This is a genomic window from Sporolactobacillus putidus, from assembly GCF_014647035.1.
Taxonomy (GTDB): Bacteria; Bacillota; Bacilli; order Bacillales; family Sporolactobacillaceae; genus Sporolactobacillus; species Sporolactobacillus putidus.
On sequence record NZ_BMOK01000001.1, the window covers coordinates 230,687 to 288,357 of the forward strand.

The window sequence follows — 57,671 nt, forward strand, 5'->3', positions numbered from 1 at the left end:
GGCGGCCCGGTTCAAGTTTATCAATAGTTTCAAACGTTGCCCGCAAAATGTCTTTCGGAACATAATAGCTGCGGATCAACTGGCTCTGCCGCTGTCTGGCCGCGCGTTCCTGAAACAGGGGACACGGTGAAAAGGCAAGGACCGGTCTGTCTTTGTCGTTCATCAGCCCCGGTCTGTAGCCTTGCATCATATTCGGGCACTTGTCCAGTCCCGGACAGCGGTCGCAATGGCTCCATTCTTCGGCAAACTGATACAGTTCCGAAACGTTCTTCAGCCAGACCGTTCTTGCGATCTGCGGGTTTTGCTGCACAAACCTTTGAATCCTTGGGTTCGCGGACAACAGTTTTTCCGCCATGCGCTCACGGTCCTGCCGAATGCCCTGCTCATCTGCAATGTTCCGAATCAATGATTTGATTGGCTCCATATTCCCGCCCCCCTGCTTTTGATCATTAAATACTATTTAAATAATCTTCAAGCCATTTGGCCCGTTTTTTTGCTTCCTCTTCCGTAACTCCGGTCTGATGTTTGCCGTCCGCTCTGTTCTGTTCTTTCATCCATTCCGGTACCACCTCGCTGCGGACACGGCCCTGCTTTTTGCGGCCTGCCGCCTCCTTCGTTCCGGCCCGCTGTTTCTGCTGTGTATACTTTTTCTTCTCGTCACGGGCCACAGACATGGCTTCGCGTACCGTCCGCACATTTTCTCTGGACCACTGGGCAGCCACTTTTTCTACAAAAGACTTGTTTAAATTATTATCGTTTACCTTCGAAATGTAATCAATCAGCACATTAATGACACCTGGGTTCAGTTTTGTATCGAACATCAGATTTTCCACCAGGCGCAAATCGGGCGCGGCGGGTTTGCTCCCGTGCCCGAGCTCTTCAAGCAATTGATACGGAGAATTCGTCTCATACCAGGAAATCAGCTGTTCTTCCTCATTCTGCGGCACTTTGCCGGCCATTTCGGATGCTTCTGCAGGCTGCGTCCGTTCGTATAAAGCCGGCATCTCATTTGGCCCGTGCTCCAGGCGGTAGTAGTCCCGGACTTCTTTTCTAAGCATCTCAATGTCCACCGTTCCCGTATGCAGGGATGCCGATTCGACAGCCCTGCTCATATCGAAAGGATCCGTCTGATAGACGCAGGCCAGTTTCTCAATGGCACCTCTCACTTTGTCAGTCAGTGCATCCTCGGAAATAATGGCGTCGGACAGATAACTTTTCAACTGACTGAAATCGAAATGATTTTGGAACCTCAGTTTCTGAGGGTGGGCATGATCCTCCCAGCGGCCCCTGCCCTCTAAATCCCGGGAAAACTCGCTTGCCGGAATGGATTCAAACACTTCATCGAAAGCGGCGGACAAATCCTCAAAGTTTTCTGCGTCCAGGGGCTTTTCAAGAAATCGTTTGCTCAAACGATTATAGTCCCGTGAACCGACCTGATGATACAGAAAGACATTCAAAAGCCCGTCATTAAAGAACTGATTAGGTGTGAGCGGCGGCACAAGCAGGTACATAAAGAAAACAGGATCCGAATCCTTTTTTTTCAGCGTGCGGAGCAGGCCGACAGCTTCAAGCTTCTTTCTGGCCTTAAGGATCCGATCGAGTGAAAGATTCATCATCCCCATTAAATGGTGATGGGTCGCCGCCTGACCGCTTTGCCCATGTTCGGTCTCCTGCCACAGTGTAAAATATAAACTCGTCGATTCAATACCGACGAGCGGCTGATAAAGCTGTGTCATGATTTTCTGATCATAATAGTGAAGAAGCCCGTCCGCTCTGACCGTATAATGATCACCCGGAAGCACTTCCCTCCATGATTGTAGCATGCTCGTCCCCCTTCCGATTCTTTGCCTTGTAAAGAAAACTTGCCGATTGGCAAGCCTTCAGGCGAAGCCAGAGGCTTAGTTGTGACGGCCAGGACGGCCTAAGCCGAACAAGCCGCAGGACGCGGCGATCTGTTCGGTTGCTTATACTATAATCCGCTGAATTTTAAACTTTCCTATAGTATAAAAAGAGGGCGTTCAAAAAGTTCAGGATGTGCCGCGGACCGCATGATTTTTTCCGCGGGTCCTTTATCTTACACGATGGATCCGCGCCGATGCTTTTCAGCGTTGCCTTTTCAAACAGACCCGAAAAAATTAATTCAATCGGCAGAATTCCTACGGCTATTTTTTTCTTTTTCCAGCTGATCCTTCAGCTCCTGAATCTCCTGTGCGAACACATTGATATCTTTGAACTGGCGGTAAACCGAGGCAAAACGGACATAAGCCACTTCATCGACTTTGGCCAGCTCATTCATAACCAACTCGCCGATCTCGTGGCTGTTCACTTCAGAACGTCCGTCATCACGGAGCTTTTTTTCCACGCTGGCGGCCAAGTTTTCGAGTCTTTCCAGCGGAACCGGACGCTTTTCGCATGCCTTAATTAAGCCGCGCAGGATCTTGTTGCTGCTGAAGGCCTCGCGATTGTCCCCTTTCTTCACAACAATCAGCGGAGTCTCTTCAACTTTTTCAAATGTTGTGAATCGGTAATGACAGAATTCGCACTCTCTCCTTCTGCGAATCGCCCGCCCGCTGTTCACGGGACGGGAGTCCAGCACCTTAGTCCCGTCTTTTTTACAGCTTGGACAGCGCATTCTCTCCACCTCAATCCAAGTATTGAATGATACTTTTATTTTATCGTACAAGGAGCCGGATGAAAAGCAGAGGTCCGTAAGCAGCGGAATAAAGCTGTGATAATTATTAAATGTTCCAGTGCCTCAAAATGGACTGGAGCTGCCGTTCCGTTTCTTCGACTGAACCGTTATTGTCGATGACTTCATCAGCCCGTCTTCTTTTCTCTTCAAGAGACATTTGCGAGTCAATTCTGGCCAGCGCCTCTTGTTCCGTCAGATGATTTCTGGACATCAGCCGCCTGAGCTGATTATCTTTTGAAACATAGACAACAATGGTCTTATCCGTCCACTGATCAAGAGACCCCTCGAACAGCAGAGGTATATCAAGAAAAACGGCACGGACACCGGAATCCTGAAACTGTTTTATCCGGGATTTAATCCGTTCTCTGATCAGCGGGTGAAGAATCTCATTGAGCTGCCTGCGTTTTTTTTCATCGCTGAAAATTAATTTGCCAAGTGCCTGCCGGTTCAGAGTCCCGTTTTTCAATACGATGTTCTGCCCGAAAGCGCTAACTATTGCGGACAGTCCGGGTTCACCGGAAGCAACCACTTCGCGCGCAATCCGGTCTGCGTCGATCAATGGATAGTGATGAGCCCTCAGCCAGTCGGATACCGTGCTTTTTCCACTGGCGATCCCGCCTGTCAGTCCGATTTTCATCATGATTCTGCCACTCTGATCTGGCAGGCGGGACAGAAATGTGTGCCCCTTCCGCCCACTTTAATTTTCTCGATCGGCGTCCCGCAGCGCGAACACGGCATGCCTTTGCGCCCGTATGCCTGCAGCTTCTGTTGAAAAAGGCCCGTGTGTCCCTGGCTGTTTACAAAGGTCCGGACAGTGCTTCCGCCCATTTTCACTGCTTCGCAGAGCGTTTCGACAATGGCTTCGTGAAGCTTTTCGATTTGCGGCAGAGTCAGAGCCGCGGCGGGGGTGAGCGGATGAATACGCGCCCTGAAAAGCGCCTCATCCGTATAAATATTCCCCAGTCCGACAACCGCGCTCTGATCGAGCAGCATCGGCTTGATGGCCCGTGCCGTTTTTTGACAGTCCGCCGCCAAGCCTTCTACTGAAAAAGAGCGGGAAAACGGTTCAGGCCCAAGCTTCTCCAGCGGGGGCATATTCCACTCTTCGCCCTTCCTGAAAAGATGCATCGTACCGAATTTGCGGACATCCCGATAACGCAAAGACGTGCCATCCGTAAAATGAAAAATCACATGAGTATATTTATCGGCGGAGATGTTTTCCGGGTTCAGTTCGTATCTCCCTTCCATCCTAAGATGGGATACGAGCACCTTGTTGTCAAAGCAAAAAAGCAGAAACTTGCCCCTCCGGCCGACATGCTGCACCGTTTCGCCTGCCATCTGCCGGGCAAATTCACGGACATCTTCCGGCCTCCTGATAATATTGGGCCAGCGGACTTCGACATGCTCAACGGTTTTACCGACGATCAGTTTGTTCAGTGTTCTCTTGACGGTTTCAACTTCCGGTAATTCCGGCATTGCCAGTACATCCCTTTTTAGCTTAGGTTCAAATAAATTTATGAATAGCTGTGCGGCGCAGAAGCCGCCGAAACTGGTTAATCGGTGCCGTGCGATGGGCGTATCCGTATCGCCCCATTTTTGATCATTTGGCATCGTACCAGGTCGGGCCATAGGCGCATTCCACTTTCAGCGGAACTTTCAGCGTGATGGCGTGTTCCATGACCTCCGGAACGACAACTTTCATTCTTTCAATTTCTTCTTCGGGGACTTCAAAGATCAGTTCATCGTGCACCTGAAGCAGCATACGTGATTTTAAATGTTCCTCGGCCAGCCGGCGGTCCATGATCACCATCGCTTTCTTGATCACATCGGCGGCGCTGCCCTGGATTGGCGTGTTCATCGCCGTCCGTTCGGCAAAACTGCGCAGATTGAAATTGCGGCTTGTTATCTCCGGGAGGTAGCGGCGCCTGTTCAGCAGAGTTGTCACAAATCCGGATTTTTTGGCTTTTTTTACGATATCCTCCATGTAGTGACGGACACCTGGATAGCTTTCCAGATATTTTTCAATAAACCGTCCCGCTTCTTTTCGCGTGATGCCGAGATTCTGAGAAAGACCGTAGTCGCTTATTCCATAAATAATGCCAAAATTGACCGCTTTTGCATGACGGCGCATCAGCGCCGTGACCCCGTTCTTTTCCACGCCGAAAACATCCATGGCCGTTTTCGTATGGATGTCCAGACCGTCGATGAATGCCTGCTTGAGATGGGCATCGTCGGCGATATGAGCAAGAACACGAAGCTCAATCTGGGAATAATCTGCCGAGAATATCTGCCAACCGGGTTCAGAGGGCAGGAAGGCTTTGCGGATCTTGCGGCCTTCCTCAAGCCTGATCGGTATATTTTGCAAATTCGGATCTGTTGAACTGAGCCGGCCCGTCTGGGTGAGCGTCTGATTGTAGCATGTATGGACTTTCCCCGTTTTCGGATTGATCACTTTCAGCAATCCTTCGACATACGTGGATTTTAGTTTGCCCAGCTGACGGAAATCAAGAATTTTATCGATAATTTCGTGACGCCCGCGAAGTTTCTCAAGCACGTCGGCAGCCGTCGAATAACCGGTTTTTGTTTTTTTAATGGCCGGAAGCATAAGTTTCTCAAAAAGTATTTCCCCGAGCTGCTTCGGAGAATTGATGTTGAACGATACGCCGGCGAGTTCATAGATATCCTTCTCAATCACTTCAAGGGTCGCGTCCAGTTCCCTTCCCATAGCCTTCAGTGTCTCGCCGCTTGTTTGGACACCGGTAAACTCCATCCGGGCCAGCACGCGCGACAGGGGCATTTCAAGATCCGAGAGCAGCTGCTCCTGCTGATTGGTTTTCAGTTCCCCGGCAAGTATCGGTTTCAGGGCAAACAGCGCGGCCGCCTTATGCCCCAGATGGCCGGCCTGCCCGTCTCCCTCCGGAATCACCCTTTTAGCGCCTTTTCCGTAAAAAGCATCATCTGTTTCGACATCCGTGATTCCTCTTTTTTTGGCTACCGATGCCAGATCCTGCCCGGCTTCAGCCGGATCAATGAGATAAGATGCCAGCCCGACGTCGAAAATCACGCCGTTCAGTTTCAGCCCCCTCCAGTTCAGGGCAACTTCCGCCTGTTTGCCGTTATGAACGATCTTCTCTTTCGAACGGTCTGCGAGCCAGCTACAAAAGAGCGAATCATTCAGTCCATTTACCGTCTGAATAAAATAAGTTCCGCTTTTGTTGGCAACGGCAAAGCCGAGAATGTCTCCGTAATGATAGTTCTCGTCCAGCATTTCCACGATGAGCGCACTCGGAGACACCAGCTGATCCTCGGAAAAATGAGTGACGACCATTACCTCGATTGACGGATTTTCAGTTGGGCTCTTCTCTTCTTCAGGGAGGTCCATTTTTTCAAGCAGCGACTGAAAACCGAGCTCGTGGAACAGTTCCGTCAATTCAGGCGTGACCTTATTTTTATAAGCACAATCGTCCAGAGTAATCAAAACCGGCGAATCCCGATCAATAGTCGCAATTTGCTTGCTCATCAGCGCCTGATCATGATTTGTCTCAAGACTTTCTTTCAATTTTTTCCCGGACACTTCATCGAGCTGTTCATAGACACGCTCGACGGTTCCGAATTGTTTCAGCAGCTTGATCGCTGTCTTTTCACCAACACCGGGAACACCGGGAATGTTATCGGAAGCGTCCCCCATAAGACCTTTCAGGTCGATGACTCCTTCGGGATCAATTCCATAACGTTCTCTGACTTTTTCAGTATCATAGACAACGGTATCGCTAATTCCTTTTTTGATCAGCGAGACATTGACGTGATCCTCGACGAGCTGCAGATAATCCTTGTCACCGGTGATAATGCTCACTGAAAACCCAGCATCTTTTGCCCTCTTCGACAGCGTGCCGACAATATCGTCCGCTTCATAATTGTCGAGATCATATCGTTTGATACCCATCGCATCGAGCAGCTGATAAACAAAGGGAAGCTGTTGGGAAAGTTCGGGCGGTGTTTTCTGACGTCCGCCTTTATATTCTTTGAACGTGTTGTGCCGGAAGGTTGTCTTGCCCGCGTCAAAAGCAACGAGGAGATGAGTCGGCTTCTCCTCTTCAATAGCTTTCAAAAGCATCGTTGTAAATCCATATACGGCATTCGTGTACATACCCTGGCTGTTGCTCAGCAAAGGCAGCGCAAAAAACGCGCGGTAAACGACATTATTGCCATCTATTAAAACGAGTTTCTTCATACTATCCTCCTGGAGTGCAAAAACGTCGGTTGTATCTTCGCCTTTTATTTTAAAGCAAGATGACGCTTTTATCCAATCGGCGGTGTCGTTATTTTGAAAGATATGGTAAATGTGGTGCCCTTGCCGGGTTCACTGTCCACATCTATGTTTCCTTCATGCACCTCTACAAGGTGTTTGACAATGGCGAGCCCAAGCCCTGTGCCGCCCGAATCGCGGCTCCTGGCTTTATCGACACGATAGAAGCGTTCAAATATCCTCGGAATCTGATCTTTTTCAATGCCGATTCCGTTATCTGAAATGATAAACTTTGATTCATCAGCTGTTTCTTTGATTGAAAGGACAATTCTGCCTTGTTCCGGAGTATAAGCGATCGCGTTGGTAATCAGATTAATCATAATCTGGCGGATTCGGAACGGATCACCAAGCGCCCAGCCTTCATCGCCCGGAAGCCGATCAATCGTAATTCTTTTTTCATCAGCCTTTTCTTTGAAAATCAATAAAGCCGCGTCCAGCAATTTTGAGAGCGAGACCTTCTGCCATTGAATCGAAAAGTGCTCGCGTTCAATTTTTGATAGGTCGAGCAAGTCTTTAATCAGATTCTGAAGCCGTTCCCCTTCATGAAGAATGATATTTAAAAATTGCGTTTCAAGTGCTTTGTCATCTTTCGCACCATCAAGCAAAGTTTCTGTAAAACCGATCAGCGAAGTAATCGGCGTCTTCAGCTCATGAGAAACATTGGCAACAAAATCTTTGCGCATATTTTCAAGTTTTTTAATTTCAGTAATATCATGGAAGACAACGACGATGCCCCTGATTTTTTTATGGTGGTTGATGATCGGTGCACAGGAGACGTCAAAATGTTTTCTTTCGATATGTACCGTCAATTGAAGCTGTTTTTTCAGCCGCTGTCTGGTGCTGAAGGCCTCGTCGATCATCTCTTTGACCTCATCATAGGGGAGGACTTCCTGATAGTCGGCGAGTTCCCAGTGGGAAGCGGTTGTTTTAAAATCTTCTTTAAATGTTTTGTTGATATAATTGATTCTGCCGTTGCCGTCAATAAAAAGCAGACCATTGCCTATATTTTCAATCAGCGTCGTCATGCTGTCTCTCTGGGTGGAATAGGACCTGTTGATTTCATGAAGCGTTTCAGAAAGACGGTTCATCGCCAGGTTCAGCCGCAGCACACTTTCCCGTCTGACACTGTCCGAAGCCGTCAATCTAAAAGATCCATCAAGCATATTTTCCGCCATCTGCGCCGCGAAACGAATCGGGACGGCATAGGAACGCACGATATAATCCCGATAAAAAAGCAGACAGAGGCCCAAAACAAAGAAAAAAAAGTAAAGCAGACCCAGTCCCACAACAACCGTTTTGGGACCTTCAAGCCGCAGATAGCCGATAATCTGCTGATCTGCTTTTATCGGCGTTATGTATACAGAGGAATTCGCCGTCTCATGAAATACGTACGATTGTTTTGAAGAAAGCGCTTCTCTGTTTTGATTTGAAGAGTAGAGCAAGTGACGGTCCGTACTGTAAATGGCAATCTTAACCGATGACTTTTGGGCATACGCCGTCAGTCCTTCCCGCGCATGCGTCAAATCGAGATACCCATCATGAACCGTCAGGGATTGGATCCAGTTCAGCCGGTCGGTCATTCTTTCCTGATCAAGCTGTGAACAGGCAACCTGAACGACCTGGTTGAAAACAAAGATAAGAAATAATAGGCCGGCGATCACTAATCCCCAGCGAATCAATACATTTTTTTCAAGCTTTCGGCTCTTCAAGTTTATAACCCAACCCTCTTACAGTCTTTATATAGAGCGGTTTTCGTGTCATATCTTCGATTTTTTCTCTAAGATGGCTGACGTGGACATCAACAATGCGCGTGTCGCCGGCAAATTCATAATTCCATACTGCGTTCAGCAGCTGCTCGCGTGTCAGCACTCTGCCTTTATGCTGCATCATGTAAACAAGCAGTTCAAACTCTTTCGGAGTCAGCAGCAGCTCCTGATCTTTGAAAGTTGCTTCAAAGTTATTCGGGTAGACTTTAATATCTCCGGCAGTCAGAATTTCATTCTGCTCCTGTTTTCCCAGATCGGAACGGCGTAAAATAGCTTTGACCCTTGCAATCACTTCACGCGGACTGAACGGTTTGGTCATATAGTCATCCGCGCCAAGCTCCAGGCCGAGTATTTTATCCAGTTCGTCGTCCCGCGCAGTCAGCATTAAGATCGGAATAAAAATAAAATCCTGGCGCAGTCTCTTGCAAACATCCATACCATCCATCTCGGGAAGCATCAGATCAAGAACAATCAGATCCGGATGCTGCTCTCTGACCATCGATAATGCTTCGGAACCATTTCCGGCAGTAATGACCTCATAACCGGATTTCTTAAGATTGAAAGAGAGTAAGGTCACAATAGATGGTTCATCATCAACAACCAGTATTTTTTTTGCCAAGTCGGACCCTTCCCCCTGTTGTGTTCCTTTTTGAATAAGCTTATCGGTAATAGGCGTTCACGTTTCGATCAACCAAAACGTCCGCAAATATAATCTGACGTGCTCTTCTTTTCAGGCATAGTAAAGAGTGTTTTTGTCGTGCCGAATTCAACTAATTCACCCTGGTAGAAGAAAGCGGTATAATCAGCGATTCGAGCAGCCTGCTGCATGTTGTGCGTGACAATGACAATCGTGTAATCTTTTTTCAGCTGAAGGAGCAGCTCTTCAATTTTCGCACTGGAAACCGGATCGAGTGCAGAAGTCGGTTCATCAAGAAGGATCACATCGGGTTTCAGCGCAAGGGCACGCGCAATGCACAAGCGCTGCTGCTGTCCGCCTGACAGACCCGTGGCAGATCGGTCAAGACGATCTTTTACTTCTTCCCACAAACCGACCTGTTTCAAACATTTTTCGGTCACGTCTCTCAGTGTTTTTTTGTTATGGATGCCTGCAAATTTCAGAGGAAGCTGAATATTTTCACTGATCGACTTCGGAAACGGATTTGGCTGCTGAAAGACCATTCCGATTTCCGTGCGCAGTTTAACAACGTCCACCTTCGGACTCAAAATATTAATCCCATGATAGTCGATCTTTCCCTCGCATCTTGCAGAAGGAATGAGATCGTTCATCCTGTTTATAGTACGGATAAATGTAGATTTTCCGCATCCGGACGGACCAATTAGGGCAGTGATCGATCTTTCATGAATCGGCATATTCACATGCTTCACCGCATGATTATCACCATAGTAAATATTTGTATCTTCGACATTGATCAAGACGGGACGATCCACATCTTCACTATTCACGAAAGAAGTAATTTTATTTTCCATTTGGACTACCATCTGCTTTTCCTCCCCATTATCTTCCTGATAATTTTTGATTAATCATTTTACCGACAGCTCGAGCAAGCAAGTTAAACATCAATACACAAATGACAAGAACAGCCGAGGAACCATTAGCTACTGCCTGAATGTCGGGTATAATTCCCGATGTATTGACCGCCCAGATATGGACCGACAGAGTTTCAGCCGAGCGGAATAAATTCAAAGGTGAATTTGGCGACGCGGGATTCCAATTCGTAAAATCGAGATTTGGAGTGGACATCCCGGCTGTAAACAGCAGAGCCGCTGATTCGCCGAATACACGCCCGGCAGAGAGAATAATCCCTGTTAAAATGCTTGGAAAAGCTTCCGGAAGAAGAATGGTCTTAATGGTGTGCCAGTGGGTGAGTCCGAGAGCGAGTCCCCCTTCTTTCTGATGAAGCGGTAAGGCACGAAAACCGTCTTCGGTCACCCGTACGATAACCGGAAGGTTAAATACTGTTAGCGCGAGTGCCCCGGAAAGAACAGAAAATTTGAAGCCGAAATAGTTGACGAAAATCAGCATGCCGAACATTCCCACAACAATGGAAGGCAGTGATGCAAGCACCTCAACGCATGAACGGATGAATGAGGTCAGTTTACCAGGACGGGCATATTCCGCAAGATAGATTCCCCCGCTTGTGCCGATAGGTATAGTCAGAATCATCGTGATGATCAGAACGTAGAAGGAATTCCAGAGCTGATCCTTGATTCCGCCCCCAGCCATAAAAGCACTGGATTCCGATGTGAGGAAATGCCAGGAAATGTTTGTTAGACCTTTTACTAAAATATAACCCAATAATGCAGCCAGCGTACTCACCATGATCACTGCACACAAAACAATAAGTGAAAGAGCGATGCGATTGGTCACTTTGCTGTTCATCACACGTTCCTCCTTCTGGAAAGCAACCTAATAATGAGAATAAAGACATAGGATATGATCAGAAGGATCAGTCCCAACGACCAAAGGGCATCGTTGATCACACTGCCGGTTGTTGTATCGCCCATACTTAACGTAATAATTGTTGTTAAAGTTGCGGCAGGATCAAAAATGGAGTGTGGGAATTTGGTTGCGTTACCGATGACCATCTGTACAGCCAAAGCTTCTCCAAATGCCCTGGACATACCGAGAACAATAGCTGTCATAAGGCTCGATCCGGCAGCCGGGATGACCACGCGCCAGATTGTCTGCCACTTAGTAGCGCCGATGGCATAAGAGGCTTCTCGCAGCGAGTCCGGAACCGCTCGTATGCTGTCGGCAGCAATACTGGTAACCGTAGGCAAAATCATGACGCCGACAACAATTGCCCCTGCCAGCATGTTGAATCCGGAGCCTCCAAAGTGCACACGCATGAACGGGACGATAACAGTCAGTCCGATAAATCCGTAGACAACTGACGGAATGCCGACAAGAATTTCAATAACAGGCTGAAGTATTCTCTGCCCCCATTTTTTTGCCAATTCCGCCATAAAAATAGCGGAACCGATGGCAATAGGCGTGGCAATTAATGCAGCCAGCAAAGTGACGGACATCGAGCCGAAGATAAAGGCAAATGCGCCGAAAGAGGGATTCTTCGTCTGATCGGTATTCCAGTCTGTTCCGGTGATAAATGTCCAAAAGTTTATGTGATCAACCACAAAAGATCTTAACCCTTGCAAGGTGAGGAACAATGTGATCGCAACAACTGCAATGATGACTGTAAAAGCACTGCCATAGATAATTGTTCTGCCCCTGGATTCACTGTATCTATCAGTGAATCTTTTAATCAACCCTTTTTCTTTTAACAACGATGATTTCGGAAGGTCATCCGGCAATTCGCTGATCATCGCTTTGCTGATTTTCATCGTTACACCTCATTTTTTACTACTCAAAACTTTTTTCAAACATACGACGGTAAGCGGGATGTAAAATACAAATCCCGCTTAGCCGTCTACAGCTTACATTTATCTTTTTTTAGAATTAAGTATGATTATCCGATTTATTTGGATGTCATCGCACCGGTCGCATCGCGCTGAACAGTCATTTTGCCAACTGCCATATAGCCTTGTGCCGGCAGGTCTTTAGATTGAACCGCGCTGCTCATCATAAAATCGATGAACGCTTTAGCAAGACCCTTAGGTGCTCCTTTAGTATACATGTGTTCATAAGCCCAAACCGGGAATTTTCCGGAAGAGATGTTCGCTTCAGTTGCCTGTACTCCGTCGATGGAGAGCTTAACGATCGAGCTGTCACCAGCAGTGAAGTAAGACAGTGCCAAGTAGCCGATTGCTCCAGGAGTCTGAGCAACAATTTTCTTAACTGTGTTTGAAGAATCCTGTGTAATGCCTTCTGCAGGAGTCTTATTGTCCAAAGCAAATTGGTCAAAAGTTGCTCTCGTGCCTGAAGTAGCCGAACGGTTTACCAACGTGATCTTCAGATTTTTACCACCAACCTGATTCCAGTTCGTTACCTGACCGGTGAAAACTTTCTGAAGATCCGCTTTCGAAAGATTCGTTACGCCAGCCTGCGGATTGACAGCTGCCGTCATACCGACAACGGCTACTTTTGTGTCAACCAGTGCCTTAGCGTCGATACCTTTTTTTGCTTCAGCGAAGATGTCGGAGTTACCGATGTCAAAGTTTCCTGCTGCTACTTCGCTCAATCCGGTACCGCTGCCGCCGCCCTCTGAACGTCGATCTGAACATTAGGATTCTTGTCCATAAATTCTTTTGCAGCTTGTGCAGCGAGCGGCTGCAGAGCAGTTGAACCGCCGATCGTCAGTTTACCTGAAAGTGGTGCAGAGCTCGAAGCACTGGATTTTGAGCTGGAGCTCGATTTGCTGCTGCTTCCTGAACTGCTTCCGTTCCCGCACGCGCCGAGAATCAAGGTAAATGCAAGAACAAGAAACAGGCCAATCGTAAGCAAGCTTTTCTTTTTCATGAGAATGTTTTCCCCCTCAAGTTTTGAGTGACCTTATTGCACTATTCATATTAAGGTGCATCTTTTAACCGAGTATGAAGCTCGTGTAAATTTTTTGTAAACGAAATGGATTACATGTCGATTTACACAGAGTTTTGCTGATTAGGCGCACTTTTCATCTTCATTTTACCAGATAAAAACAAAAAGGTCAGCAAAGTTTTGAAATTGCAGCTTCACGGCTCTTTCTTATCATCTGCATTCTTAGAATTATTATCCAAAACCCTTCGATTTGCCATACGTAAGTCCGCCTCTTCCAATCATTCGGGCTGCATCTTTCTATATTTCCGGAAGAGAAATTTGGGTAAAGCAGTGATTCTGAAGACAAAATTGACGGATGGCGCTGTTCACAAAAAAGTCGAATCCTGAGTGCAAAAAAAATGTCGAAAATCCGGCTCTCTAAAGAGACAGTTTTCGACAAGTACTTTCAGATATGGATAAAGTTCGAGTTCTCAAATGGTCTGAAGCACGTGTTTTACGGAATCAACCGATTGATCCAAAGCAGCCCTTTCTTCTTTGTTCAGACTCAGTTCAATGATCTTTTCAACTCCATTCTTTCCGAGCACAACCGGTACCCCGAGGTAGAGATCGCTGTATCCGTATTCTCCTTCCAAATAGGCGATGGCGGGCAGGACACGTCGTTTGTCCTTCAGCACCGCCTCCGCCATTTGAACAAGAGAAGCCGCAGGCGCGTAGTAAGCGCTGCCATTCCCGAGCAGCGAAACGATCTCTCCGCCGCCTTTGCGTGTCCTCTCAACAATCGCATCAATCCGGTCTTTTGGAATTAGCGTTTCGATCGGTATGCCGCCGGCGTATGAATAGCGGATCAGCGGAACCATGGAATCGCCGTGCCCCCCCAGAACAAAGCCTGTGACGTCTTTAACCGACAGATTAAGCTCCTGAGCGATGAACGTTCTGAAACGGGCCGTATCGAGGACGCCGGACTGGCCGATCACCCGATTCTTTGGGAACTTTGACTCTTTATAAACTGTATATGTCATCGCGTCAACGGGATTGCTGAGCACAATGATCGTACAGTGGGGCGAGAACTTAACGATCTGTTTCGTTACATCCTTCATGATGCCGACGTTAATCGAAACCAGATCGTCACGGCTCATGCCGGGTCTTCTGGCAACTCCCGCCGTAATAATCACGACATCCGAGTCCGCTGTTTCCTTATAGTCGGACGTTCCGACAATCTTTACGTCGAAACCTTCAACAGGACCCGACTCCTGCATGTCGAGAGCTTTCCCTTTTGTTGAATTTTCCATCTTTGGAATATCCACCAGAACGACATCGGCCAGTTCTTTATGAGCGATAAGAAAAGCGGTCGTTGATCCTGTATAACCTGCTCCCACAACTGTAACTTTTTTTCGACTGGACGACATTTATATTCCCCCCTATTTTGACATTCGCATTCAAAAAAGCGGAGTGGATGCGCTGTCATTTTGAAAAAGCCGAAAATGAGCAAATCCGTCGATCTGACTGATACACTCACTCAGCTGTTTCTTCAGTTACAAGCCTGGAATTGCTCTTTAGTATTCAAACGGTTTACATATTACTGATGACGGCATCCGCAAACTGCGAACATTTCACTTCATTCGCCCCATCCATCAAGCGGGCAAAGTCATAAGTTACCGTCTTACTCGAGATCGTCTTTTCGATTGCACGGATAATCAGTTTTGCCGGTTCGTACCACTTCAAATGTTCAAACATGAGAACACCCGATAAAATCACGGAAGACGGATTTACTTTGTCCAGCCCGGCATACTTTGGAGCCGTTCCGTGTGTCGCTTCAAAGATCGCAATACCTGTTTCATAATTTATGTTGGCGCCGGGGGCAATGCCGATCCCGCCGACCTGAGCCGCAAGCGCATCGGAAATGTAATCTCCGTCCAGATTCATAGTGGCCACTACGTCATATTCAGCGGGCCGCGTCAAAATCTGCTGCAGGAAGTTATCGGCAATCGCATCCTTGATCAGAATCCGGCCTTCGGCTTCAGCCTGTTTCTGAGCTTCGTTTGCCGCATCCCGGCCATCTCGTGCAGCAATGGCGTCATACTGCTTCCATGTGAACGTCTCATCGGGAAATTCCTGTTCGGCCAGTTCATAGCCCCAGTTCTTAAAGGCACCCTCCGTAAATTTCATAATATTCCCCTTATGAACAAGGGTCACACTTTTTCGGCCTTCATGAATGGCATAGCGAATGGCCGCGCGAACCAACCGGTCAGTCCCTTCCTTGGAAACCGGTTTGATGCCAATTCCAGAAGTTTCAGGAAAACGAATTTTCCGGACGCCCATTTCGTTCTGAAGAAAATTAACGACTTTGCGCACTTCAGGTGTACCCGCTTCAAATTCAATACCCGCGTATATATCTTCTGTATTTTCGCGGAAAATGACCATATCTATCTGTTCAGGATGCTTAACCGGTGAAGGAACGCCTTCAAAATAGCGAACGGGGCGCAAACACGTAAAAAGATCCAGCTGCTGGCGAAGAGCCACATTCAGCGACCGTATTCCCCCGCCAACGGGTGTCGTCAAGGGTCCTTTTATCGCAATAACGTATTTTTTTATTGCATCCATCGTTTCCTGAGGCAGCCAGCTGCCTGTCTGATCGAACGCTTTTTGGCCGGCCAGCACCTCCTTCCAAACAACTTCTTTCTCACCGTCGTATGCCTTCCGGACAGCCGCATCAAAAACACGGGAAGCCGCTTTCCATATGTCCGGTCCAATTCCGTCTCCCTCAATATAGGGAATGATCGGATGATTCGGCACGTTTAAAATGCCGTCTTCGACCTTGATCTGTTCTCCTTGTGCCACGTCATGTACCTCCCAGACTAACTATTAAAGATCTTTTTATCTCTTAATTATAACAGTTTTGACGTCGGCAGTGCGAATCCTGCTGAAATCCCTGGATTCACACGGATAATCAACGTTCCGAAAGAGGGATATACGTTCTGAGACCCGGTCCGTTGTATTCCGCTCTCGGACGGATCAGGCGGTTATCGCTGTATTGTTCAAGAATATGGGCAACCCATCCCGATGTCCGGCTGATTGCGAAAACAGGCGTAAACAAGTCGTTCCCGATACCCAGAGTGTGATACAAAGTCGCTGAGTAGAAATCCGTGTTCGGCAGAAGGCCCTTCTTTTCTTTCATCAGGGTTTCAATACGGAGGGACATGTCATAATACTTCGTTTCAGCTCCGTGCCCCGTCAGTTCTCCCACCATTTTCTTAATGATTTTTGCGCGAGGATCCCCAGTTTTGTAAACCCTGTGGCCGAATCCCATGATTTTTTCTTTGTTCGCCAAAGCATCGTTAATATAGTAATCGACTTCGTCAACGGATCCTATTTTTTCCAGCATGTTCATGACCTGTTCGTTTGCACCGCCATGAAGCGGACCTTTCAAAGCGCCGATCGCGGAAGTTACTCCGGAGTAGATATCGGACAGTGTGGCCACACAGACTCGGGCTGTAAAAGTTGACGCGTTCAGTTCATGATCGGCATGCAGCACAAGCGCGGTATCGAACATCCTCGCTTCGGCATCGGTCGGAATTTTATTCTTCAGCATGTACAGAAAATTAGCCGCAAGCCCTAAGTCCTTTTTTGGGGGAATCGGTTCCTCGCCATTCCGTATTCTTGCAAATCCGGCAATTATGGTTCCGATCTTTGCCTGAAGCCGGACGGCCTTCTCCATATTTGAATGTGCGTCCATTCGGTCCGCATCGGGATCAAATACGCCCAGCGCGGAAACCGCCGTTCTCAGCACGGCCATCGGATGCACAGTCCCGGGAAAGGATTTCATTACGTCAAAAATTGCATCAGGGACATTTGCATTTTCCGCCAGTTTCTTTTTAAAAACTTCCAGTTCATCGGCAGTCGGCAGCTCACCGTTCCAAAGCAGATAGACCACTTCTTCAAATGTCGATTCATTGGCCAAGTCCTGAATGCTGTAACCCCGGTAAGTAAGTACATCCTGATTAATTGAACTGATTGCCGAGGTTGTCGCAACAACGCCTTCCAATCCTTTAGTCGTTGTCAAATTTAATTCCCTCCTTAAGCCATTCCATTTTTCAGAAACCCAAATTGTAAGCGCTTAATTAAAAATGACCCAAAATGTTAAACCTTTCAAGATGATTATAGCCGTTATCGACAATTTTGTGAACAAAAAACACCTCCCTTTCGCTTTGATTTCCGGCCGAATTTCACGGAATGTCATATAAATAGTCCCGCTGCATAGATATTAGAAAACTTGGCGAAGCCAAGCCCTGGCGCAGGCTGAGCCTTAGTTGCCCTTACACTATAATCCTTAAAATTTTTGTACTTTCCTATAGTGTTAGAAAACTTGGCGAAGCCAAGCCTTAGCGCAGGCTGAGCCTTAGTTGCCCTTACACTATAATCCTTAAAATTTTTATACTTTCCTATAGTGTTAGAAAACTTGGCGAAGCCAAGCTCTAGCGCAGGCTGAGCCTAAGTTGCGGGGGCCAGGACGGCCTAATGCCGAACGTGCCGCAGAACGCGGCGATCTGTTCGGTCCCTTACACTATAATCCTTAAAATCTTTGTACTTTCTAATAGTGTAAAAAATGAGGTGGGGTGTGGACATGGATTCGCAGAAAACAAGACCTTTGACTGCATATTTATTGATTTTTGTCCGAATCGTTCTGGTTTTATCCATTCTCGGGTGTATTCTGCTTTCCCTGTATCTCGCCGTTCGTTACGCCCTTCCTTTTCTCATCGCCTGTGCCCTTTCTTTTTTTCTGAATCCTATTGTTTCCTTTCTTGAAAAAAAGACAGGTCTTCCGAGAGGACTGTCGTCTTTTATCGTTCTTTTTTCGCTCTTCTCTCTTGTAATAGGCATTCTTTTATTCACTGCCATGGCCCTTATAAAAGGACTCTCGTCGCTTACAAGAACTGTCCCCGGTCAGCTTGGCATGCTAATCAAAGATCTTCAGTCGCTCTTCTTCAGCAAACTGATCCCTTCTTGGGAACATGCTTTGCACATCTTTTCCGGACTCCCACAGGGGCAGCAGAAAGCCATCCAGCTCAACATCGAAAGTATGGCAGGATCGGCGGCAGATCTGATCAATAATTTGGCCGGCAATCTGATCTCCAGTCTGACACAGTTCGTTTCTTCGCTTCCGAATACACTTGTTTCCGCCCTGTTTATTTTTTTAGCAGCTTTTTTTCTTTCCAAAGACTCGGAACGGATCAAGAAACGGCTGTCTTTTTTCCAAACTCCACCGGCTGTCAGTGTGCCGCTCAGGAAAGTGTGGAAGGACTTAAAAAAAACGTGCATCGGTTTTGTACAGGCTCAATTTATTCTTGTCACACTGACCATGATCCTCGTTTATCTTGGGCTTAAAGCACTGAAAACAGAACAGCCTTTCACGATTGCCCTGATTTCCGGGTTTGTCGATCTTATTCCGTATCTTGGTATCGGTGTGATTTTCATCCCCTGGATCCTTTATCAGCTTTTCATGCACCATTATTTTTTCACGATCGGCCTGACAAGCCTCTACACCGCTCTTGTCATTCAGCGTCAGCTGATGGAACCGAAAATTCTGTCTACGCATATTGGACTCGATCCCCTCGCCACTCTCGTCGCGCTATATTTCGGTTTCAGATGGCTCGGATTTTCAGGTCTTGTCATCGGACCGCTGAGCCTGGTGATCGTTAAGGCACTGTATCAGGCGGGAACGCTGCGAACGGTCAGGCTTTTCATTCTCGGGAAAAAAGTTGAATAACCAAAGCCCCTCTATTTTCTTCTCAAAGAAACAAACCAAAAACCGCCGCGTCTGATCCATTCCTGAAGCCATCGAACAATCCGCCTTTTAATTGAGAAACGCAACGAAGGGACGAGAAACAGCAGACCGGCCAGGTCACTGATGAACCCCGGAACGACGAAGAGAAACCCGCCGATCAAGAGACAGGCACCGTCCATCAGCGAGTCTCCCGGAATTTTTCTTTGATCGAGATCAGCTCTAATTCTTTTAAAAATCGACAGTCCCTGCCGTTTGACTATCCAGACGCCGAAGAACGCGCCGGCAAACAGGAGAAGAAACGTATTCAGCACGCCAAGTGTCCGGCCGACATAAACCAGTACCGACACTTCAGCAAGAACATAGAGAAGAATAACAATCAACGCTTTTCTCACGAATTTTCCGCCCTCTTTAACGTTCAGGAAATCCCGGCCGCATTTAAAATAAGCCGGTGCAGTTCAGGGTTGCTTTTTTTCAGAGACACGGGTTTCATTTCGAGATTTGTCCAGCAGTGTGTGCTCGTCCCCTCGGTAAGAAGCTTATGATCGTTTTCTCTAATCACACGATAGGAAAAACTCATCTTAACGCTGTCGTAATCCTTGACGCATGTTTCAATGATCACGGCGTCTTCAAAACGCGCAGGTGAGTGATAGCGTACGTCGATCCCGATGACCGGCATCATCAGGCCGCCCTCTTCAATCTGGCGATAGGAAAGGCCCGATTGTTTAATCCACGCCGTCCGGGCAACTTCAAACCAATTAATATACTGACTATGGTGAATGATCCCCATTTTATCGGTCTCATTATATCGTGCTACAATTTCTGTCCTGGAGATTTTCAAGACAATCACCCCAACCTGATAAAATTAAGAGAAGGTGTCTGTCCAACACCTTCCCTGATTTTATCACAGATATTTTTTTATGCTAACCTTAAAATCATTTTTCAATCAAAGTACATTCGCATGTCCGAGATAAATTTTGCCCCGTTCGCCGTCCAGCGTGATGACTTCGCCCGTCTTCAATGTATCGGTTGCCTTGTCAACTCCGATAACAACCGGAATTTCAAATTCAACGCCGACAACAGCGGCATGAGAGGTCAGCCCGCCGACCTCGGTGACAATACCTGCGGCACGGCGGATGGCCGGAATATATTCTTTATCCGTCGCTTTTGCAACAAGAATGGCTCCGTCAGGCATGTTGCGATTTGCGTCGTCAGCATCCTTTGCGAGATATACCGGAGCGGTAGCTGCCTTGCGTCCGACACCCTGGCCCTGCGCAAGAACGTCTCCGACAACATGTACTCTGAGCAGATTGGTTGTGCCTGCTTCGGCAACAGGGAGGCCGGCGGTGATGACAACAAGTTCGCCCTTCTTGACAAGCCCCGACTTAACGGCACTGTCAACGGCGATGTCGAACATTTCGTCCGTCGTTTTTGCCAGTTCACTGAGTACAGGTGTGACACCCCAGGCCAGACACATTTTGTGAGCCACTCTTTCCGAGTTTGTCACAGCAATGATCGGGGCTTTAGGGCGATAATGGGAAACAACGCGTGCCGTATGTCCGCTGACCGTCGACGTGATGATTGCGCCGACATTAAGGCTGAGGGCAGTATGGGCAACAGCTTCGCCAATTGCGGAAGTGATGGTTTTCTCACTTGACTTGCTTAATCTGTTCAGAATAGCCGGATAGTCCAGAGCCGTTTCCGCCTTTGTCGCGATATTGCTCATCGTCCGGACAGCTTCTACTGGCCATTTTCCCGATGCTGATTCTCCGGAAAGCATCGTCGCGTCAGTCCCGTCAAAAATGGCGTTCGCAACGTCACTCGCTTCGGCACGTGTACAGCGTGGGTTTCTGATCATTGAATCGAGCATTTGTGTCGCTGTGATGACCGTTTTGCCCACATGATTGCACATTTTGATCAGTCGCTTCTGAACGAGCGGAACATCTTCTGGCGGAATTTCGACGCCAAGGTCGCCACGGGCGATCATAAGGCCGTCAGAAACACGGAGAATTTCCTCAATATTGTCCACGGCTTCCTGGCTTTCGATTTTCGGGAAAATGTGAACATCGTGAGCCCCGTGTTCTTCACAGAGTTTGCGGATGTCCAGAACATCCGAAGCATGGCGGACAAAGGAAGCTGCGATGAAGTCGATGCCTTCGCCGATTCCGAAAACAATGTCATCCGCATCTTTATCGGTCATGCCAGGAAGATTAATGCTGACATTAGGAACAATAATTCCCTTTTTGCTTTTCAAAACGCCTGAATTAAGGATCTTGTTATGAATCAGTCCTGCTTCTTTATCAATGCCTGTTACTTCGAGTTCGACCAGTCCGTCATCGATCAGGATCTTTGAGCCGACATTTACATCGTTAATCAGTTCTGCATAAGTAATAGAGAATTTTTCAGCTGTTCCGGCAACTTCTGTTGTGGAAATGTCCACATTTTTTCCTTCTTCAAGCAGAACTTCCGGTGTGGCCATATCATGTGTGCGGATTTCAGGTCCTTTTGTATCAAGAAGAATGCCCACTGTTTTACCGGTTATCTTACATGCTTCACGAAGGTTTACTACTTTCTGATGATGTTCCGCGTGGTCGCCATGGGAGAAGTTGAAGCGAGCCACATTCATTCCTGCGTTGATCATTTGAACAAGGCGTTCAACCGTGTCGCTTGCAGGTCCCAGAGTACAGACAATCTTGGTTTTTCTCATCATAATACCCCCAGCTTTTTAATAAAGGTTGTTCAAAAATTCGGAAGAAAAGATTCAGCCCTTCGGCAATTTTTCCCCTTATTTCGAACGCACTCTGACTTATATGGATAATTCCTTAGCCAACTGAAACAAGTCATTATTAAATTCATGCTTCTTCGTTAAAAGATCCAGAATGTCGTGAGCCACAATTTTATTATTCTGAATGGCAATCATTTTGCCCTTCTCACCAGTAAGCAGCAATTCCACCGCTTTGCTTCCCATTCTGCTCGCAAGAACACGGTCAAAGGCTGTAGGAGCACCGCCTCTCTGGACATGCCCAAGCACGGTAACCCGTGTGTCCATATTTGCCCGTGCCTTAATGGCCTCGGCAACATCGTTCGCGCTGCCCACGCCTTCTGCAACAATAATGATATTATGTTTTTTCCCGCGCTGCAGGCCGCGGTTCAGGCGCTCGACAATCGTGTCAATGTCTTCTTTCTTTTCAGGAATCATGATGGTTTCCGCACCGTCAGCAAGACCCGCCCACATCGCCAGATCGCCGCACCCGCGGCCCATAACCTCGATGATAAAGCGGCGTTCGTGTGAAGTTGCCGTATCGCGAATCTTGTCGATCGCGTCGATAATCGTATTCAGCGCTGTGTCGAAGCCCAGCGTAAAGTCGGTCTCAGGAATGTCATTGTCAATCGTGCCGGGGATGCCGATCGTCGGAAAACCGAGCTGAGTCAGTTTGACCCCGCCCATAAAAGAGCCGTCGCCGCCGATGACAACAAGTCCTTCAATGCCGAATTTCTTAAGCTGTTCAATGGCAATGGCACGGCCCTCTTCCGTTTTAAATTCTTCGCAGCGTGCGGTATAGAGGATCGTACCCCCGCGCTGAACGATGTCGCCGACGTCCGACACTTCAAGTTTCTTAATATTGCCGGTAATAAGTCCTTTGTAACCGTGGTAGATGCCGAAAACCTCAACCCCGCGATAAATACCGGCGCGGACAACCGCGCGAATGGCCGCGTTCATGCCTGGGGCATCGCCGCCGCTTGTTAAAACGCCAATCCTTTTCATCACAACAATCACCTCATTTTTTTATTCGAGTTACTGCCCGCTGATGAATTTGAAAAAGCCTGCCGGCTTTCCGGATTACTTGAAGACACGACAAAATTGCCGATTGCCCGGTACTTGGCCGACCGCTGTTCCCGAACATCGGATCGGCTTAGTTTGTCCAGCTCTTTCAAAGACTCGACCAGAGTCCGGTCAATCAACCGAGCCTGCGTTTTCGGATCATTGTGGGCGCCGCCCAAAACCTCCGGAATCAGTTTATCAATAATGCCGAGTTTTTTCAAATCGGGTCCCGTAATCTTCATTGTTTCCGCAGCTTTTTCTGCCAGTCCTGCGTCTTTCCAGAGCAAAGCGGCGGCCCCTTCGGGAGAGATTACGGAGTACCAGGAGTTCTCAAGCATGAGAATCTGATTGCCTACACCGATTGCCAGAGCACCGCCGCTGGCGCCTTCTCCGATCACCACACAAATCACAGGCACGGAAAGTCCCGACATCTCGAAAAGGTTTCTCGCGATCGCTTCGCTCTGGCCGCGCTCTTCCGCAGCCTTGCCGGGAAAAGCGCCCTTCGTGTCAATAAAAGTGATGATCGGCCGGTGAAACTTGTCCGCCTGCTTCATCAAACGCAGCGCCTTACGATAGCCCTCCGGATGCGGACTGCCGAAATTTCTCCGGATGTTCTCTTTCGTATCACGCCCTCGCTGCTCCCCGATCACAGTAACCGGACGATTGTGGAATTTTGCAATTCCGGCAACGATCGCCGGATCATCCCCGTAAAGCCTGTCGCCGTGACATTCAATGAAATCCGTAAAAAGAAGCGGTATATAATCCAGAGTCGTTGGCCTAGTCAGCTTTCTTGCAATCTGGACACGCTCCCACGGCGTCATATTACTGTACGTTTCTTTCTCCAGAGCGGCCAGCCGATCCTGAAGATGCGTCAGCTCTTCAGAAAGATCGATCCCTTTATCGTCCATGAATTTCTTCAGTTCGGCAATCTTGTCTTTTAATTCATTGATCGGCTTTTCAAACTCAAGTCCGGGTCCCAACCGCCATCACTCCCTCCAGCATGAATCGACAGCACTTTCTGAAGAACGTTCTTAAGCTCGCTGCGTTCAACAACCTGATCAAGCTGTCCGTGCTTCAGCAGAAATTCAGCCGTTTGGAAATCATCCGGCAGCTCTTCGCCGATTGTCTGTTCAATAATTCTCCGGCCTGCAAAACCGATCAATGCTCCCGGCTCCGCAAAATTATAATCGCCGAGAGAAGCAAAGCTTGCGGAAACCCCGCCGGTCGTCGGATGAGTCATGACCGAAATGTAAAGGCCCCCGTTATCGCTGAACGCTTTGAGCGCTGCGCTGGTCTTGGCCATCTGCATCAGGCTCAGAACGCCTTCCTGCATGCGTGCGCCTCCTGAAGCCGAGAAAATGATCACGGGCAGACCGGCCTTTCCGGCAAACTCGATCATACGGGTAATTTTCTCCCCGACAACCGAACCCATACTGCCCATGCGGAATCCCTTATCCATGATTGCCGCAGCAGCATCACAGCCGTCAATCTTTCCCTTGCCGGTCAAAACAGCTTCGCTGAGATTCGTTTTCTGCTTATCCTTCTCCAGTTTGTCCATATAATTCGGAAAGTGAAGCGGATTTTCCGAAATCATGTCCCTGTCGAACTCCGTAAACGTCCCTTCATCAAAAAGCATGTCGGCGCGATCATATGCACTCAGCGGATAATGATAGCCGCATGACTGGCAAACATACAAGTGTTTCTTCAATTCTTTGACGTACATAATTTTTTTGCATTTCGGGCATTTCATCACAATGCCTTCGGGAACCTCTTGCTTCGCCCTGGCAGACGGAACCGTCGCGTACTTTTTCTTTTTAACAAAAAAGTCCTTTATCAAGTATATCACCCTCTAACTTTTTCCAAGCCTGAAATCAATCAAATCTTCCAACATGTCGTTTTTTTTTCACTTATTTTTCATTGAATCGTCGATTGTTTTTTCTTGTTTTCGACAAATTATGTTTTGTTATTGTATTATACCGATTTGACGGATGCCGCGAAAATGGGGATCGGTACCGATTTTACGAACCAGTTCCGGCCTCATTTATGAGTTTCCAAACTTCTTCATTATAGCAGAGCTCCTGGTAAATTTTAAAGAAAAACTTGGTGAAGCCAAGTCTCAGACACTGACCGATTCCTTAGTTTTTCTTAGACTATATTCCGCTAATCTTTTTATACTTTCTTATTTTGTATAAGAAAAAATCCCGCTGGGCTTCATCATAACATTTTTCTCCCCGAGCAGTCTCTGCATCCCGTCAAGAAACTTTTTTTCTGTCGACACTGCATAATTTGGGGCAAGACCGACAGTCCGTCCGTCTGATTCATAGTGGAGAACGATGCGGTGTGAACCCGGATGTCCCTCAATCTCTGTTTTCAGCCGGTCAAGAATGTCAGGATGATTGTGGGCGTTGTCGATCCTTAAAAAGAGCACCATCCGCTGCCCGGAAAGAAAATCATTCCATTCTACGGCTTTATAGACATTCAGCTTCGCTTCCTCCGGCCTCTTGCTCTCGGACCGTTTTGCCTCAATAATCGCGATCCGGTCATTTCGCAATACATTTTGAAATTTTTCATAGTAAGGAGCAAAACAGATGGCCTCGGCCCGGCCGGATTCATCACTTACCGAAAAAAAAGCCATCCATTGGCCGGATTGAGTCCGGACCGGCTTGAGTTGTTCCACCATAACTGCCAGACAGGCGGACTCCCCGCCGGCGAGCTGCATCGCGCGGCCGATCGTCACAATCCGCGAAGGGAGCCGGTCGCGAAAACGTTCCAGAGGATGAGCGGACAAATAAACACCAACCACTTCTTTCTCATAGCGCAATTTTTCAAACGCGGTCAGCGGCGGAACATCTGTGTAGTCACTTTGCATGTTCTCAGGCATTGAAAAAGAAGTCTGGCCGGCAATACCCTTCCGTTCTTCCTCGCCCGCCGTCATCGCCTGATCTAGGGTAGCCAGAAGAACGGCGCGATCTGAACCAAACTCGTCCATCGCACCGGAAAAAATCAGCGATTCGATGGCTTTCCTGTTTACTTTTCCGGAAGAAACCCGTCGGCAAAAATCATATAAATCACGATAAGCGCCATGCTTTCTGCGCTGTTCGAGGACTTCATCAATTGCTCCGGTGCCAAGATTTTTGATTGCCGACAAACCAAAAAGAATACCGTTCCCCAGAGGCTCGAACGTCCCAAGACTGCGGTTGACCGACGGAGAATAAAGCGCAAGACCAGCCTCACGGATCTCCATGACAGATGAAGCGAGTTTGTCCTGGCTGCCGGCAATGCTTGAGAGATGCGAGGACATAAATTCCTGAGGATAATGAGCTTTCAGATAAGCGAGCCGATAGGATATTATGCTGTAGGCCACCGCATGAGACCTGTTAAATCCATAGTTGGCAAAGCGGACGATCAGATCAAAGACCTGGCGCGCCGTTTCCTCGGGATAATGATTCCTCTTGCAGCCGTCCAGAAAACCTTTTTGCTGCTCCTCAAGCATTTCCCGTTTTTTTTTCGAAACCGCGCGACGAAGTATATCGGCCTGTCCGAGCGAATAACCGGCCATTTTTACGGCAATCTGCATGATTTGTTCCTGATACACAAGAACACCGTAAGTCGGCGCGAGAATGGACTTCAGATCAGGGTGGGGATAATGAACCGCTTCTTCGCCGTGCTTTCTTTTCACATAGCGGTCGATAAATTGGACGGGACCGGGCCGGTAGAGCGCGACTACGGCAACAATATCTTCGAAATCAGTCGGTTTCAGCTTTCTAAGAACCCGGCGCATACCCTCGGATTCAAGCTGAAAAACGCCTGTCGTATCGCCGCGGCTGAGCAACTGAAAAGTCGCGGGATCGGCGGGTGGAATGCTTTCAATGTGAAACGCCTTTCCGGTTTGAAGCGATACCCGCCGGATGATTTCCCTTATGAATGTCAGGTTCCTGAGTCCGAGAAAGTCTATTTTCAGGAGCCCCAGCGATTCAAGAATATCCATAGGATATTGTGTCACCGGAATGCCGTCATGCCCTTCCTGAACAGGTACGATGTCAGTCAGCGGCTTATCACTGAATACGACCCCTGCCGCATGGATCGAAGAGTGTCTCGGCAATCCTTCCACCTGCCCGGCCAGACGGAAAAGAAAAGCGGCTTCCTGCGAGCTGCCGAGCAGATCACGCAGTTTCGCCGATTCCTGATACGCTTTTTTCAATGTCATTTTCGGAGCGGAAGGGATCAGACGGGCCAGGCGGTCCGCAAGGCGCGGGTCCCCGCCCAGCGTCCGGCCGACATCGCGTACGGCGGCCTTGGCCGCGAGCGTTCCGAACGTGATAATTTGGGCCACATGCTCCCTTCCATATTTTTCATAGGCATAGTCAATCATTTTATCACGGTCGACATCCGGAAAATCCATATCGATATCCGGCATCGTAATACGTTCGGGGTTTAAAAAACGTTCAAAAAGAAGGTTGTATTCCAAGGGATTCACTTCAGTGATCTTCATTGCATAGGCGACAAGCGAGCCGGCGGCCGATCCACGGCCGGGACCGGGCATAAATCCCGATCTTCTCGCATGATCAATCAGGTCGCCGACAATCAGGAAATAATCGTTGAATCCCATCCGATCGATGATTTTCAGTTCTTTTTCCAGCCTGTCTTTGACCTCGGCGCTGACCGTACGGAAACGCTCCCGTATCCCCTGTGCACATTTTTCACGCAGCAGCTGCACCGAACTCCGCCCATCAGGCACTGGAAAGGACGGAAGCCTCATCCGGTCAAAAGTAAAATCAACCCGGCAGCCGAGAGCGATCTGTTCGCTCGTCGCGACTGCTTCCGGAAGATCGGCAAACCGCTCTTCCATCTCTCTTGTAGATTTAAAATCGTTATCGGGATGCCCGGGGAGATGATCCGTCAGTCTGTCGCCGCTGCGGATGCACATCAGACATGCGTGTGCTTCTGCATCCTCCTTGTCCATATAGTGGACCCCGTTTGTTGCGACGAGAGGAAGCGAAAGCGCGCGGCCAATTTCAGCCTTGCCGTGTTCAATCAGATCTTCATCGACCAGCCCGTGACGCTGGCACTCCAGAAAAAAACGCCCGGTAAAAATCTCGCCGAACAGGCCTGCCAACCGGGTCGCCTCTTTCTGCTTCCCGGCGGCAAGCAGCCTGTCAATCCGCCCTTCCGGACCGGCTGATAAAGCAATCAGGCCCGCCGAGTATTTTGCAAGTTCGCTGATACTGACTGTTTTATCCTTTTTATACTGGACGATCGAGGCCAGTTTGACAAGATGAACATACCCTTCATTGCTTTCCGCAAGCAGGATGAGCGAGCCGTGATCCGCTCCCCTTCCATTTTCTCCCCCTGTGTTATTACGCTCAGCGGCTACTGAAAGTTCCATTCCGATAACAGGCTGGATACCGTTTTTTTTGCAGGCATGGTAAAACGGAATCACACCGTAAAGTACATTGCTGTCTGTCAGAGCCAGCGCCTTCTGCCCTTCTTTTTTGGCCTGAACGGCGAGCTGTTCGATCCGGCAGGTGCTATCCAGCAAACTGTATTCACTGTGTACATGGAGGTGTACAAACGGCATGCTGTCATTCTCCCTTTCTTCCGACTCTCTTCACCCATTATAGTATACCGGGCATTCAATGAAAAACTGGAATAACGGCACGACCTGTCCCATAGTCTGTACAAAGACAGTTGAAGTGCCAACTGAATCTGCGGCAAACTCCCGAAGGAGGAGAAAATCTATGCGCGCTTTTTTCGCGACGGCGATCATGAATTACTGTATCGCTTTCGGTGTGATCATCGGCGGATGTATCATCGGCGGAATGGGTGCTTTTTTTGTCAGCCAGCCGCCGTTTTCGGAAATGAGCAGGCTGGCTTCCACGATGAAAATCTGGGCCGTTGTCACCGCAATCGGCGGTACATTCGACACTATTGAAAACTTGGAGCGGGGATTTCTCAACGGCAGTCCTTTCGAAGTGCTGAAACATCTCTTGCTCATCGGCTCAGCCATGGTCGGAGCCCATTCGGCAAGCCTGATTGTTCAGTGGCTGACGAGGTCGGGCTGATGCGTATTCCACCCTATCATCGCATGCCGGACAGGCAGCGGTTTCTGGCCGGATGCATCATCGGCGTGCTCGTTGGTTTTTCCTTTTTTCTCTTTCTTTTCGGTGCAGCTCAAGAAAGGCAGATCGATAAAATAAGGGAACAGGGTGCAGAAATACAAATGCTGGAAAAGCAGAAAAAAGCGCTCATTGATGCGGAGGAGCGGAAAAATGAGCAGCTTGAAAAAAAGATGACGGTTCAGGAAATTGATGTTACGATCGCCGACGCCAGTCTGGAAAAGGCAGCCCGCACTGAACTCGAACAGGCCGTGGCCGATGAGCTGAATTCCGTCATCAATCACAGCATCGAATCTGTCGCGGACAACCAGCAGCTGATCGAAAAAGCGATCGAACGAAAACCTTTTACCGCCGCAGAGATTACCTACCGTTTTCATGTAAAAAGCATGGTCATTTTCTCCAAATTGACGCTCCTGCTCGAGGTTTCCGAAAAAAAGGACAACAGCCGTTAAAGCTGAAAAAAGAAGCCTGAAGCGAACTTCCGTTTCAGACTTTCCAATAAATATTCTTTATCGATTCCGGGAGCGTTATTGCCGGCAAATGGCCTGCAGATCAGAGATCAGGCGGTCTGCTTCTTCCCAACCGTGTACTGTGGCTCCCGCAGCGAGCGGATGTCCGCCGCCGTGATAAACTTCAGCAAGACGATTGATAACCGGACCTTTAGAACGGAGACGAACCCGGATAAGATCCTCTTCCTCAGAGAAAAGGACCCATGCCTTCAAATGTTCGACATCCGAAAAACAATTGACCAGCATCGAGGCATCCGAGGATTCAAGGTTAAAGGATCGGACCAGATCGAGAGGAAGTTTGATAAATCCGACACCTTCTTCAGTCAAGGTGAAATGTTGAAGGACATACCCGTTCAGCCTGGCAAGAGAGAGACTCCGCTTGTACAAGTTATTAAAGAAGGCCTGGCGGTCGAAAGGGTGTTTCACGAGCGCGGCGGCGGCAAGAAACGTTTCAGAAGTCACATTGCTGAACTGAAAGCGGCCCGTGTCGCCGACAATTCCGGCGAACAGGAGCCTTGCCGCCGATTCCGTCATTTTCAGCTCCGGATGAGTCCCGTAAATCGACGTGATCATTTCACTGGTCGAACTCGCGGAGGTCTTCACCCATTCAGGATCGCCGTAGGAATCAACCACAGGATGATGATCAATTTTAATCAGGCGGGCGCCTTTGCCGAACCGCGTGTCGGATATCCTTTCACGGTTGGCCGTGTCGCATACGATGACCAGTGCGTTGGCGTAAACAGCATCATCCGGCGTGTCCATCGGCAGGAGGAAGCGAAGGGAATCCGTCATCTCGCCTACCGTATACACCTTCTTTTCAGGAAAATTATCGCGAATCAGGCAGGCCAGTCCGCCCTGTGACCCGAGCGCGTCCGGATCCGGCCTGACATGGCGATGAATGATAATCGTCTCATATTTTTGAATCCATTCGAGTATCTGATCAATAATCACACGAGTCCCTCCATTGGTACCGGATAAAAAAAATTTTTATGTAGTGAATGAACGCCTGACCATCCTGCACCCTTCAGTTTGCTCTTCAGAAACGGTCGATGAATTGGGCGGTCAGCAACGCTTTTCCGCACAGCTGATTTTCAACAAATAATTCAATATCCAGTTTCCCGTTGCGACGCGTTGTTTCCAGTATTTTCGGGCGAATCACCACAGTCTGCTCAATCTGTACCGGTTTAAAAAAATAAAAGCTCAGATTCTCAACGACCAGATCGCCCTTTCTGACATGATTCAGTACACGCCGCCCGACCGTTGTGATCATCGACGTCATGACGCCGTATGCGAGAGAGCCGAGATAGTCAGTCATCTGAGGTTTAACAGTAAACTGAAAAGCATAATTTTCCCCGGCCGACTGATCGGCGAGCCCTGATGAAACGACATCCTCAATGGTTTCCCCCATCTGCGGCTGCTGCTGAATCATCTGCAGCGACTTCATCACATCGCTGCGAGTTATAATGCCCAAAAGTGTTTGATTTTCATCAATGACCGGCAGGCATTCAATACCTTCCCAGATCATCCGGTGTGCCGCGGCCGCGACAGAAGTCGACGGTTTGACCACAATCGGACGCGGTGTCATCACTTCGTCGATGGTGCCGGCCCCTTCATGCCCCATGACATCTTTCATCGTGACAATGCCGACGACCTTCATTTTTCGATCAACAACCGGAAAACGGCTGTGCGCGGTTTCCCGGTTCAGCTCGTGCCAGCGATCGGGGGAGTCTTTGCCGAACAGAAACTGTGTTTCAGAGAACGGGATCAGAATATCGGAGACATGCACAATCTCTTTCTTGATCAGCTGATCATAGATCGCGCGGTTGATCTTGGCGGCCACAGTAAACGTGTCGTATGAGGTTGAAATAACCGGCAGGTTCATGCGATCCGCAAGCAGCCGGACGTCTTCGCTCGTATCGAATCCGCCGGTAACCAGTACGGCCGCCCCTTCTTTCAGCGCATACCGGTGAACGGACTCGCGGTTTCCAACGATCATCAGGTCGTTCGCATCAATATAGCGTTTAATCGCATCCAGTTCCATCGCGCCGATAATAAAGTGATTCAATGTTCGAGAAAGGCCGCCTCTTCCTCCCAGAACCTGTCCGTCAACAATTCCGACAATGGATTCAAAGGTCAGTTTTTCGATGCTTGCCTTATCTTTTTTCTTAATCCGGAGGGTTCCCACGCGCTCTACGGTACTCACAAGCCCCTGAATTTCCGCATCCTTAATCGCGCGATAGGCCGTTCCTTCGCTGACCTGAAGTATTTTCGCGATCTGACGGACAGATATTTTGCTGCCGATTTCAAGACCCTGTATGTAATTCAGGATCTGCTCATGCTTTGTCTCCATATCACTCACCAAACTTTCCGGGAAACGAACGATTTATAACTCGATGGACTGTCCGGGAGCCAGTACGAGCGCCCGGTCTCCCAGCCGGTCAGCAAATTGACGTGCATCCTGCCTGATCACAGGGAATGTATTATAGTGGATCGGGACGACTTTTCCTGCTTTGATCCACTGCGCCGCAAGCTGCGCGTCATCCGGACCCATGGTGAAGTTGTCGCCGATTGGCAGAAAAGCAAGATCGATTTTGTTTTGTTCTCCGATCAGTTTCATGTCTGAGAAAAGGGCCGTGTCCCCTGCGTGGTAGATCGTTTTTCCTTCTAAATAAAGAAGCAGTCCGGCAGGCATGCCCGTGTATACAATTCGGCGATTTTCAGATTCGGTAACACTTGAACCGTGAAAGGCCTGCGTCAGTTTCACACGCCCGAAAGGAAAATCAAAACCCCCGCCGATCGACATGCCGTGTGTCTTCAGCCCTTTCCATCCGAAATAAGTCGCGAGTTCGGCAACTGCGATCACCAGAGATCCGTCGCGTTCAGCGATCGGCTGTACATCTTCCACATGATCGCCATGTCCGTGCGTTAATAAAATGGCATCAATTTCAGGCAAGTCCTCAATCGACATCTTTGCCAGACCGTTGCTTGTGATAAACGGATCAACCAGAAGATTGGCTTTGGCTGTTTCAATCAGAACCGTGGAATGTCCGATAAAAGTTATACGCATCCGTTCGACCCCTTCCCGTCAGGCAGAATTTTTATCCTGTTAATTATTTTATTATACACTAACCGCAGCTTGATTCGAAAGAAAGCGCCGCGCTTCCGCCACATTTACGGGTTTAGTGATTTTAAAAAAATAAGTTTCGTTATTTGAATTGTTCAGGAATTTTTATCCGCTCTCCTGCGGTTTGTGATACATTAGAGGTATTATCTTTTGTACTGGAGTGACCCTTTTGACAGATAAAATCAATAAAATTGAGAATTGGCTGAGAAACCATGACGGCCGTTTTGCTTACATAGCCGATCCGACCAATGTCTATTATTTGACCCATTTTAAATGTAATCCTCATGAACGTTTTCTCGGACTGTTCGTTTTCCCGGATCACGAACCCTTCATGGTCTGTCCGGAACTCGAAGTCGGCCAGGCACAAGCGTCGGCATTCGGCCGCGAAGTCATCGGCTACCGTGATGATCAGGACCCGTGGACCTTTGTTCGAGCAGCGCTGGAGTCCAGAAAATCTGTCTCGGGAAAAATATATCTTGAACCAAGCACCCTTCCCTATAGCAAAGCATTGGCTCTGAAAACACTATATGATGATGTCTCCTTTGCTTCGATTGAAAATCTGCTCGCATCCATGCGGAACATTAAAGATAGGAGCGAGCTCGCCGCGATGAAAAAAGCGGGGGAAATTGCCGACTACGCCGTCGGACTCGGAATCAAGGCCATAAAAAAAGGCAGGACCGAACGCGCGATTATCGCCGAGATCGAGTATGGGCTGGCCAAACACGGCTATTCGGAAATGGCTTTCGACACGATGGTACTGACCGGCGAGAACAGTGCCGCCCCGCACGGCTATCCGAGTACACGGCAAATTAAAGAAGGCGACTTTATCCTGTTCGATCTCGGAGTGGTTGTTGACGGATACTGCTCGGACATCACCCGTACGGTCTGCTACAAATATGCTTCGGATGAACAGCGGAAAATGTATCAGACATGCCTTCAGGCGAATATGGATTCCATTAAGGCGGCGCAGCAGGGCCTGCGCATCGGTGATCTGGACGGCGTGGCCAGACAAATCATCACGGACGCCGGCTATGGCGACTATTTCACCCATCGTCTGGGCCACGGGCTCGGACTCGGTGAACATGAGGAGCCGTCAATGAGCGCCGCGAATGACAGCAAGCTGACAACAGGGATGGTTTTTACGATTGAACCGGGTATCTATGTTCCTGGCGTCGGCGGTGTGCGGATCGAAGACGATGTTTACCTGAGCGAAGACGGACCGGTCACCCTGACTCATTATCCGAAAGAACTGCAGATTATTTCATGAGACTGTCCCCAGGCAGGCCCACGTCTATGAAGATGAAACAGAGCGCCGCAGTAATTGACCTGCGGCGCTCTGTTTTTTGATGCATCCCGCCCGGCAAAAGCTTCCGGGATACTTTTTATAGCGTGTTTTATTTGCTAAGACAGGCGAGTGAATTCTTTTCGTTTCTGTCAGGCGATAGTTTTCCGGCATATCGGTGAAAAAAAAAGCCCAGATCGCCTTTATATGTTTTATGCCACGGTTTCTGTTTTCCGCAGTAATGGATGAAAACCGTGTGTTCCCGTATCCAGTTCAGATCGGCCTCATCACCGTTGATCATCAATAATTTTTTTAAATCATAGGCTCTGGCGTCATAATTGTAATAAGCCCCGCATACCGGAATGATTCTATTCCAGTAGATCGCGTTAAAAACGTCTTGATCCGGAAGAAGCAGCCGGTGCTTGTACTGTTCAATATAAGCAAAAATCCGTTCGGCCGGATCGCTCTTTTTCAGCCTGCTCACATTCATCAGCATCACCCCGGTATTAAAATACCCCTTTGCCTTCGGTATCTTCAGGCGCATTTTATTGAAAGTTCTCGCCATCCGCGCCGAATATTCATGCTCCGAAGCGATAAAAAAGGCATCGCCAAACGGCTTATTATAAAAGCGGGAGACAGGATTCAGACAAACGACATCCGGATCCAGGTAGAGCACACGCCCCACCGAATCCGGCAGATAAAGATAGGCAATCAGGCGATAGTACATTTCCGACGTAAAATGCTTGAGAACGGTCGCCTCTTTAAAGATCATCGGATCGACATAGAGGGAGGTGAATTCATGGCCTTCATTCATGACAAAAGTATTAATATCGGCTAAATGCTTTTCAGCCATTTCAGAGTGCATCATGTAGATAGAAAAATGTTCCTCCGGATTATTGATAAAGAGCGATTTCAGCATGACTTTTAGCGGATACAAATAATTGGCGTTCAGCGTGACAAGAATATTCATTCACAGTCCCTCCAGTCCGTAGCCCGATACGTATCCATTCCTTATATTTTCTGATGATGGACAGAAAGGCGGACCGTGTCTCTGGCGATCATGACCTCTTCATTAGTTGGAATAACAAGCACCTTAACCGGGGAATGCGGCGCGTTGATGAATTGTTCCCTTCCATTCACTTTATTCCTTTCAGAATCCCAGTAAATCCCCATAAATTCCAGTCCTTCCAGCACCCTTCCGCGAATCATCGAGCTATGCTCCCCGATACCGGCGGTGAAAATAACGGCATCGAGACCGGACATTTTGGCCGCATACGTACCTATGTATTTATGAATGCGTTCCACAAACACTTCAATGGCAAGCTCGGCCCGTTTGTTTCCTCTCCTGGCCTCTTTTTCAATATCGCGCAAGTCGCTGGAAAAACCGGAAATGCCAAGTAAACCGCTTTTTTTATTCAGAACATTAATGACCTCGCTGGCGTTCATCCCTGTCTTCTCCATAATATAGGGGATCAGAGCGGGATCAATATCACCCGAACGTGTTCCCATGGTCAGTCCGGCAAGGGGAGTAAAACCCATCGATGTGTCGATCGACTTCCCCTCTTTAACAGCGGTAATACTGGAGCCATTGCCCAGATGGCAGGAAATCAGCTTAAGTTCTTCAATGGGACGTCCCAGCATTTCCGCCGCCCGAAGCGTCACATACTGATGACTCATTCCGTGAAATCCGTATTTTCGGATGCCGTAATCCTTGTAATACTCATAGGGAAGGCTATAGAGATAGGTTTCACTTTCCATGGTTTGATGGAACACCGTATCGAACACCGCGACTTCCGGTACTTCGGGAAGGACTTCCCGAAAAGCTTTGATCCCTACCAGATTGGCCGGAATATGCAGCGGAGCCAGCTCGGAAAGGCCTTCGATTTTCTTGATGACTTCATCCGTTATCAGTACGGAATCATCAAAGGATTCACCTCCGTGGAGCACACGGTGCCCGACTCCCTCAATCTCCGATAATGATTGAATGATCCGCAGTGAAGTCAGTTTTTTAAGCAGTTCGCGCACGGCTTCCTCATGATCGGGAATCGAGAAAATTTCCTGTTTCTTTTCCCCCTTTACACTGATCGAAAAAATTGAATCCGGCAAACCGATTCTTTCCACGGAACCTTTCGTCACTAATCTTTCATCAGGCATGTCGAGAATCTGAAATTTCAGTGATGAACTGCCTGCATTGATTGCAAGAATTAATGCCATGTTCTTCACCTCCTGGTCATCTTAAGATCAGCGCGCAAACCAACGATCCATCTGCGTCATGAAATCCTGCATTTTGTGTTTATTTGAGAAGTCCGGCATTTCAGCAAGAAGCGTCTGTTTCGGGACAGTTATGCCTTCGCCTTTTTTCTGTAATAGCATGATGCTCTTCGCTGTGTCCGCATTTTTGAAAAGCGAGGGCGGCAGCTGCAGAAGTGCCAGGATGGCCGCATTTTTCTGAATGAAACGATGAAAATGGCGTTCCTTGTCTTCAGAGAATAGTTGATTGGGAATTAAATAGAGAAGATAACCGGATTCCTTCAACTGCATCAGGCCTTTTTCGATAAAAAGAAATGGTGTGAGCGCCTTCCCGTTAATCACATTCAGTTCAAATGACTTTGCCATTTGCGTGTCCGGATAGATCCCGACCGGAACATCGCAGACCGCAAAATCAACCGGCCCGGAATAGATGGGCCTGAGTCCGTCCTGATGAAAAAAATGAATTTCTTTTTGCTGCAGATTGGCGCTTGTAACGGCTAGTTTTAGGAGCAAATCATCCGTATCTGCTCCGTAAGCCGCAATATGATCCGTTTCCGCCTGATTCATCACACCGGTCAAAAGATTCGCCGTACCGACTGCGGGATCCAGAATCGAAAACGGCCGTTCTCCGGCCAAAAGCGCGACAACGTGTCCCATTAAAATAACCAGACTGTCGGGTGTCATTTCGTGGCCCGGCTGCGGTGCAATTTTCATCCCTTTAAGTACGGCAAGCTGAAAGGCGCGGCGAATCTCTTCCGCAGTCATACCCTCGCGATAAAAATCCGTACAGAGCGGCTCAAGTTTGCTTTTCAGCTCTTCGTCCTTAACGGTTCCGGCGAATATCATTTCACCGGCCGTGCAGAGTGCTTCGAGATAGCTTTTGTGACGATGTTCCTCGATCAGCCGGGCAGATTGATCAAGAACTGAGAACAGTTCGCTTACCATCGTTGTTTGCAAATTCTTTCCCCCATAATAAAGCGCTTACAACATAATAAACATAACGAACCCGAATTCCTCTTTTATTTCGCTTCTGCTGCTGCGATCCGAAGCAGACTCATTTGGTGCGGGGTTCCGTTTGTTTACCTGTTTTTCGAAAAACTTTGCCGGATCATCGACAAATGCCACGCTTTCCATATTTTCGAATCACTCCTGTTCTTACTATAGATTAATTTTAGCGGCAGAGCAACCGGAACGCAAGTAAGAGCGGGTCGGGAACGAAGGCGGAACGAGATTATCGGACGACTCCGGTTCATCTGCTGATGCATGATTGATTTACGAAAAAAAGCCGGATGAGTTTCGTTTTGAGCCCGGATTCACCCGCTAAAGAAAACTTGCCTTTAGGCAAAGCCAGAGGCTTAGTTGCGGGGGCCAGGACGGCCTAATGCCGAACATGCCGCAGGACGCGGCGATCTGTTCGGTCGCTTACACTGATCCTTAAAATTTTTATACTTTCCTATAGCGTAAAAAAACCGACCTCAGAATAGGGTCGGGAAACAGGTTTAGTCATTAGGCTTCTTAAGCAGTTCGTTTAAAAATCAACATCATCCGTCCAATCATTGCTCCGCCGTCTTTTTTTCATATTCCTTTGCTGCCTGCGTTCGCTGTCGTCTTCCGATCCGCCGCCCGCCTTCTCAAGAATTTCTTTTACCCTTTCCACGGTCTGCGGAGCCAGATCGATGAGCCTTTCATACAGGTGCGTGTTATTATCCAAATGAATGGTTTTGACTCCTGCCGGGCCGACAATCAGAAAAGCAATCGGAGTAATGGAGACGCCGCCGCCCGTTCCGCCGCCAAACGGCAGGTAGGCTTCCGTTTCCTCCCCCTGCTCCTCATCAGGATTTTCATTTTTTACAGTGAATTCACTCCCGCCGGCCACAAATCCGAAACCGACCTTGGAGATCGTCACAATCATATGTCCGTCGTCTGTCTCAATCGGATCGCCGATAATCGTTCCGACGTCGATCATGGACTGAAGATTTTCCAGCGCTGTTTTCATCAAACCCTGAATGGGATGATCCGCCATTGCACTCTCCCTCTTTCACCTGCCGCTTTATCTGCCGCATGATGAGCATAGCTTCCCCCGTCTTGACCGTAATCATGCATGATAATCGGGTAGTAAAAACTTTTTCCTGAAATAGAGGAGCCACTTCAATCAGAGGACGGTCGCTCATCATATTTCCAATCAAAGGCATGACGGAGTATTTCACCGACCAGATGATCCCGCAAGTCATCGCTGTTGCCCGTGCCTCCCCAAGTCCGCAGGAAGTCTTCCAGGAAAAATCGTTGAGACACACTTTTTCTGAAAGATTAAGGGAACGGATCACTTTTACGGCAAGCCGGCATAACCGATACAAGTCATGAAAAGGCTGAAACGCATCTCGGACGTCTTTGCCGGATCTATCCGGAGCCCGCTCCTTGATCAGCGCCTTGAGCTTTTTTTCATTGATTTTGAACGATCCCAATTCCTTTTTCCAGAAAAAGAGGGCGATCTCTGTTTCCATGCGGTCTGTACTGATCAGGATGGTAACCCGGACGGACAGGGTGCTCTTTAATAAAACCATGATACATATGGAAAAGACAGCCAAAAGGCAGAGCAGGATCGCGAGTAACAGCATCATCCGTTTTCCCTCTTTGACCCATGCGGCAGGCAAGGTACATGAGTTTTATACTTATTATTGACCGCAACAGACAAACTATCCTTTAAAAAAACAGAAAAAAGGCAGGGAATCCGCTGAAGATTTCCCTGCCTTTAATAGAGAGTGTTCAAAAAGTCCGGGAAAAGCTAAGAAAAGACCTTCTGCTAATAACGTGCACGTCCTGTGCACAACGCAGAAGTCACCACATCCTGTGGAAGTTCTACGTCAACGCGCTTTTCCACTCCTTACGTATTAACAGAGGAACTTCAACTAAGAACGCGCACGTCCTGTACGCAACGTTGAAGTCATCACATCCTGTGAAAGTACGCGCAGGTAGCGCAAAGCTTCGTTTCCTTGACCTTCAACGCCCAGGACGGGCTGGTGTCAGGCATGCCATAGGACGTGGCGCTTTGCCTGACCTTGGTCCTTTTTGTCCTTCTTTTTGAACAGACTTTAATATGTATTCAATTCATTTTTTTGGCTTTTTCACGCTGAAATTCGCTTTTTTCACGGTGGCGTTTTTCAAGTACACGCAGCACGCGGTCAAAACCGATCTTCTGCTCACGAAGCATGACCAGTGTATGGTAAATGACATCGGACACTTCCCATTCCAGTTCATCGACGGAACGGTTTTTGGCGGCGATGATCACCTCGGACGTCTCTTCACCGATTTTTTTCAGGATCTTGTCAATGCCTTCATTGAACAAATACGTCGTGTAGGTGCCCTCCGGACGCTCGGCTTCGCGTTCTGCAATCACATGTTCCAGTTCGGCAAGAATACCGTAACGGTCGTTTCCGCTTTTCACGGCTTCCTGCTTGTCGCTCCCCTCCGTTCTGAAACAGCTGTACCTCCCGGTATGGCACGCGGGACCCGCGGGATTGACTTTGACAATCAGTGCATCGGAGTCGCAGTCCACAGCCCAGTCGACGATTTCCTGAGTATTGCCCGACGTTTCTCCCTTGTGCCACAGTTTCTGCCTTGATCTGCTGAAAAACCATGTTTCACCTGTTTCAAGCGACTTTTTAAGCGATTCTTTATTCATAAAGGCAAGTGTTAATATCTCTTTGCTCTGTGCATCCTGCACTATGACCGGGACAAGTCCTTTTTCATCAAATTTGATATCTTCCGCATTCATCGGATGGCCACTCCTTTTTGTTTCAAATATGTTTTAACTTGCGCAACCGACGTCTCTTTATAGTGAAAAATCGAAGCAGCCAGTGCGGCATCTGCTTTTCCGGCACTGAAAGCATCAAAAAAGTCGGACGCTTTTCCGGCTCCGCCGGAGGCAATGACCGGCACATCGACGGCCTCACTGATTTTACGTGTCAGATTCAGTTCAAAGCCGCTCTTTTCTCCGTCCTGATCCATACTGGTCAGCAGAATCTCACCGGCCCCGAGCGAAACAGCTTTTTTAGCCCACTCTATGGCATCAAGATCGGTTTGTTTCTGTCCGCCGTGCGTATACACTCTGTATGAAGAGGTTTCAGGATCAAACTTCGCATCGATGGCGCAGACGATGCACTGGCAGCCGAAAAAATCCGCCCCGGCTGTGATCAGACCGGGATTTTCAACCGCTGAACTGTTCAGAGACACCTTGTCCGCACCCGCTCTGAGCAGCGCCTTAATATTTTCCAGCGAGTGAATGCCGCCGCCCACTGTAAAGGGAATAGCCAGTTTGGCGGCTACCGCCTTTACGACATCGACCATCGTGTTTCTGCCTTCATTCGACGCGGAAATATCAAGAAAAACGAGTTCATCCGCACCCTGACCATTATAGTACATCGCCAGTTCGACCGGATCGCCGGCATCGCGCAACTGAATGAACTGTTTGCCTTTAACGACACGTCCGTCTTTTACGTCAAGGCAGGGAATGATTCGTTTAGCCAGCATACGCGCCCACCACCTTTAAAGCTTCTCTGAGTGAAATCTGCTTCGTGTAAATCGCTTTTCCGATGATCGCGCCGCTGATTCGATCGGATCCCATTTCCGCCATGGCCGCCAATTCTTCCGTATTGGAAACACCTCCGGAAACGACAACCGGCATCCCGATTTCAGCTGCCAGTTTTCCGGCGCCATCCCGGTTTGCGCCTTTCAAAGCCCCATCTCTTGAAATATCGGTATAGATGAAGTGACGGGCACCGAACCCAATCAGCTGTTTCGCCAGATCGGCCGCGCTCAGTTCGGAAACCTCCAGCCAGCCTTTTACAGCCACTTTTCCCTGTTTAACATCAAGCCCGATTGCAATAGAATCCGGATAGCGGCTAAGGGCCAGCCGGACAAATTCAGGGTTCGCTATCGCCGAACTGCCGAGAATCACTCTTTCAATTCCCTGATCCAGATAGCGTTCAACCGTTTCCATATTGCGGATCCCGCCGCCAACCTCAATATGTATCGGCACTTCGGCGGCAATTTGTCCGATCGCGTGACGGTTCACCGGACGCCCTTCCCGGGCTCCATCAAGATCAACGATGTGGAGCCATTCCGCTCCCTGTTCGTAAAACGTTTTTGCCATGCTGACGGGCGAATCGCCGTACACCGTTGACTGATCATAGTCGCCCTGAAGCAGCCGGACACATTTTCCGTCCAGAAGGTCAATTGCCGGATAGATCGTAAACATGATTATTTTTCCTCCTCGCCTGACGACAGCGATGCTGCTGCCCGGGAAACGGCAGCTTTGGCCTGCGGCATCCGTTTTACAAAGTCAAGATAATTTTTCAAAAGCGCCTGTCCGAACACCCCGCTTTTTTCCGGATGAAACTGCGTACCGAAAATATGCCCGCTGCCGACAACGGCAGGAACCTGTTCATGGTAGTCCGCTGTCGCGATCAGAATCGACGAATCTTTCGTTTCAGCGTAATAGGAATGAACGAAATAGGCGTAATCCGGTTCCAGCGCATTAAGCAGTGGGGAATCCGGTTGTTTGAATTCAAGTGTATTCCAGCCCATATGGGGGACTTTATAGCGCTCTCCGGTAACCTGAGAAATCCCGCTGAAGCGTGCGACGCGTCCCGAAAGAAAAGCAAGGCCTTTAGTCAGACTGCCCTCTTCGCTTTCTTCGAACAAAAGCTGCATACCGAGGCAGATTCCGAGCAGTGGTTTTTCCTGTACATATCGGGTTAAAAAAGCAGAAAGTCCCTTTTCGTTCAGCAGGGCCATCGCATCCTTGAACGCGCCGACGCCGGGGAGAATCAGTCCGTCCGTTCCGGCAAGCTCACTTGAATGATCACTGATCACAAAATCCTGATCCAGCCTCTTCAGCGCCTGGCTGAGGCTGTATAAGTTGCCCATGCCGTAATCCACAATTCCGATCATCCCAACGTTCCTTTCGTCGACAGGACCCCCTGAATCCTTGGATTTTGGACTGATGCCGCGTCAAGGGCGCGTCCGAGCGCTTTAAAAATCGATTCGATCATGTGATGCGTATTTTCTCCATATCGAACCGTCACGTGAAGATTCATACGCGCTTCAATAGAAAGTTTATCAAGAAATTCGGTAACCAGTTCTGTATCAAACGTACCGACTTTTTGAGCGGGAAGATTACCGTGAAAAACAAAATACGGACGGTCGCTGAGGTCAACGGCCACTTCTGAAAGAGCTTCGTCCATAGGAACGACGGCATATCCATATCGGTTAATGCCTTTTTTATCGCCCAGGGCCTGGCGGATCGCCTGTCCGAGACAGATCGCAATATCTTCCGTCGTGTGATGATCGTCTACATCCGTGTCCCCATGCGCTTCAATGTCGAGGCTGAACAAACCGTGCTTCGTGAAGAGTGTCAGCATATGGGTCAGGAAGGGCACTCCGGTCTCTAAGTGGGACTCGCCGCTGCCGTCGATCGCAAAGTGCAGTTTGATCTGTGTTTCAAAAGTGTTGCGTTCCACTGTGCCTGTCCGTTTATTCATGTACGGTGGCTCCTTTCATGCGCTTTTCTACCGCCTGGGCGTGTCCCTCCAGTCCTTCAAACCGCGCAAAATCAGCGATCGCTGAACCGTTCGCTTCCAGCGCTTCATCCGTATACCGGATCAGGCTCGAGCGTTTGACGAAGCTTTCAACACCGAGAGGGCTCGCATAGCGTGCCGATCCATTCGTCGGAATAATATGGTTCGGTCCCGCAAAGTAATCGCCGACCGGCTCCGAGCTGTACATTCCGAGAAAAATAGCACCCGCATGACGGATCAGCGGCAGAACAGACTCAGGATCGGCGATCGCCAGTTCAAGATGTTCGGGGGCGATTTGATTGACGATTTCAGCTGCGTCTTTAAGATTGGCCGCTAGAACAATCTTCCCGACGGTTTCAATGGACGGCCCGGCAATTTCATGGCGCGGCAGCGCCGGAAGCTGACGCTCGACTTCCTGATCGACTTTTTCAGCAAGCGACCGGGACGTCGTGACGAGTACCGGCATGGACATTTTATCGTGTTCAGCCTGAGAGAGCAGGTCGGCAGCCACCCATTCCGGATGCGCTGTTTCATCAGCCAGAACCGCGATCTCGCTTGGCCCGGCCAGACTGTCGATCGCCACATCGCCGAATACCTGCTTCTTTGCAAGCATGACATAAAGATTGCCCGGGCCAACGATTTTGTCAACCGGACGAATCGTCTCCGTTCCATAGGCAAGTGCCGCGATCGCCTGCGCCCCGCCTGCCTGATAAATTTCTTTAATGCCGATCTCATGTGCGGCGACGAGTACGCCGTAAGCGATCAGACCGTTTTTCTGAGGCGGGGAGATAAGAACAACACGCCCGACTCCGGCAACCAGAGCCGGGACGGCACCCATCAGAACTGACGAAGGATAGCTTGCCGTTCCGCCGGGAACATAGACGCCGACAGAGTCCAGTGGCGTGACCTTCTGGCCGAGCACGACGCCATGTTCAACTGTTTCTGTCCACGATGAGGGCTTTTGTTTTTCATGGAAGGCCCGGATATTTTCTGCCGCCTGGCGGATGGCTTGAATCACCTTTTCAGGGACATGGCGATAAGCCGCGGCGATCGCTTCATTCGGAACACGCAGTTCCCCCAGTTCTACCCCGTCAAATTGTTTTGTATAATCTTTCAGCGCCTTGTCTCCTTCATCCCTGACCCGCGCAATGATTTCACGGACAGATTGCTGAGCCGCTTCTTTAGCTTCAACCTTCCGTTTCTTCAAAAAACTTAAATCCCCGTTTTCAATCCATTCCAACTTTAGTCCCCTCCGTGGCCCGGATCATTTTCTCCACAATCTCGTCAATGACCGGCTTTTTCAAGCGATAGCTGACCGGATTGACGATCAGCCGCGAGCTGATATCCATCAACCGGTCGAATTCAACCAGTCCGTTCTCCCTGAGTGTCGTTCCGGTGGATACGATATCGACAATGGCATCCGCCAGACCGACGATGGGGGCCAGTTCAATGGAACCGTTCAGCGCAATCAGATCAATTTGTTCGCCGCGCCGTCTGTAAAAATCGGATGCGATGTTCGGATATTTTGTTGCGATCTTCAGATAGGGATTTTTGCTGCGGTGACCGGGCAGCCCCGCTACAGCCATGTGGCATCTGCTGATTCCGAGATCAACCATCTCATAAACGTCCCGCCCGCTCTCAAGCAAAACATCTTTTCCGGCAATCCCTATATCCGCAGCGCCGTATTCGACATAAGTCGGGACGTCTACCGGTTTGGCGAGAATAAAACGAAACGGTGCAGTATCCAGATCCAAAATCAGTTTTCGAGTCGTTTCAAACGTGACGGGCAGTGAAAATCCTGCATCTCTCAGAAGGCGGCACGCGTCGCCGAAAATCCGGCCCTTCGGCATCGCCACCGTAATAACCGATCCACTCATCATTCTGTCTCCGTTTCCTCTGATTTCAAAAAGCGTTTAATCGTTTCAAATTGTTGCGAGAAGGCCTCGATGTCATCGATGCCGTCCGCGTGCTGCAAAACCACCGCTTGCCCTTTTTCCCTTTCCCGTGCGGCAAACTGCATCGCTTTCCCCGCGTTCTCCCGGTCATAGATGATCGCCTTTTTCCGCTGCTCTACCGGGTCCGCACCTGCCGCGCTCATCAGCCTGTCAAGCCGGATGCCGAAACCGGTTGCCGGACACGGCCGGTGAAACTGTGCGAGTAAATCATCATAGCGTCCGCCGCTCGCCACCGGGAAACCAAGCCCTCCGCCGAAGCCTTGAAAAACAAAGCCTGTATAATAGCTGAGATGCGGCATCAGCGTGATGTCCAGATCAATATTGCCTTCCAGGTGATCGATCTTCAGCAGCTGGATGAGTTCAACAATATGATGATAGTACGAATGCACGGGAATTGACGATCCGGATGTCAGATCCTTCAGAAAATCAAGCGTTTTTTCATTATCCATCCTTCTTGAGTCAATAAATGTGTTCAGTCTGTCCGCCGAATGATTGGACAAACGAAGCGAAGCGACATATTCATGGAAACCGACATCATTTTTATTATAAAGCAGATTGCGCAGCTGCTTTACTGTTTCCTTATCTTTCACAATATCATAGAAAAAGGCGTTCACAAACCCGACATGCCCGACTGCGAGCCGAATCGAACGAAGTCCGGTCTTCTCAAGCAGCGTTATCATCAACGAGATGACTTCCACGTCTGCGTAAGGCGTCCCATCGCCGATCAGTTCTGCCCCGGCCTGCTCGAACTCGCTCGGATGCCCGCCTTCCTTTCTTTGGCTCCTGTACAGCGCCGCCGTATAGGCCAGCCGAAGCGGAAGCGGCTGTTTTCTCAGGCTTGAAGCCGCAATCCGCGCAATCGGCGTGGTCATATCCGGCCGGAGCACGACCGGATGCCCTTCAGCATCTAGGAACTTGAACAGCTGGCTGTCTTCAATGGCCGAAGCGCGTCCGATTGTTTCGGCGTACTCCAGCGCAGGGGTTTTTATAAAATCATAGCCCCAGCGCTGCAGTTCCTGACGGAAAATGGATTTCAGCCTGGCGATCGACCGCTGAGCTTCTGGAAGCGTATCCCGCAGACCGAGCGGCCTTTCAAACATGAACGGTTGTGTCATCAAGATGTTCCCCTTCTCTGCAGCTTTTCTCTTTTTTTAGTTTATCATATCAAGGGAAAGAAGGCTTTCTTCCCCGTGCTTTTAAGTTGAGCAGACAACATTTCAACCGCGTGTTGTGAATAACCTGCTGATTTTTGCGCTTCGCTTTACTTCACTAGTATAGTAAAGCGTGTAATGAGTATTCTAGATGAAAATGTAGAATAAGTCAAGTATTTGTTTCTCTTAAAAAAGCTCCCTGAAAAGAAAAAGGGCGGCATGGGCCGCCCCTTAAACGATCGTTTTTTCATTAGAATGCTTTTCCGCCAAGCTGCTGCTGTGCAGTTGCTACGAGACGCTTGGTGATTTCACCACCAACGGAACCATTGGCACGCGAAGTCGTATCAGGACCTAAGTGCACACCAAATTCGGAAGCAATTTCCATTTTCATTTGTTCCAGAGCCTGCTCTGCACCCGGCACAAGAATCTTGTTGCTGCTATTTTCAGCCATGTTTCTCACCTCCTTGTGCCCTTATCATGTGCAGGCCCCATTTCCCGCATTCACTAGGATGAATGGTAATTTTTGCAAAACCCTGCAGACAGGATACCGGCGTGTGAAAAACGTGGTTGTTAAAAAAATCGATCAGAGGTCAAAGCAAACCGCTGAACAACTCCTCGCTCTCGCTGCTTTCAAAGGTGAGCGTTTCAATTCCCCGGACAGCCTCGTTCACCAGATCTTCTACGTTCAATGAGCGTTCAAACCGGTCGGCATGAAATCGGTCCGGGCGGGTCCTCGGCGCCTTGGGCAGGAAAATTGTGCAGCAGTCTTCATAGGGACGGATCGAAATTTCATACGTATCGATTTCCTTGGCAATGGCGGCAATATCCAGTTTATCCATGGTGATTAACGGCCTTAAAACCGGGAGATCAGTCACCTGATTAATGGTATTCATACTTTCTAGCGTCTGGCTGGCCACCTGGCCGAGACTCTCTCCGGTCGCAATGGCCAGGGTACCGTTCTGTTCCGCCGCCTTTTCGGCGATTCGAAACATCAGCCGCCTCATGATGGTGATCCGGTAATCCTCAGGAACAGCATCCCGGATCGCAACCTGTGCGTTTGTGAAGGGCACAAGATGCAGGCGTACTTTTCCTCCGAACGACTGCAGTTTTTTTGACAGGTCGATGACTTTCTGTCTGGCGCGGTCACTCGTATACGGAGGGCTCTGAAAATGGATGGCTTCAATCAACGCGCCGCGCTTGGCCAGAAGATAGCCGGCTACGGGACTGTCGATTCCCCCCGACAGCATCAGCATCACTTTTCCGCTTGCACCCACAGGGAGTCCGCCTGCTCCTTTGTACTCATGTCCGTATATCCTCGTTTCATGATAGCCGACTTCTACGCGAAGCGTCAGATCTGGATGATGGACATCGACACGAAGACGATCGCAATGCTTTAACAGCCATGCGCCCAGATCCTGATTCAGTTCGCTGCCGTGTACAGGAAACCGCTTGTCCTTCCTGCGCGCAGCAATCTTAAACGTCTTCACGCCTTCTTCCTGTTCGGCAACACGCAGCGCGCCGCTGCGAATAGCGTCCAGATCGTTTTCGACTTTAATTGCCGAAGAGATATTCTGGATGCCGAAAATTTTCCGAAGAATGGGAATGATTTGATCGGCGTCTTCACCGTTTAGCTGAATTTCAATATCGTCAAAGTGCCGTTTTATATAAAGACGGGGAAAATCACTTAATTTTCCGCGTACATCATCCTCAAGTTTCATGACAAATGCTTTCTTATTCTTTCCCTTGATGGCAATTTCTCCGAAACGGATAACTAAATAATCATAAACCAATGGTTTCACCCCATTACTCTTTTCAATTGTCGTGTATGAACGGAAAGCGCCGAAAGAAAAGCGTCAATTTCCTCCGGCGTCGTTTCAAAGGCGGTGCTGATCCGTATGGCTTCTTCTGCCTCGTTTTCGGGTACGCCCATTGCCAGAAGGACGCTGCTTGCTCCGCTGTCTTTTGACGAGCACGCCGACTTTGTGGAGACAAAAATATCGTTCTCCTCAAGAGCATGAACCAGCACCTCGGATTTGATTCCTTCCAATGAGACATTGACAATATGGGGCGCCGAGCCGGTTCGCGGCGTGTGAATCACGGCGCCGCCGATTTGCGACAGTCCGTCTCGAAGTTTGTTCTGCAGTGCCGTCAGGTGAAGGATTCCTTCTTTTTCTCGCTCAAGGGTCATTCTGAGCGCCTTGACCATGCCGCATATTCCCGGAAGATTCTCCGTTCCGGATCTTCGCTGGCTTTCCTGGCCGCCCCCGGAGAAAAGCGGGGAGAGCAGTGCGCCGCTTCGGACATAAAGAATTCCCGTCCCCTTCGGGCCATGAAACTTATGTCCGGAAATGGTGCATAAATCGATGCTGCTCTCTGCCAGCCGAAGCGGCACTTTGGCAAAACCCTGAACATGATCCACATGAAAAACCGTTGTCGGGTGTGTTTTCAGGAATTCGCCGATTTCCCGGATCGGCTGGATCGTTCCGACCTCATTATTCACGTGCATGATGGAAACAAGGATGGTGTCATCCCGGTACGCCTGGATAAAATCTTTGAAAGAAACACGTCCTTCATGGTCGACAGGAAGATAAGTCACCTCAAATCCGAGCTTCTCCAGTTGCCTGAATGCATTGAGGGCAGAGGCGTGCTCAACGGATGTGGTGATCAGATGCCGGCCGCGGCGGCGATAGGCAAGCGCGGCTCCTTTTATGGCGAGATTGTTGCCTTCCGTGCCTCCTGAAGTAAACACAATCTCTTTTTTGTCGACGCCGAGCAGCGAAGCAGCCAGTTCGCGCGACCGCGACAGCAAGGCTTCACTCTTTCCGCCCAGTTTATGAAGTGAAGACGGATTGGCAAAAAATTGCTCGGAAACCGTCCGGTGCGTATCCAATGCTTCAGCGTAGGGTTTGGTCGTTGCACTGTTATCCAGATAAATCATTGATTTGTTTAAAAGCTCCTTTCAGCCGGGCCTGTACCGGCCTGATTCGATGGAATACACGAGCGGAATTTTTTTATTTCAATTTAATTTTTACCGCTTTATTTGAATCTTAACATGTGGCATTCCGGCTGTCGACGAAATGGCTGTCTGAGTATGGCAAAAAAAGCCCAGCGGTCTGATAGGCCATCTTTACCGCCGAGCCTGGGAGTAATGGACACATTAGACTTTCCAATGGTATTAGAAAATGGCTTCGCCAAGCCCTTGGCGCGGGCGTTGCCTTAGTTGCGGGGGCCAGGACGGCCTAATGCCGAACATGCCGCAGGACGCGGCGATCTGTTCGGTCGCTTATACTATAATCCTTAAAAAATTTTTATACTTTCTTGTAGTGTAAAAAAGGGTACCCGTCCTTTTTTTCAATTATATCTGCCGTTCCTGATACAGATCCACTTTTTTCAGAATCTTTGGCTCTTTTTTCTCAATCGCCTGAACAGCTGTTTCGACAGCCGCCTGATAGTCAAAGTTTCTGAAGAACTTTTCCGCCCTCTTCAGTTCCCGGTCGATTTCCTCGTAATCGCTGCGGTAACGGTTCCCGTAACGGATCATCTCTTCTGCGAGAGCGGCTGTCTCCACCAGCTTGTCCGCCTGCTGGTGAACATCTTCGACCTTTGCCGAGGCACTATCAAGCGCGCTGCGGACGCCCGCCATGTCCAGCGGTTTTTCGTCAAGCTTGAGATTCACAGTCCTCAGCAGATCTCCTGCCTCAGCCAGCGCATCGGAAAATGAGGCCGGTACGCCGGGAAGATTGCTTTGCTGGATGATTCTTTTGGACTCGAAAAGCGTACGTTTCAATTTTTGGATGGTTTCTCTTGCAGCCAGTTCATCTTTTCGCAGCGCTTTGATTTTTTTGCTGAACTCATCAGCAAGAGATTCGACATTTTCAATATCCGAACGCATCTTCTCCAGTCTGTCAATGACCGAGCTGAATGCTTCCGTATGATTTTTCAGGACTTCATCCGTTTCCAAAAAGCTGCTTTCCAGTTTCTGATAAGCCTGTCCTATGTCACGGCGCACTTTCAGATCCTCTACATCAATATGATAACTATCTCTGACCGTTTCCGTTTCATCGGTCAGCTCTTTAATTTTTCTTCCTACGCGGTCCAGCCTCTCCTCAACATTAGGCGCCAGATCGTGAAGCTGCTGCCTGCTCAGCACCTCTTTTTCAAGCTGTGCGTACAGCCAGTCCAGCTGATCATGAATGCCTTTAAGACCTTCTTCGGCCTCGTCCAGCTCCATTCTGGCGACGGCTTCCGAAAGAACATGAAGCTGTTTTTCCATCTCTTCCGTTTGCGTGTCGAGCTGCAGATACTCCAGCGAGTACCCCTGTTCCGTCATTTCATTTTTGCCCTGCCTCAGTTCCTTCAGCTGGTTCGGGATCGTCCGCTGAATATCTTCATATAATACCGGAACGCGTTCAATCCGCATCTGAACGGTTTCGGCCGATTTCTTGACGTTCAGAAGAATTTCACGCGCTTCCACGTAGTTCCCCTGATCGCTTTCTTCCTCATATTTTTTAAATTGTTCATCGATTTCCTGAACGGATTTCTCCAGAGGTGGCAGAGCCTGCTTGAACTGGCTTCGCTTTGTAATCATATCTTTTTTGATCTGATGATAACTTTCTTTGATCGGCGTCACGTCTTTGCGATTCTTGCTCTCACTGTCGACAACGACATTCAGATCGTGAAGCATGTTATCGATTTTGCTTTCAATTTCTTTCCTTTTTCCTTTAAGCTCTGCAATCAGCTTTTCCGCTTTTTTAAATCGGTATTTATCGGTCAGCTCTTCCGCAGAAAAAAGAGTCTCTTCAATCGCCGGCAGTTCTCCGGTAACGATGCTGTCCCAGTCCGATCGCGATTTTTCAAACTTTTTCTCTGTATCCCCGACCATTTTTAATTTTTTCACTTTCGCTATCTCTTTTGCGACGGGACGATTCGTCAGTTCTACCCTCCACGTCTCGATACGATCGATTTCGCCGTACATCTTTTTTCTCATCCATGCACCATAAATGATGATGATGACAACAATCAAAATTAGACTGATAATCACATAAAGCATACGGAACTTCCCCCATTCTCGCATGTAACCCATTCACACTTCCAGCTACTGTATATTGTATCAAAAAAAGACGCAATAAGATTAAAAAATGAAATAATGTGTCGATTTTTAACAGCCCGGTGTGCGGAAAATTCGCCGCCACTGCACAAACGTCCCCTAAGATGCTATAATCAGCATCGATGCATCTTAGGCAGGCAGGACGGCGAATGGGACCATGATTGAGTGGACAACTGTTTTTTTCCTGATTATTGCGGGGTTTTTATCTGGATTCATTGACGCTGTGGTCGGCGGAGGAGGGCTGATTTCAACACCGGCACTTCTCTCTATCGGACTTCCTCCGCAAATCGCACTGGGCACAAATAAACTGGCCAGTGCGACGGGATCCCTGACCAGTACGCTCACATTTATACGCTCCGGTAAAATTGATCTGAGATTCGCAGCCAAGCTTGTTCCCTTATCGCTTTTCGGTTCATTTATCGGCGTTTTGTTCGTTCACTTTCTGTCTCCCGCAATTCTTCGCCCCTTGATTCTCATCCTGCTGATCACGGTGACCGTCTACACGCTTTTTAAGAAAAGTTGGGGAAGCTCCTCAACATTCTTCGGTTTGACGAAAAAAAATGCGCTCTGGTTTGTTCCGCTCATTTTCAGTATCGGATTTTACGATGGATTTCTCGGGGCGGGAACCGGATCTTTTCTGATCTTTTCTTTTCTCATGCTCGGTTTTGACTTTCTCCGTGCAGCGGGAAATGCGAAGATGCTTAACTTTGCCAGCAACATTTCCGCTCTGATCACGTTTGCATTTCTCGGCTATGTCAATTACGGGATCGGACTTGTAATGGCCTGCGCCCTGATTACCGGATCGTGGTGCGGCGCAAAGTTTGCCATCCATAAAGGGTCTTCTTATGTGAAAATTCTGTTCATCATTGTGACCATTGCCCTGATCGGTAAAAATGCGGCGGATTATTTACTCCATCACTTCCATTAGAGCGGCTTATTTCAGCTTTTCGGCGGGGCGGCCGACAAGCTGTTTCACCCACTTTCTGATGTAGCGCAGGTAACTCATGCGGAAGGACGGTTCACCCGGCTGCAGATAAAAAACCTTTCTGAGAAATTGAGGCTGGAGAAAGGGCATCATGATCATGTCGCGGTACTGCAGAATCGCAAAGTCTGCGGAAAGGGGATCAATCTTGAATTCCGGAGATACCTTCTCAAACAGTCGTGTCAGCAGAAACTTCTCCTTCATCAGATAACTGGCCATCAATTCACGGACAAGCTGATTGTCCAGCGTCATTTCGCGATGAACAAAACGGGACAAATACAGAGACTGCTGCTGATAGCCGATCAGCGCATCCGCTACGCAGACGAGGCGCTCATCCGGCGGTACCCCAGCCTCTTCAGCGTCAAGTTCCGCCTTCTCCAGATTGTTTAAATATCCTTCAAAAAAAGAGGCCATCAAATACTCCAGAAGCCCCTGTTTCCCCCCGAAATAGTAAGAGACCAGCGCAATATTGACCCCTGCATCCGCCGCTATCGCACGCACGGAAGTACCGTCATAACCGCCCATATTAAATAATCTCAGCGCCGAATGAATAACGGTCTCCCGTGTACTCCCTCCGCCTGCCGGATTCGCATTTTTCGCCAGCATTTTTTCACATTCCTTTCCGAATGACTGCATTCAGTGTCACTAATATAAGCCTTCTCTTTAGCAGGCGTCTACCCTGCAAAAATCGTTCGACTTTTCCGCTGAAACTTTCGAGCCGATCTGATAAAATGAGAGTACTTCCTTGAAAAGCCGAAGGTGAAAATAATGAATTCTGTCAATAAAACGATGATTAAAGCGCTCGAAGCACTGATCGAAGATGAACCGAACCGGATCGCAAATTTGGCTAACGCGTCCGCACTGCTCAACCAATACCTGGACAACATCAACTGGGCGGGGTTTTACCTGCTCGAAAATCATGAGCTCGTTCTCGGGCCTTTCCAGGGAAAAACGGCCTGTGTCCGGATCCCCGTTGGCAAAGGCGTGTGCGGAACGGCTGCCGAACGAAAAGAAATCGTCCGCGTCAGGGATGTTCACGAATTTCCAGGCCATATTGCCTGCGATGCGGCTTCCCGTTCGGAGATTGTCGTTCCATTATTAAAAGGTAATCATTTGATCGGCGTGCTGGATATTGACAGTCCGGTCCCTGGTCGTTTTTCAGAAGAAGATCAGCAGTTTCTTGAAGCGTTTGCGGAAACACTCGTTCAATATCTCTGAAACGGCTCTGCTTCCGAATTTTTGGATCAGACGCCCGTGATTTTCATCCGCTTCCATACTTCTTCTTGACAACAAGCAAATAAAAAATGTATAATTTTCATCGTGTAAAATGAGGCAGCATCGTAAAGCGTCCAATGTTTGTTTCTTCTATTTTGTTCCTCTTCCAGAGGTGCACTGCGTAACCTGGACTGCCTGGGCGAACGTGCAGAATAGCAAAATAGCGTTGGAAGTGCTTGCGAAGGTGTCATTTTATGCTCATTAAAATGACAAAGGAGGAGTCATCTCTATGGCTCGCTATACTGGTCCTGTATGGAAAAAATCAAGGCGGCTGGGCATTTCACTCAGCGGAACGGGAAAAGAACTCGAAAGGCGTCCGTATGCTCCGGGACAGCATGGTCCGTCCCAGCGTGTGAAGCTGTCCGAATACGGCCTTCAACAACAGGAAAAGCAAAAACTGCGTTTCATGTACGGCCTGAATGAACGCCAGTTCCGCCGTACATTCGACGATGCGGCTAAAATGAAGGGTGTTCATGGTGAAAACTTCATGATTCTGCTTGAATCGCGTCTCGATAACCTTGTTTACCGTATGGGGCTGGCGCGCACGCGCAGACAATCCCGTCAGCTCGTCAACCACGGTCACATCACGGTAAACGGACATCGCGTCGATATTCCTTCTTATCGCGTGAAACCCGGAGAAACAATCGGGGTCAGAGAAAAGTCGCGGAATCTTGATATTATCAAAGATTCACTCGAAACAAATACGTTCGTTCCTGAATATCTGTCCTTTGATGCTGCCGCTTTGGAAGGCACATACACCCGCCTGCCTGAGCGTTCAGAACTTCCTGCAGAAATTACTGAAGCCATGATCGTCGAATTCTATTCAAAATAATTGAATGGATGTTTCTCCCCGACTGTTGAAAAACAGCGGGGTTTTTCTTTTTTTTCTTAGAATTGGCGGTTTCTTTTCGTAGAAACCGCTTTTCCTTCTTTTTCCTTTTCAAGGAATTTATTTTAGGATAATATATTAAAGAGCTTAACCATCATTTAAATTTTTCTGAATTTTATTTTCTTTAAGCTGCTAAACAATTGTCAGAGGAGACTTGCCATGACGTCCTATTTCAATAATTTTTCCCAGTTTTTTGACCGGCTGGCTGAAAAGTGGGCGCAGAGCTCCGCGGTCCGAACATTCCTTTCAGTTGAAAATATTGTCTGGAATTCATTTTTGATTTTTCTTTCTGTTTTATTTATCGGACTTTTTTTCGCCGCCGGCACGGTTTTCGGATACTTTGCCGAACTGGTCCATAATCAGCCTGTTCCGAGTTACAAGACACTGAGTCAGGATATCAACAACTATTCTGAGAGCAGTGTCAGCTATTTCGCGGGAAATATTCCGATTGGAAAAATGAGCAGTGATCTGATCAGAACCAAAACGTCGCTTAAAGATGTATCCCCTTACCTGGTTCATGCGGTGGTTGCAACAGAAGATGAACTCTTCTATCAGCATCACGGTGTCGTGCCGAAAGCCGTCATCCGGGCAAGCTTCGAACAATTGCTGAACAGGCCCCAGGTGACGGGCGGAAGCTCCATTACTCAGCAGCTTGTGAAAAATCAAATTCTGACCAGCGAAGTTTCTTTTGCGAGAAAGGCCAAAGAAATTCTCCTGGCCATGCGTGTGGAAAAATTTTTCTCAAAAAACCAGATTCTTGAAGCCTACCTGAATATCGCCACTTTCGGACGTGACACGTCAGGCAGTAATATTGCGGGGGTTACGGCAGCGGCGGAAGGCATTTTCGGCGTCCCGGCAGACAAACTGAATATCCCACAGGCTGCCTTTATCGCAGGAATGCCGCAGGACCCCTTTGTCTATACACCTTTTACGAGTCAGGGCAATGTCAAGGGAGATATCTCTGCGGGAGTCAGCCGTGCGCATGAGGTGCTGCAGCGTATGTACGACACGGGCTATATCAGCAAAAAGCAGCTTGACGAATCTCTGAACTATGATTATCGCAGCCATTTCGCAAAGCCGCAAAAATCGACGTCCGCTGATTACCCTTACTTAATTAAAGAAGTCACTAGCCGGTCGCAGACGATTCTGGCAAAACTCGCTGCGCAGCAGGAGGGCTACAACGGCGACATGCTTTATAATGATTACATGGATTATCAAAAAGTCGAATATGAGTACAGCAGAAACCTGTATGGGGGAAAATCACCCGAAGAGATCGCCAAACTGCACGGAACTAGCTTGAGCACACTGACCAGTCATTACAAACTCTTCAGCGGGCTGCTGCAGACCGCCGCACAGCGACTGGCAACAGGCGGGTACAAAATTTATACAACGATCAGTAAACCGATCTATGACAATATGCAGGACGTCGCCCAAAATTATACGGGCTACAGTCCGGACAAGATCATCACGGTCAATAACAGCAAGGCCGGAAAAAGCGAGCAGATTAACGATCCAATGCAAGTCGGTTCAATCCTGATCGAGAATCAGACGGGCAAAATCATTAGTTTCGTAGGCGGACGCGGCTTTCAGCAATCCGAGTTCAACTATGCAACAAGCGTACCGCGGCAGAACGGATCGACGATGAAACCTTTGCTCGTCTATGCGCCGGCTATGGAGCTCGGACTGATCCAGCCGGGATCGATCCTTCCTGATTTGCCCTATAAGCGGACGGTGAATGGTCAGCTCTATCAACCGACAGATTATGCATCGACCGCGACCAATCAAGTTTACCACGGATTCGAGACAGCAAGGGTCGCGCTTGCGCAATCAGACAATTTACCGGCCGTTAGTGTGTTTACACGGCTGAGCAGCGCAACGAGCCAGGCGCCCGACTATTTGAAGAAAATGGGGATTACGACGCTGGTCGGCTCGGACGGCTACAACGTGTCCGCAGCTCTCGGTGGGGTCACCCAGGGGATTACTGTAGAAGAAAATACGAATGCCTTCACGACTTTTGCCAACAACGGTCAGTTCGTTGATGCCTACATGATTGATAAAATCGTTGACAGCAATGGCAACGTCGTCTATCGGCACGAATCGAAGCCGGTCCGCGTTTTCTCGCCTCAGACAAGCTACTTAATGCTGGATATGATGCGCGATGTCCTAAAATACGGAACAGCAGCGAGGCTTCCCGCATCGCTGCAATTCTCGGCGGACTGGGCGGGGAAAACCGGAACATCCCAGGACTGGCGCGACTCATGGCTTGTCGCCACCAATCCGAACGTGACGCTCGGTGTCTGGAACGGTTACGCGCATAATGAACAGATGAACCCGCTCACTTATTCCACGCAGACGCGGCAGTTGTGGGCCGGATTCGCAAACAGCGCCTATCATATTGATCCGCAGCTCATGGCTCCGGCTAAACGCTTCACACAGCCGACCGGCGTAGTCAGCCAGACGTTCTGCGGACTGACAGATGAGCGGGTCACACCGATGTGCCAGGCGGCCGGGTTCGTAAAAACGGATCTGATGAATGTAAAATATTTACCTAATCAAACCATTGAGGCGCTGGAACCGGCCTTCGGATCTGCACCCGGCAGTCCGAACGGCCAGAACAATACGCCCGCTAATCCGACCGGAAGTTTCAGAATTAAACCGGACTTTTTCAGTTCACGTTTTCCATTTACCGATTTGCAAGCTGCCAATCCTGCTTTACTGGGAAAAATACAGAAATAAACGTTAAAATCAAAACCACCCGTGTGAACGGGTGGTTTGTTCTGCGGCTGAAAGCCTTTGTTACTGGCCAGCCCTTCAAAGGGCACCGAAGCGTTCGCCAACCGCACTCCTCTTCCGGCGACCCTAAAAGGGTTTCTTTATTTCTTCTTCTTTTTTCGTTTCACCTCTTCTCCTGTAAATGGATCGATATATTCAAACAGGCTTAGTTGTTCTGCAACTACATCCTCTTGTATAGCGGTATTTTAAGTTCGCATGCCGATCAAAAATCATTAAACTGCTCTTTCCTTTGAGATAACCGACAAATCCTGAAACACTTATTTTAGGAGGCAGACTCACTAGCATGTGTATATGATCCCGACATGCATTAGCCTCTATTATTTCTACTCCTTTTCGTTCGCACAATTGTCTCAGGATCCTTCCAATATCTTGCTTTATTCGTCCATAGATCACTTGTCTTCGATACTTAGGTGCGAATACTATGTGATACTTACAATTCCATTTTGTATGTGCTAAACTATTTACGTCCGATGGCATAAAAAAGTCTCTCCTTGGCTTATTAATTTGGTTGGCGAACCAAAATTTATCTTAGCAGAAGAGAGGCTTTTTTGATACATCGCTGAAAGCTTTCCGGAACCCTAGGCATAGCCTAGGGTTTTCAAATACATAATTAAAACCGGATCCGATGCAAACGGATCCGGTTTTTCTATTTTATTCCTTTTAAAGCATGTGATCATTTTATTTCGTCGAATTGCGGAAATCGATACGGTGAGGCAGGACGACCGTGGAACTTTCCACTTTTTCGTTATTCATTAATTTTGTGAGCAGCCGCATGGCCACCGCACCGATATCATATGTAGGTTCTGCGATGCTGGATAATGTCGGGCGAACCATCTGAACG

52 protein-coding genes and 2 pseudogenes (2 of these 54 running past the window's edge) are annotated in these 57,671 nt (G+C 48.7%); 8 read left to right on the forward strand and 46 right to left on the reverse strand.

What is annotated here, in order from left to right; all coding sequences use genetic code 11:
* The 15 genes and pseudogenes from dnaI to citZ form a co-directional block, all read right to left on the reverse strand.
* Positions 1-424 carry the start of a primosomal protein DnaI gene (gene dnaI, locus IEX81_RS01210; RefSeq protein WP_188801003.1) on the reverse strand. The gene continues 512 nt to the left of window position 1, outside the view, so the window shows 424 of its 936 coding nt (coding positions 1-424); the start codon lies at positions 422-424; its stop codon lies off the left edge, out of view.
* Positions 425-449: 25 nt separating this feature from the next.
* Entirely contained in the window at positions 450-1,823 is a 1,374-nt protein-coding gene (locus tag IEX81_RS01215) for a replication initiation and membrane attachment family protein (RefSeq protein WP_188801005.1), read from the reverse strand.
* 317 nt (positions 1,824-2,140) lie between these two features.
* Positions 2,141-2,632 carry a transcriptional regulator NrdR gene (nrdR, locus tag IEX81_RS01220; protein ID WP_188801016.1) on the reverse strand — a complete coding sequence of 164 codons (492 nt, stop codon included), beginning with the start codon at positions 2,630-2,632 and terminating at the stop codon, positions 2,141-2,143.
* 106 nt (positions 2,633-2,738) lie between these two features.
* Positions 2,739-3,332 carry a dephospho-CoA kinase gene (gene coaE / locus IEX81_RS01225; protein WP_308424054.1) on the reverse strand — a complete coding sequence of 198 codons (594 nt, stop codon included), beginning with the start codon at positions 3,330-3,332 and terminating at the stop codon, positions 2,739-2,741.
* Positions 3,329-4,168: a DNA-formamidopyrimidine glycosylase gene (gene mutM, locus IEX81_RS01230; RefSeq protein ID WP_188801424.1), complete on the reverse strand. Its 840-nt coding sequence runs from the start codon at positions 4,166-4,168 to the stop codon at positions 3,329-3,331. The genes coaE and mutM overlap by 4 nt, the downstream gene beginning before the upstream one ends.
* A gap of 124 nt (positions 4,169-4,292) precedes the next feature.
* Positions 4,293-6,923 carry a DNA polymerase I gene (polA, locus tag IEX81_RS01235; RefSeq protein WP_188801018.1) on the reverse strand — a complete coding sequence of 877 codons (2,631 nt, stop codon included), beginning with the start codon at positions 6,921-6,923 and terminating at the stop codon, positions 4,293-4,295.
* A gap of 68 nt (positions 6,924-6,991) precedes the next feature.
* Positions 6,992-8,707: a two-component system histidine kinase PnpS gene (gene pnpS / locus IEX81_RS01240; RefSeq protein ID WP_188801028.1), complete on the reverse strand. Its 1,716-nt coding sequence runs from the start codon at positions 8,705-8,707 to the stop codon at positions 6,992-6,994.
* Positions 8,688-9,383, reverse strand: a complete 696-nt coding sequence (locus IEX81_RS01245) for a response regulator transcription factor (RefSeq protein ID WP_188801031.1) — start codon at positions 9,381-9,383, stop codon at positions 8,688-8,690. Before IEX81_RS01245 ends, pnpS begins: the two co-directional genes overlap by 20 nt.
* 68 nt (positions 9,384-9,451) lie before the next feature.
* Positions 9,452-10,252 carry a phosphate ABC transporter ATP-binding protein PstB gene (pstB, locus tag IEX81_RS01250; protein WP_229727435.1) on the reverse strand — a complete coding sequence of 267 codons (801 nt, stop codon included), beginning with the start codon at positions 10,250-10,252 and terminating at the stop codon, positions 9,452-9,454.
* Between the two features lie 28 nt (positions 10,253-10,280).
* Complete coding sequence (pstA, locus tag IEX81_RS01255; protein WP_188801035.1) at positions 10,281-11,165, reverse strand: phosphate ABC transporter permease PstA; 885 nt, start codon at positions 11,163-11,165, stop codon at positions 10,281-10,283.
* Positions 11,165-12,127, reverse strand: coding sequence for a phosphate ABC transporter permease subunit PstC (pstC, locus tag IEX81_RS01260; RefSeq protein WP_229727419.1), 963 nt, complete (start codon positions 12,125-12,127; stop codon positions 11,165-11,167). Before pstC ends, pstA begins: the two co-directional genes overlap by 1 nt.
* 134 nt (positions 12,128-12,261) lie before the next feature.
* Positions 12,262-13,202 (reverse strand): annotated as a pseudogene (locus IEX81_RS01265) (phosphate ABC transporter substrate-binding protein).
* A gap of 488 nt (positions 13,203-13,690) precedes the next feature.
* On the reverse strand, positions 13,691-14,626 hold the full coding sequence (mdh, locus tag IEX81_RS01270) for a malate dehydrogenase (RefSeq protein WP_188801037.1): 936 nt from the start codon (positions 14,624-14,626) through the stop codon (positions 13,691-13,693).
* Positions 14,627-14,789: 163 nt separating this feature from the next.
* Positions 14,790-16,058: an NADP-dependent isocitrate dehydrogenase gene (gene icd, locus IEX81_RS01275; RefSeq protein WP_188801039.1), complete on the reverse strand. Its 1,269-nt coding sequence runs from the start codon at positions 16,056-16,058 to the stop codon at positions 14,790-14,792.
* 109 nt (positions 16,059-16,167) lie between these two features.
* Positions 16,168-17,280, reverse strand: a complete 1,113-nt coding sequence (gene citZ, locus IEX81_RS01280) for a citrate synthase (RefSeq protein WP_188801041.1) — start codon at positions 17,278-17,280, stop codon at positions 16,168-16,170.
* Positions 17,281-17,841: 561 nt separating this feature from the next.
* Here citZ and ytvI point away from each other — a divergent pair.
* Complete coding sequence (gene ytvI / locus IEX81_RS01285) at positions 17,842-18,984, forward strand: sporulation integral membrane protein YtvI (RefSeq protein ID WP_188801042.1); 1,143 nt, start codon at positions 17,842-17,844, stop codon at positions 18,982-18,984.
* Between the two features lie 11 nt (positions 18,985-18,995).
* Here ytvI and IEX81_RS01290 read toward each other — a convergent pair whose 3' ends face one another.
* From IEX81_RS01290 to dnaE, 7 genes are all read right to left on the reverse strand, one after another.
* Entirely contained in the window at positions 18,996-19,394 is a 399-nt protein-coding gene (locus IEX81_RS01290; protein WP_188801045.1) for an FxsA family protein, read from the reverse strand.
* A gap of 23 nt (positions 19,395-19,417) precedes the next feature.
* Positions 19,418-19,840: an acyl-CoA thioesterase gene (locus tag IEX81_RS01295; protein WP_188801046.1), complete on the reverse strand. Its 423-nt coding sequence runs from the start codon at positions 19,838-19,840 to the stop codon at positions 19,418-19,420.
* Positions 19,841-19,945: 105 nt separating this feature from the next.
* The gene (gene pyk, locus IEX81_RS01300; RefSeq protein WP_188801049.1) at positions 19,946-21,706 is read right to left on the reverse strand and encodes a pyruvate kinase; all 1,761 of its coding nucleotides are present in this window, start codon (positions 21,704-21,706) and stop codon (positions 19,946-19,948) included.
* A gap of 99 nt (positions 21,707-21,805) precedes the next feature.
* Positions 21,806-22,765 carry a 6-phosphofructokinase gene (gene pfkA, locus IEX81_RS01305; RefSeq protein WP_188801051.1) on the reverse strand — a complete coding sequence of 320 codons (960 nt, stop codon included), beginning with the start codon at positions 22,763-22,765 and terminating at the stop codon, positions 21,806-21,808.
* A gap of 8 nt (positions 22,766-22,773) precedes the next feature.
* A complete protein-coding gene (gene accA, locus IEX81_RS01310) occupies positions 22,774-23,802 on the reverse strand; it encodes an acetyl-CoA carboxylase carboxyl transferase subunit alpha (RefSeq protein WP_188801053.1) in 1,029 nt (342 codons plus the stop codon).
* Positions 23,760-24,659 (reverse strand): acetyl-CoA carboxylase, carboxyltransferase subunit beta, encoded by a 900-nt coding sequence (accD, locus tag IEX81_RS01315; protein WP_188801055.1) that lies wholly within the window; start codon positions 24,657-24,659, stop codon positions 23,760-23,762. The genes accA and accD overlap by 43 nt, the downstream gene beginning before the upstream one ends.
* 342 nt (positions 24,660-25,001) lie before the next feature.
* The gene (dnaE, locus tag IEX81_RS01320; protein ID WP_188801057.1) at positions 25,002-28,400 is read right to left on the reverse strand and encodes a DNA polymerase III subunit alpha; all 3,399 of its coding nucleotides are present in this window, start codon (positions 28,398-28,400) and stop codon (positions 25,002-25,004) included.
* Between the two features lie 160 nt (positions 28,401-28,560).
* Between dnaE and IEX81_RS01325 the strand changes: the two genes are divergently transcribed.
* Positions 28,561-28,884 (forward strand): YtrH family sporulation protein, encoded by a 324-nt coding sequence (locus tag IEX81_RS01325; RefSeq protein ID WP_188801059.1) that lies wholly within the window; start codon positions 28,561-28,563, stop codon positions 28,882-28,884.
* Positions 28,884-29,390: a sporulation membrane protein YtrI gene (gene ytrI / locus IEX81_RS01330; RefSeq protein ID WP_188801061.1), complete on the forward strand. Its 507-nt coding sequence runs from the start codon at positions 28,884-28,886 to the stop codon at positions 29,388-29,390. Before IEX81_RS01325 ends, ytrI begins: the two co-directional genes overlap by 1 nt.
* Before the next feature lie 75 nt (positions 29,391-29,465).
* Here the strand turns inward: ytrI and IEX81_RS01335 are convergent, their stop codons facing one another.
* The 3 genes from IEX81_RS01335 to IEX81_RS01345 form a co-directional block, all read right to left on the reverse strand.
* Complete coding sequence (locus tag IEX81_RS01335) at positions 29,466-30,395, reverse strand: DHH family phosphoesterase (RefSeq protein ID WP_188801426.1); 930 nt, start codon at positions 30,393-30,395, stop codon at positions 29,466-29,468.
* Positions 30,396-30,483: 88 nt separating this feature from the next.
* Positions 30,484-31,797, reverse strand: a complete 1,314-nt coding sequence (locus IEX81_RS01340) for a DRTGG domain-containing protein (RefSeq protein ID WP_188801071.1) — start codon at positions 31,795-31,797, stop codon at positions 30,484-30,486.
* 33 nt (positions 31,798-31,830) lie between these two features.
* A complete protein-coding gene (locus IEX81_RS01345) occupies positions 31,831-32,514 on the reverse strand; it encodes a metal-dependent hydrolase (protein WP_188801073.1) in 684 nt (227 codons plus the stop codon).
* 226 nt (positions 32,515-32,740) lie between these two features.
* Between IEX81_RS01345 and IEX81_RS01350 the strand changes: the two genes are divergently transcribed.
* Entirely contained in the window at positions 32,741-33,838 is a 1,098-nt protein-coding gene (locus IEX81_RS01350; RefSeq protein WP_188801076.1) for a M24 family metallopeptidase, read from the forward strand.
* Positions 33,839-33,965: 127 nt separating this feature from the next.
* Here the strand turns inward: IEX81_RS01350 and IEX81_RS01355 are convergent, their stop codons facing one another.
* From IEX81_RS01355 to ezrA, 18 genes are all read right to left on the reverse strand, one after another.
* The gene (locus IEX81_RS01355; protein ID WP_188801078.1) at positions 33,966-34,823 is read right to left on the reverse strand and encodes a glycosyltransferase family 8 protein; all 858 of its coding nucleotides are present in this window, start codon (positions 34,821-34,823) and stop codon (positions 33,966-33,968) included.
* Between the two features lie 41 nt (positions 34,824-34,864).
* Positions 34,865-36,067: an acetate kinase gene (locus IEX81_RS01360; RefSeq protein WP_188801079.1), complete on the reverse strand. Its 1,203-nt coding sequence runs from the start codon at positions 36,065-36,067 to the stop codon at positions 34,865-34,867.
* A gap of 27 nt (positions 36,068-36,094) precedes the next feature.
* On the reverse strand, positions 36,095-37,060 hold the full coding sequence (locus IEX81_RS01365) for a class I SAM-dependent methyltransferase (protein ID WP_188801081.1): 966 nt from the start codon (positions 37,058-37,060) through the stop codon (positions 36,095-36,097).
* Positions 37,061-37,084: 24 nt separating this feature from the next.
* Positions 37,085-37,237, reverse strand: a complete 153-nt coding sequence (locus IEX81_RS16535; RefSeq protein WP_229727420.1) for a hypothetical protein — start codon at positions 37,235-37,237, stop codon at positions 37,085-37,087.
* A gap of 394 nt (positions 37,238-37,631) precedes the next feature.
* Positions 37,632-38,126, reverse strand: a complete 495-nt coding sequence (ytfJ, locus tag IEX81_RS01370; protein ID WP_188801090.1) for a GerW family sporulation protein — start codon at positions 38,124-38,126, stop codon at positions 37,632-37,634.
* Positions 38,032-38,721: a DUF2953 domain-containing protein gene (locus IEX81_RS01375; protein ID WP_188801092.1), complete on the reverse strand. Its 690-nt coding sequence runs from the start codon at positions 38,719-38,721 to the stop codon at positions 38,032-38,034. Before IEX81_RS01375 ends, ytfJ begins: the two co-directional genes overlap by 95 nt.
* Positions 38,722-39,203: 482 nt before the next feature.
* Entirely contained in the window at positions 39,204-39,875 is a 672-nt protein-coding gene (hisIE, locus tag IEX81_RS01380; RefSeq protein ID WP_188801094.1) for a bifunctional phosphoribosyl-AMP cyclohydrolase/phosphoribosyl-ATP diphosphatase HisIE, read from the reverse strand.
* Entirely contained in the window at positions 39,872-40,630 is a 759-nt protein-coding gene (hisF, locus tag IEX81_RS01385) for an imidazole glycerol phosphate synthase subunit HisF (RefSeq protein WP_188801096.1), read from the reverse strand. Before hisF ends, hisIE begins: the two co-directional genes overlap by 4 nt.
* Positions 40,620-41,363, reverse strand: coding sequence for a 1-(5-phosphoribosyl)-5-[(5-phosphoribosylamino)methylideneamino]imidazole-4-carboxamide isomerase (gene hisA, locus IEX81_RS01390; RefSeq protein WP_229727436.1), 744 nt, complete (start codon positions 41,361-41,363; stop codon positions 40,620-40,622). The genes hisF and hisA overlap by 11 nt, the downstream gene beginning before the upstream one ends.
* Positions 41,360-42,052 carry an imidazole glycerol phosphate synthase subunit HisH gene (gene hisH / locus IEX81_RS01395; protein WP_188801100.1) on the reverse strand — a complete coding sequence of 231 codons (693 nt, stop codon included), beginning with the start codon at positions 42,050-42,052 and terminating at the stop codon, positions 41,360-41,362. The genes hisA and hisH overlap by 4 nt, the downstream gene beginning before the upstream one ends.
* A complete protein-coding gene (gene hisB, locus IEX81_RS01400) occupies positions 42,049-42,642 on the reverse strand; it encodes an imidazoleglycerol-phosphate dehydratase HisB (RefSeq protein ID WP_188801102.1) in 594 nt (197 codons plus the stop codon). The genes hisH and hisB overlap by 4 nt, the downstream gene beginning before the upstream one ends.
* Positions 42,635-43,918 (reverse strand): histidinol dehydrogenase, encoded by a 1,284-nt coding sequence (gene hisD / locus IEX81_RS01405; RefSeq protein WP_188801104.1) that lies wholly within the window; start codon positions 43,916-43,918, stop codon positions 42,635-42,637. Before hisD ends, hisB begins: the two co-directional genes overlap by 8 nt.
* Entirely contained in the window at positions 43,905-44,555 is a 651-nt protein-coding gene (gene hisG / locus IEX81_RS01410; RefSeq protein WP_188801106.1) for an ATP phosphoribosyltransferase, read from the reverse strand. Before hisG ends, hisD begins: the two co-directional genes overlap by 14 nt.
* On the reverse strand, positions 44,555-45,748 hold the full coding sequence (locus IEX81_RS01415; protein WP_188801108.1) for an ATP phosphoribosyltransferase regulatory subunit: 1,194 nt from the start codon (positions 45,746-45,748) through the stop codon (positions 44,555-44,557). The genes hisG and IEX81_RS01415 overlap by 1 nt, the downstream gene beginning before the upstream one ends.
* 286 nt (positions 45,749-46,034) lie before the next feature.
* A complete protein-coding gene (locus tag IEX81_RS01420) occupies positions 46,035-46,235 on the reverse strand; it encodes an alpha/beta-type small acid-soluble spore protein (RefSeq protein WP_188801110.1) in 201 nt (66 codons plus the stop codon).
* A gap of 139 nt (positions 46,236-46,374) precedes the next feature.
* Entirely contained in the window at positions 46,375-47,574 is a 1,200-nt protein-coding gene (thiI, locus tag IEX81_RS01425; RefSeq protein ID WP_188801427.1) for a tRNA uracil 4-sulfurtransferase ThiI, read from the reverse strand.
* Positions 47,575-47,579: 5 nt separating this feature from the next.
* Entirely contained in the window at positions 47,580-48,722 is a 1,143-nt protein-coding gene (locus tag IEX81_RS01430; RefSeq protein WP_188801112.1) for a cysteine desulfurase family protein, read from the reverse strand.
* Between the two features lie 417 nt (positions 48,723-49,139).
* The gene (gene ezrA / locus IEX81_RS01435) at positions 49,140-50,834 is read right to left on the reverse strand and encodes a septation ring formation regulator EzrA (protein WP_188801114.1); all 1,695 of its coding nucleotides are present in this window, start codon (positions 50,832-50,834) and stop codon (positions 49,140-49,142) included.
* A 214-nt stretch (positions 50,835-51,048) separates the two neighbouring features.
* Between ezrA and IEX81_RS01440 the strand changes: the two genes are divergently transcribed.
* Positions 51,049-51,819: a sulfite exporter TauE/SafE family protein gene (locus tag IEX81_RS01440; RefSeq protein WP_188801116.1), complete on the forward strand. Its 771-nt coding sequence runs from the start codon at positions 51,049-51,051 to the stop codon at positions 51,817-51,819.
* Between the two features lie 6 nt (positions 51,820-51,825).
* On the opposite strand, the gene refZ is transcribed toward IEX81_RS01440, so the two are convergent.
* Positions 51,826-52,479 (reverse strand): forespore capture DNA-binding protein RefZ, encoded by a 654-nt coding sequence (refZ, locus tag IEX81_RS01445; protein ID WP_188801119.1) that lies wholly within the window; start codon positions 52,477-52,479, stop codon positions 51,826-51,828.
* Between the two features lie 162 nt (positions 52,480-52,641).
* On the opposite strand from refZ, the gene msrC reads away from it, so the two are divergent.
* From msrC to IEX81_RS01460, 3 genes are all read left to right on the forward strand, one after another.
* Complete coding sequence (gene msrC / locus IEX81_RS01450; protein ID WP_188801120.1) at positions 52,642-53,091, forward strand: free L-methionine (R)-S-oxide reductase MsrC; 450 nt, start codon at positions 52,642-52,644, stop codon at positions 53,089-53,091.
* A gap of 286 nt (positions 53,092-53,377) precedes the next feature.
* Positions 53,378-53,980, forward strand: coding sequence for a 30S ribosomal protein S4 (gene rpsD / locus IEX81_RS01455; RefSeq protein WP_188801127.1), 603 nt, complete (start codon positions 53,378-53,380; stop codon positions 53,978-53,980).
* Positions 53,981-54,196: 216 nt separating this feature from the next.
* Entirely contained in the window at positions 54,197-56,773 is a 2,577-nt protein-coding gene (locus IEX81_RS01460) for a transglycosylase domain-containing protein (protein WP_188801130.1), read from the forward strand.
* A gap of 137 nt (positions 56,774-56,910) precedes the next feature.
* Here IEX81_RS01460 and tnpA read toward each other — a convergent pair.
* A pseudogene (tnpA, locus tag IEX81_RS01465) lies at positions 56,911-57,307 on the reverse strand (IS200/IS605 family transposase).
* A 201-nt stretch (positions 57,308-57,508) separates the two neighbouring features.
* Positions 57,509-57,671, reverse strand: partial view of a catabolite control protein A gene (gene ccpA / locus IEX81_RS01470; RefSeq protein ID WP_188801132.1) — the 3' end only. It continues 836 nt past the right edge of the window; the window shows 163 of its 999 coding nt (coding positions 837-999); the start codon falls outside the window, past its right edge; it ends in the stop codon at positions 57,509-57,511.

Bases quoted from the DNA above. Each gene is read 5' to 3' on its own strand.
- IEX81_RS01215 (WP_188801005.1), bottom strand. From the start codon at position 1,823: ATGCTACAATCATGGAGGGAAGTGCTTCCGGGTGATCATTATACGGTC.
- nrdR (WP_188801016.1), bottom strand. From the start codon at position 2,632: ATGCGCTGTCCAAGCTGTAAAAAAGACGGGACTAAGGTGCTGGACTCC.
- coaE (WP_308424054.1), bottom strand. From the start codon at position 3,332: ATGATGAAAATCGGACTGACAGGCGGGATCGCCAGTGGAAAAAGCACG.
- mutM (WP_188801424.1), bottom strand. From the start codon at position 4,168: ATGCCGGAATTACCGGAAGTTGAAACCGTCAAGAGAACACTGAACAAA.
- polA (WP_188801018.1), bottom strand. From the start codon at position 6,923: ATGAAGAAACTCGTTTTAATAGATGGCAATAATGTCGTTTACCGCGCG.
- pstB (WP_229727435.1), bottom strand. From the start codon at position 10,252: ATGGAAAATAAAATTACTTCTTTCGTGAATAGTGAAGATGTGGATCGT.
- pstA (WP_188801035.1), bottom strand. From the start codon at position 11,165: ATGAACAGCAAAGTGACCAATCGCATCGCTCTTTCACTTATTGTTTTG.
- pstC (WP_229727419.1), bottom strand. From the start codon at position 12,127: ATGAAAATCAGCAAAGCGATGATCAGCGAATTGCCGGATGACCTTCCG.
- mdh (WP_188801037.1), bottom strand. From the start codon at position 14,626: ATGTCGTCCAGTCGAAAAAAAGTTACAGTTGTGGGAGCAGGTTATACA.
- ytvI (WP_188801042.1), top strand. From the start codon at position 17,842: ATGGATTCGCAGAAAACAAGACCTTTGACTGCATATTTATTGATTTTT.
- pyk (WP_188801049.1), bottom strand. From the start codon at position 21,706: ATGAGAAAAACCAAGATTGTCTGTACTCTGGGACCTGCAAGCGACACG.
- pfkA (WP_188801051.1), bottom strand. From the start codon at position 22,765: ATGAAAAGGATTGGCGTTTTAACAAGCGGCGGCGATGCCCCAGGCATG.
- dnaE (WP_188801057.1), bottom strand. From the start codon at position 28,400: ATGCCGTTTGTACACCTCCATGTACACAGTGAATACAGTTTGCTGGAT.
- IEX81_RS01325 (WP_188801059.1), top strand. From the start codon at position 28,561: ATGCGCGCTTTTTTCGCGACGGCGATCATGAATTACTGTATCGCTTTC.
- ytrI (WP_188801061.1), top strand. From the start codon at position 28,884: ATGCGTATTCCACCCTATCATCGCATGCCGGACAGGCAGCGGTTTCTG.
- IEX81_RS01340 (WP_188801071.1), bottom strand. From the start codon at position 31,797: ATGGAGACAAAGCATGAGCAGATCCTGAATTACATACAGGGTCTTGAA.
- IEX81_RS01345 (WP_188801073.1), bottom strand. From the start codon at position 32,514: ATGCGTATAACTTTTATCGGACATTCCACGGTTCTGATTGAAACAGCC.
- IEX81_RS01355 (WP_188801078.1), bottom strand. From the start codon at position 34,823: ATGAATATTCTTGTCACGCTGAACGCCAATTATTTGTATCCGCTAAAA.
- IEX81_RS01360 (WP_188801079.1), bottom strand. From the start codon at position 36,067: ATGGCATTAATTCTTGCAATCAATGCAGGCAGTTCATCACTGAAATTT.
- IEX81_RS16535 (WP_229727420.1), bottom strand. From the start codon at position 37,237: ATGGAAAGCGTGGCATTTGTCGATGATCCGGCAAAGTTTTTCGAAAAA.
- ytfJ (WP_188801090.1), bottom strand. From the start codon at position 38,126: ATGGCGGATCATCCCATTCAGGGTTTGATGAAAACAGCGCTGGAAAAT.
- IEX81_RS01375 (WP_188801092.1), bottom strand. From the start codon at position 38,721: ATGATGCTGTTACTCGCGATCCTGCTCTGCCTTTTGGCTGTCTTTTCC.
- hisIE (WP_188801094.1), bottom strand. From the start codon at position 39,875: ATGAATGCGGAAGATATCAAATTTGATGAAAAAGGACTTGTCCCGGTC.
- hisF (WP_188801096.1), bottom strand. From the start codon at position 40,630: ATGCTGGCTAAACGAATCATTCCCTGCCTTGACGTAAAAGACGGACGT.
- hisH (WP_188801100.1), bottom strand. From the start codon at position 42,052: ATGATCGGAATTGTGGATTACGGCATGGGCAACTTATACAGCCTCAGC.
- hisB (WP_188801102.1), bottom strand. From the start codon at position 42,642: ATGAATAAACGGACAGGCACAGTGGAACGCAACACTTTTGAAACACAG.
- hisG (WP_188801106.1), bottom strand. From the start codon at position 44,555: ATGAGTGGATCGGTTATTACGGTGGCGATGCCGAAGGGCCGGATTTTC.
- IEX81_RS01415 (WP_188801108.1), bottom strand. From the start codon at position 45,748: ATGACACAACCGTTCATGTTTGAAAGGCCGCTCGGTCTGCGGGATACG.
- IEX81_RS01420 (WP_188801110.1), bottom strand. From the start codon at position 46,235: ATGGCTGAAAATAGCAGCAACAAGATTCTTGTGCCGGGTGCAGAGCAG.
- IEX81_RS01430 (WP_188801112.1), bottom strand. From the start codon at position 48,722: ATGATTTATCTGGATAACAGTGCAACGACCAAACCCTACGCTGAAGCA.
- ezrA (WP_188801114.1), bottom strand. From the start codon at position 50,834: ATGCTTTATGTGATTATCAGTCTAATTTTGATTGTTGTCATCATCATC.
- IEX81_RS01440 (WP_188801116.1), top strand. From the start codon at position 51,049: ATGATTGAGTGGACAACTGTTTTTTTCCTGATTATTGCGGGGTTTTTA.
- refZ (WP_188801119.1), bottom strand. From the start codon at position 52,479: ATGCTGGCGAAAAATGCGAATCCGGCAGGCGGAGGGAGTACACGGGAG.
- msrC (WP_188801120.1), top strand. From the start codon at position 52,642: ATGAATTCTGTCAATAAAACGATGATTAAAGCGCTCGAAGCACTGATC.
- rpsD (WP_188801127.1), top strand. From the start codon at position 53,378: ATGGCTCGCTATACTGGTCCTGTATGGAAAAAATCAAGGCGGCTGGGC.
- IEX81_RS01460 (WP_188801130.1), top strand. From the start codon at position 54,197: ATGACGTCCTATTTCAATAATTTTTCCCAGTTTTTTGACCGGCTGGCT.